52 protein-coding genes and 1 pseudogene (2 of these 53 running past the window's edge) are annotated in these 55699 nt (G+C 68.1%); 25 read left to right on the top strand and 28 right to left on the bottom strand.

Features of this window, described 5'->3' with window-relative positions:
- The 4 genes in view from ACYVN4_RS30095 to ACYVN4_RS30080 are tightly spaced (at most 40 nt apart) and all read right to left on the bottom strand, a layout consistent with a single transcriptional unit that may run on beyond the window.
- A protein-coding gene (locus ACYVN4_RS30095) for a vWA domain-containing protein (RefSeq protein ID WP_460726742.1) crosses the window boundary here: on the bottom strand, positions 1-976 show its 5' portion. The gene continues 488 nt to the left of window position 1, outside the view; 976 of the gene's 1464 nt are visible here — the first part of the coding sequence; the start codon lies at positions 974-976; its stop codon lies off the left edge, out of view.
- 40 nt (positions 977-1016) lie between these two features.
- Positions 1017-1901, bottom strand: a complete 885-nt coding sequence (locus tag ACYVN4_RS30090; protein ID WP_460725380.1) for an AAA family ATPase — start codon at positions 1899-1901, stop codon at positions 1017-1019.
- 15 nt (positions 1902-1916) lie between these two features.
- On the bottom strand, positions 1917-3185 hold the full coding sequence (locus ACYVN4_RS30085; protein ID WP_460725379.1) for a glutamate-5-semialdehyde dehydrogenase: 1269 nt from the start codon (positions 3183-3185) through the stop codon (positions 1917-1919).
- 16 nt (positions 3186-3201) lie between these two features.
- Positions 3202-3477, bottom strand: a complete 276-nt coding sequence (locus ACYVN4_RS30080) for a hypothetical protein (protein WP_460725378.1) — start codon at positions 3475-3477, stop codon at positions 3202-3204.
- Positions 3478-3632: 155 nt separating this feature from the next.
- On the opposite strand from ACYVN4_RS30080, the gene ACYVN4_RS30075 reads away from it, so the two are divergent.
- A complete protein-coding gene (locus ACYVN4_RS30075) occupies positions 3633-5141 on the top strand; it encodes an MFS transporter (RefSeq protein ID WP_460725377.1) in 1509 nt (502 codons plus the stop codon).
- Here ACYVN4_RS30075 and ACYVN4_RS30070 read toward each other — a convergent pair.
- Positions 5138-5864: pseudogene (locus ACYVN4_RS30070) on the bottom strand (AraC family transcriptional regulator). The gene ACYVN4_RS30075 and the pseudogene ACYVN4_RS30070 overlap by 4 nt on opposite strands.
- 75 nt (positions 5865-5939) lie before the next feature.
- Here ACYVN4_RS30070 and ACYVN4_RS30065 point away from each other — a divergent pair.
- From ACYVN4_RS30065 to ACYVN4_RS30055, 3 genes are all read left to right on the top strand, one after another.
- A complete protein-coding gene (locus ACYVN4_RS30065) occupies positions 5940-7100 on the top strand; it encodes an MFS transporter (RefSeq protein ID WP_460725376.1) in 1161 nt (386 codons plus the stop codon).
- A gap of 10 nt (positions 7101-7110) precedes the next feature.
- On the top strand, positions 7111-7980 hold the full coding sequence (locus ACYVN4_RS30060; RefSeq protein WP_460725375.1) for a ribokinase: 870 nt from the start codon (positions 7111-7113) through the stop codon (positions 7978-7980).
- A 133-nt stretch (positions 7981-8113) separates the two neighbouring features.
- Entirely contained in the window at positions 8114-8860 is a 747-nt protein-coding gene (locus tag ACYVN4_RS30055) for a short-chain dehydrogenase/reductase (RefSeq protein WP_460725374.1), read from the top strand.
- Between the two features lie 3 nt (positions 8861-8863).
- Here ACYVN4_RS30055 and ACYVN4_RS30050 read toward each other — a convergent pair whose 3' ends face one another.
- A complete protein-coding gene (locus ACYVN4_RS30050) occupies positions 8864-9442 on the bottom strand; it encodes a TetR/AcrR family transcriptional regulator (protein ID WP_460725373.1) in 579 nt (192 codons plus the stop codon).
- Between the two features lie 117 nt (positions 9443-9559).
- Between ACYVN4_RS30050 and ACYVN4_RS30045 the strand changes: the two genes are divergently transcribed.
- Positions 9560-11302, top strand: a complete 1743-nt coding sequence (locus ACYVN4_RS30045) for a nitroreductase family deazaflavin-dependent oxidoreductase (RefSeq protein WP_460725372.1) — start codon at positions 9560-9562, stop codon at positions 11300-11302.
- Between the two features lie 73 nt (positions 11303-11375).
- Here ACYVN4_RS30045 and ACYVN4_RS30040 read toward each other — a convergent pair whose 3' ends face one another.
- Entirely contained in the window at positions 11376-11750 is a 375-nt protein-coding gene (locus ACYVN4_RS30040; RefSeq protein WP_460725371.1) for a cupin domain-containing protein, read from the bottom strand.
- A 5-nt stretch (positions 11751-11755) separates the two neighbouring features.
- Entirely contained in the window at positions 11756-12124 is a 369-nt protein-coding gene (locus tag ACYVN4_RS30035) for a nuclear transport factor 2 family protein (protein WP_379357011.1), read from the bottom strand.
- 123 nt (positions 12125-12247) lie between these two features.
- Here ACYVN4_RS30035 and ACYVN4_RS30030 point away from each other — a divergent pair, with 123 nt between their 5' ends.
- The 3 genes from ACYVN4_RS30030 to ACYVN4_RS30020 all read left to right on the top strand — a co-directional run bounded on the left by ACYVN4_RS30030 (position 12248) and on the right by ACYVN4_RS30020 (position 17201).
- The gene (locus ACYVN4_RS30030) at positions 12248-15844 is read left to right on the top strand and encodes an AAA family ATPase (protein ID WP_460725370.1); all 3597 of its coding nucleotides are present in this window, start codon (positions 12248-12250) and stop codon (positions 15842-15844) included.
- Positions 15828-16244: an SRPBCC family protein gene (locus ACYVN4_RS30025; RefSeq protein WP_460725369.1), complete on the top strand. Its 417-nt coding sequence runs from the start codon at positions 15828-15830 to the stop codon at positions 16242-16244. Before ACYVN4_RS30030 ends, ACYVN4_RS30025 begins: the two co-directional genes overlap by 17 nt.
- Positions 16245-16361: 117 nt before the next feature.
- Positions 16362-17201, top strand: coding sequence for a class I SAM-dependent methyltransferase (locus tag ACYVN4_RS30020; protein ID WP_460725368.1), 840 nt, complete (start codon positions 16362-16364; stop codon positions 17199-17201).
- A 1-nt stretch (position 17202) separates the two neighbouring features.
- Here ACYVN4_RS30020 and ACYVN4_RS30015 read toward each other — a convergent pair whose 3' ends face one another.
- From ACYVN4_RS30015 to ACYVN4_RS29995, 5 genes are all read right to left on the bottom strand, one after another.
- The gene (locus ACYVN4_RS30015) at positions 17203-18081 is read right to left on the bottom strand and encodes a VOC family protein (protein WP_379357021.1); all 879 of its coding nucleotides are present in this window, start codon (positions 18079-18081) and stop codon (positions 17203-17205) included.
- Positions 18082-18113: 32 nt separating this feature from the next.
- A complete protein-coding gene (locus ACYVN4_RS30010) occupies positions 18114-19196 on the bottom strand; it encodes a 2Fe-2S iron-sulfur cluster-binding protein (protein ID WP_460725367.1) in 1083 nt (360 codons plus the stop codon).
- A 190-nt stretch (positions 19197-19386) separates the two neighbouring features.
- Positions 19387-19644 carry a hypothetical protein gene (locus tag ACYVN4_RS30005; RefSeq protein WP_460725366.1) on the bottom strand — a complete coding sequence of 86 codons (258 nt, stop codon included), beginning with the start codon at positions 19642-19644 and terminating at the stop codon, positions 19387-19389.
- Positions 19645-19655: 11 nt separating this feature from the next.
- Positions 19656-20801, bottom strand: a complete 1146-nt coding sequence (locus tag ACYVN4_RS30000; RefSeq protein WP_460725365.1) for a Rieske 2Fe-2S domain-containing protein — start codon at positions 20799-20801, stop codon at positions 19656-19658.
- Between the two features lie 85 nt (positions 20802-20886).
- Positions 20887-21390: a flavin reductase family protein gene (locus ACYVN4_RS29995; protein ID WP_460725364.1), complete on the bottom strand. Its 504-nt coding sequence runs from the start codon at positions 21388-21390 to the stop codon at positions 20887-20889.
- A 233-nt stretch (positions 21391-21623) separates the two neighbouring features.
- On the opposite strand from ACYVN4_RS29995, the gene ACYVN4_RS29990 reads away from it, so the two are divergent.
- The 5 genes from ACYVN4_RS29990 to ACYVN4_RS29970 all read left to right on the top strand — a co-directional run bounded on the left by ACYVN4_RS29990 (position 21624) and on the right by ACYVN4_RS29970 (position 27173).
- Positions 21624-22457: an IclR family transcriptional regulator gene (locus ACYVN4_RS29990; protein ID WP_460725363.1), complete on the top strand. Its 834-nt coding sequence runs from the start codon at positions 21624-21626 to the stop codon at positions 22455-22457.
- 37 nt (positions 22458-22494) lie between these two features.
- Positions 22495-23130 (top strand): PadR family transcriptional regulator, encoded by a 636-nt coding sequence (locus ACYVN4_RS29985; RefSeq protein ID WP_460725362.1) that lies wholly within the window; start codon positions 22495-22497, stop codon positions 23128-23130.
- A gap of 81 nt (positions 23131-23211) precedes the next feature.
- Complete coding sequence (locus tag ACYVN4_RS29980) at positions 23212-25020, top strand: MFS transporter (protein ID WP_460725361.1); 1809 nt, start codon at positions 23212-23214, stop codon at positions 25018-25020.
- A 175-nt stretch (positions 25021-25195) separates the two neighbouring features.
- A complete protein-coding gene (locus tag ACYVN4_RS29975; protein WP_460725360.1) occupies positions 25196-26422 on the top strand; it encodes a bifunctional 3,4-dihydroxy-2-butanone-4-phosphate synthase/GTP cyclohydrolase II in 1227 nt (408 codons plus the stop codon).
- A 46-nt stretch (positions 26423-26468) separates the two neighbouring features.
- Positions 26469-27173, top strand: coding sequence for a carbon-nitrogen hydrolase family protein (locus tag ACYVN4_RS29970; RefSeq protein WP_460725359.1), 705 nt, complete (start codon positions 26469-26471; stop codon positions 27171-27173).
- 20 nt (positions 27174-27193) lie between these two features.
- Here ACYVN4_RS29970 and ACYVN4_RS29965 read toward each other — a convergent pair whose 3' ends face one another.
- From ACYVN4_RS29965 to ACYVN4_RS29955, 3 genes are all read right to left on the bottom strand, one after another.
- Entirely contained in the window at positions 27194-28204 is a 1011-nt protein-coding gene (locus tag ACYVN4_RS29965; protein ID WP_460725358.1) for an erythromycin esterase family protein, read from the bottom strand.
- Between the two features lie 214 nt (positions 28205-28418).
- Positions 28419-28943, bottom strand: coding sequence for an Ltp family lipoprotein (locus ACYVN4_RS29960; RefSeq protein WP_460725357.1), 525 nt, complete (start codon positions 28941-28943; stop codon positions 28419-28421).
- A gap of 255 nt (positions 28944-29198) precedes the next feature.
- Entirely contained in the window at positions 29199-29813 is a 615-nt protein-coding gene (locus ACYVN4_RS29955) for a TetR/AcrR family transcriptional regulator (RefSeq protein WP_460725356.1), read from the bottom strand.
- 151 nt (positions 29814-29964) lie between these two features.
- Between ACYVN4_RS29955 and ACYVN4_RS29950 the strand changes: the two genes are divergently transcribed.
- The gene (locus ACYVN4_RS29950) at positions 29965-30699 is read left to right on the top strand and encodes an SDR family NAD(P)-dependent oxidoreductase (protein WP_460725355.1); all 735 of its coding nucleotides are present in this window, start codon (positions 29965-29967) and stop codon (positions 30697-30699) included.
- 215 nt (positions 30700-30914) lie between these two features.
- Here ACYVN4_RS29950 and ACYVN4_RS29945 read toward each other — a convergent pair whose 3' ends face one another.
- Complete coding sequence (locus ACYVN4_RS29945) at positions 30915-31508, bottom strand: TetR/AcrR family transcriptional regulator (RefSeq protein ID WP_460725354.1); 594 nt, start codon at positions 31506-31508, stop codon at positions 30915-30917.
- Positions 31509-31563: 55 nt separating this feature from the next.
- Here ACYVN4_RS29945 and ACYVN4_RS29940 point away from each other — a divergent pair, with 55 nt between their 5' ends.
- Complete coding sequence (locus ACYVN4_RS29940; RefSeq protein WP_460725353.1) at positions 31564-32412, top strand: alpha/beta fold hydrolase; 849 nt, start codon at positions 31564-31566, stop codon at positions 32410-32412.
- A 59-nt stretch (positions 32413-32471) separates the two neighbouring features.
- Entirely contained in the window at positions 32472-33389 is a 918-nt protein-coding gene (locus ACYVN4_RS29935) for an alpha/beta hydrolase fold domain-containing protein (protein ID WP_460725352.1), read from the top strand.
- A 7-nt stretch (positions 33390-33396) separates the two neighbouring features.
- Here the strand turns inward: ACYVN4_RS29935 and ACYVN4_RS29930 are convergent, their stop codons facing one another.
- Positions 33397-33765, bottom strand: a complete 369-nt coding sequence (locus tag ACYVN4_RS29930; protein ID WP_460726740.1) for an MmcQ/YjbR family DNA-binding protein — start codon at positions 33763-33765, stop codon at positions 33397-33399.
- A gap of 177 nt (positions 33766-33942) precedes the next feature.
- Between ACYVN4_RS29930 and ACYVN4_RS29925 the strand changes: the two genes are divergently transcribed.
- A complete protein-coding gene (locus ACYVN4_RS29925) occupies positions 33943-36237 on the top strand; it encodes an ATP-binding protein (RefSeq protein ID WP_460725351.1) in 2295 nt (764 codons plus the stop codon).
- Between the two features lie 96 nt (positions 36238-36333).
- On the top strand, positions 36334-37074 hold the full coding sequence (locus ACYVN4_RS29920; protein WP_460725350.1) for a response regulator transcription factor: 741 nt from the start codon (positions 36334-36336) through the stop codon (positions 37072-37074).
- 3 nt (positions 37075-37077) lie between these two features.
- Here ACYVN4_RS29920 and ACYVN4_RS29915 read toward each other — a convergent pair whose 3' ends face one another.
- From ACYVN4_RS29915 to ACYVN4_RS29905, 3 genes are all read right to left on the bottom strand, one after another.
- Positions 37078-37305, bottom strand: a complete 228-nt coding sequence (locus ACYVN4_RS29915; RefSeq protein ID WP_460725349.1) for an anti-sigma factor family protein — start codon at positions 37303-37305, stop codon at positions 37078-37080.
- The gene (locus ACYVN4_RS29910) at positions 37302-37949 is read right to left on the bottom strand and encodes an RNA polymerase sigma factor (protein ID WP_460725348.1); all 648 of its coding nucleotides are present in this window, start codon (positions 37947-37949) and stop codon (positions 37302-37304) included. Before ACYVN4_RS29910 ends, ACYVN4_RS29915 begins: the two co-directional genes overlap by 4 nt.
- Before the next feature lie 73 nt (positions 37950-38022).
- Entirely contained in the window at positions 38023-39975 is a 1953-nt protein-coding gene (locus ACYVN4_RS29905) for a thiamine pyrophosphate-binding protein (protein ID WP_460725347.1), read from the bottom strand.
- Between the two features lie 94 nt (positions 39976-40069).
- Between ACYVN4_RS29905 and ACYVN4_RS29900 the strand changes: the two genes are divergently transcribed.
- Positions 40070-40708: a hypothetical protein gene (locus ACYVN4_RS29900; protein WP_460725346.1), complete on the top strand. Its 639-nt coding sequence runs from the start codon at positions 40070-40072 to the stop codon at positions 40706-40708.
- A 90-nt stretch (positions 40709-40798) separates the two neighbouring features.
- On the opposite strand, the gene ACYVN4_RS29895 is transcribed toward ACYVN4_RS29900, so the two are convergent.
- From ACYVN4_RS29895 to ACYVN4_RS29875, 5 genes are all read right to left on the bottom strand, one after another.
- Positions 40799-41323, bottom strand: a complete 525-nt coding sequence (locus tag ACYVN4_RS29895) for a DinB family protein (protein ID WP_460725345.1) — start codon at positions 41321-41323, stop codon at positions 40799-40801.
- Between the two features lie 96 nt (positions 41324-41419).
- Positions 41420-42274: an alpha/beta fold hydrolase gene (locus tag ACYVN4_RS29890; RefSeq protein ID WP_460725344.1), complete on the bottom strand. Its 855-nt coding sequence runs from the start codon at positions 42272-42274 to the stop codon at positions 41420-41422.
- Positions 42274-43434 (bottom strand): 3-hydroxy-9,10-secoandrosta-1,3,5(10)-triene-9,17-dione monooxygenase oxygenase subunit, encoded by a 1161-nt coding sequence (hsaA, locus tag ACYVN4_RS29885; RefSeq protein WP_460725343.1) that lies wholly within the window; start codon positions 43432-43434, stop codon positions 42274-42276. Before hsaA ends, ACYVN4_RS29890 begins: the two co-directional genes overlap by 1 nt.
- Positions 43435-43529: 95 nt before the next feature.
- Positions 43530-45404, bottom strand: coding sequence for an alpha/beta hydrolase (locus ACYVN4_RS29880; protein WP_460725342.1), 1875 nt, complete (start codon positions 45402-45404; stop codon positions 43530-43532).
- Between the two features lie 188 nt (positions 45405-45592).
- The gene (locus ACYVN4_RS29875; protein WP_460725341.1) at positions 45593-47104 is read right to left on the bottom strand and encodes an FAD-dependent oxidoreductase; all 1512 of its coding nucleotides are present in this window, start codon (positions 47102-47104) and stop codon (positions 45593-45595) included.
- Positions 47105-47270: 166 nt separating this feature from the next.
- On the opposite strand from ACYVN4_RS29875, the gene ACYVN4_RS29870 reads away from it, so the two are divergent.
- The 5 genes from ACYVN4_RS29870 (at position 47271) to xylB (ending at position 54521) form a co-directional block, all read left to right on the top strand.
- Positions 47271-49658: a PEP-utilizing enzyme gene (locus ACYVN4_RS29870; RefSeq protein ID WP_460725340.1), complete on the top strand. Its 2388-nt coding sequence runs from the start codon at positions 47271-47273 to the stop codon at positions 49656-49658.
- A 263-nt stretch (positions 49659-49921) separates the two neighbouring features.
- Positions 49922-50875, top strand: coding sequence for a tyrosine-protein phosphatase (locus tag ACYVN4_RS29865; RefSeq protein ID WP_460725339.1), 954 nt, complete (start codon positions 49922-49924; stop codon positions 50873-50875).
- A 105-nt stretch (positions 50876-50980) separates the two neighbouring features.
- Positions 50981-51985 (top strand): glycoside hydrolase family 172 protein, encoded by a 1005-nt coding sequence (locus ACYVN4_RS29860; protein ID WP_460725338.1) that lies wholly within the window; start codon positions 50981-50983, stop codon positions 51983-51985.
- 102 nt (positions 51986-52087) lie between these two features.
- Positions 52088-53098, top strand: a complete 1011-nt coding sequence (locus ACYVN4_RS29855; RefSeq protein ID WP_460725337.1) for a zinc-dependent alcohol dehydrogenase family protein — start codon at positions 52088-52090, stop codon at positions 53096-53098.
- A 13-nt stretch (positions 53099-53111) separates the two neighbouring features.
- Complete coding sequence (xylB, locus tag ACYVN4_RS29850; protein WP_460725336.1) at positions 53112-54521, top strand: xylulokinase; 1410 nt, start codon at positions 53112-53114, stop codon at positions 54519-54521.
- Here xylB and ACYVN4_RS29845 read toward each other — a convergent pair.
- Both ACYVN4_RS29845 and ACYVN4_RS29840 read right to left on the bottom strand, forming a co-directional pair.
- The gene (locus tag ACYVN4_RS29845) at positions 54518-54697 is read right to left on the bottom strand and encodes a ribbon-helix-helix protein, CopG family (protein ID WP_379357074.1); all 180 of its coding nucleotides are present in this window, start codon (positions 54695-54697) and stop codon (positions 54518-54520) included. The two genes, xylB and ACYVN4_RS29845, sit on opposite strands and share 4 nt — an antisense overlap.
- 59 nt (positions 54698-54756) lie before the next feature.
- Positions 54757-55500, bottom strand: coding sequence for a class I SAM-dependent methyltransferase (locus ACYVN4_RS29840; RefSeq protein ID WP_460725335.1), 744 nt, complete (start codon positions 55498-55500; stop codon positions 54757-54759).
- Positions 55501-55687: 187 nt separating this feature from the next.
- Here ACYVN4_RS29840 and ACYVN4_RS29835 point away from each other — a divergent pair, with 187 nt between their 5' ends.
- Positions 55688-55699 carry the start of a DUF397 domain-containing protein gene (locus ACYVN4_RS29835; RefSeq protein ID WP_460725333.1) on the top strand. It continues 174 nt past the right edge of the window, so only the first 12 of its 186 coding nucleotides appear in the window; the start codon lies at positions 55688-55690; its stop codon lies off the right edge, out of view.

Below are 55699 nucleotides of genomic sequence, written 5' to 3'. Positions count from 1 at the left end.
AACCCGAGATATCGCACAGCAGCACGAGATCCGGGCGGCCGGGCCGCGGCTTGCGGGTGACCAGGTTGACCGGGACGCCGCCGGTGGACATGGATTTGCGCATGGTCTTGCGCAGGTCGATCTCACCGCGCCGTGAACGGCGACGCCGAGCGGCCAGCCGCGACGCCAGCACCCGCGCCAAACGCTGACTGCTGCGGCGCAATTCGTCGAGTTCGGTCTGGGAGATGCGCAGGAAGTCGGCGTCCTCGGCCTGGCGGGCGACACCGTAGGTGGCGACGCGATCGCGGCCGATGCGTTCGGCGACGCGGCGGCGCGTCTCGGCCTCGACGGTGCTGCGGAAGTCCTTGATGCGCTGCCGTGCCGTGCGGCGCATCACCTCGGCGTCGAAACCGTCGCGATCGAAGTCGGAGTTGTCCATGCCCTGGGCCAGCCCCGCGAGGATCTTGCTGACCAACAGTTCGGGCTGTACATCCTTGAGCGTCTGATACGCGGAGAACGACGGCCCGCCCGCGGCCTGATACTGGCCCATCTGCTCGACCATCTGGGCGGCGAGGGCCTGTAGCTGCTGCGCCTGCTCCCCGGACGGATCCTGAGTCAGCAACTCCGCCAGCATCTTCCGCAGTTCGAGAATGTCGATCGAGCCGTCCGGCTTGACCGGCAGCTCGATCTCCTCGGCCCCGATCCGCTCGCCGAGCGCGGCCGGGAACCACAGGTCGAACATGCCGTCGAAGGTGTTGCGCTGGGTGGTGCGGCGCAGCAGCGCGCAGGCCAGGCCCTCGCGCAGGGCTTCGCGGTCCATCAGGTCCAGCACGGTGAGAACCTGTCCGGCGTCCACGGTTTCGGACGGCCCGACCGGAATTCCCCGGCCGCGCAACGCTTCCACGAAGCCGACGAGGTGCCCTTCGATGCCGTGCTCGGCCGTCGGCCCCGGCACCTGCACCGGCTTGGCCGGAGTGCCGCCCGAGATCGCCCGCATGGCAGCGGAAACCAGTCCGCGCTGCCGGTTCTCGGTCATGTCAGGCCAGCTTCAGCTCGGACTGTGCGCGCACGTGGTCGGCCTGGTGCTTGAGCACCACCCCGAGCGTGGCCCGCACGGTCTTGTCGTCGAGATCCTTCGCACCCAGTGCGATCAGGGTGCGCGCCCAGTCGATGGATTCGGCGACCGACGGCAGCTTCTTGAGCTGCATGCCGCGTAGCACGTGCACGATTCGCACCAGCTGCGCCGCGACCGCGGGCTTGAGCTCGGGCACCCGGCTGGCCAGGATGCGGCGCTCGAGATCCTCGTCCGGGAAGTCGATGTGCAGGTAGAGGCAGCGCCGCTTCAACGCCTCGGACAGTTCGCGGGTGGCGTTGGAGGTCAGCACCACGAACGGCTTGCGGGTCGCGGTGATGGTCCCGAGTTCCGGCACGGTGACCGAGAAGTCGCTGAGCACCTCGAGCAGCAGGCCCTCGATCTCGACGTCGGCCTTGTCGGTCTCGTCGATGAGCAGCACGGTCGGCTCACTGCGCCGGATGGCGGTCAGCAGCGGGCGTTCCAGCAGGAATTCCTCGGTGAAGACGTCGGCCTTGGTTTCGGCCCAGTCGTTCTCCGAGGACGCCTGGATGCGCAGGATCTGCTTGGCGTGGTTCCACTCGTAGAGCGCGCGGGCCTCGTCGACGCCCTCGTAGCACTGCAGCCGCACCAGTTCCGCGCCCGCGACCTCGGCGACCGCCTTGGACAACTCGGTCTTGCCGACACCGGCTGGACCCTCGATGAGCAGCGGCTTGCCCAGCCGGTCGGCGAGGAAAACCGAGGTGGCGGTGGCCTTGTCGGCCAGGTAGCCGGTGCGGGCCAGCCGCTCGATCACATCGTCGACCGACGAGAAGATCGGCTCCTGGATGGGTGCGGTGGTGGGAGCCACGGGCTGTCCTCTCAACTAGACGGGCCGAATCTGCCCGTCACCCCACACTATCCACTTGGTCGAGGTCAGTTCCGGCAGGCCCATGGGTCCGCGGGCGTGCAGCTTCTGGGTGGAGATGCCGATCTCCGCGCCGAAGCCGAACTGCTCCCCGTCGGTGAAGGCGGTGGAGGCGTTGACCATGACGGCGGCGGCGTCCACCCGGGAGGTGAACTCGCGGGCCGCCTTCAGGTCGGCGGTCACGATGGCCTCGGTGTGGCCGGTGCCCCACTCGTTGATGTGCTCGACGGCCGCGTCCAGGTCGTCGACGACCTTGAGCGCGATGTCGAGGGAGAGGTATTCGTCGGCCCAGTCGGTGTCGGTGGCGGGCACCAGACCGGGCAGATCACCGTGAATGGTGACGCCGGAATCCTCGAGCGCCTTGATCATGCGCGGCACCGCGACATCGGCGATGGCCCGGTCGATGAGCACCGTCTCGGCGGTGTTGCACACCGACGGCCGCCGGGTCTTGGCATTGATCAGGATGGACTCGGCCATATCCAGATCGGCGTTCTTGTGCACGAAGACGTGGCAGTTGCCGGTGCCGGTCTCGATGGTCGGCACCAGCGCGTCCCGCACCACGGCATTGATCAGGCCCGCGCCGCCGCGCGGAATCACCACGTCCACCAGCCCGCGCGCCTGGATCAGGTGGGTGACGCTGGAGCGGTCCTCGGACGGCAGCAGTTGCACCGCGTCCGCGGGAATCTCCTGCGTCTCCAACGCTTCTCGCAGCACCTTGACCAAGGCGGCGTTGGAGTGCGCCGCCGAAGAAGAACCGCGCAGCAGCGCCGCGTTGCCCGACTTGAGCGCGAGCCCGAAGGCGTCCACGGTGACGTTCGGCCGTGCCTCGTACACCATTCCCACGACCCCGAGCGGGACGCGCACCTGGCGGATCTCCAGACCGTTGGGCAGCGTCGACCCGCGCACCACGTCACCGACCGGATCCGGGAGCCCGGCGACCTGCCGCAGCCCGGAGGCGATCCCGTCGATGCGGGCCTCCGTCAGCCGCAGCCGATCCAGCTGCGATTCCGCGGTGCCCGCGGCCTTCGCGATCTCGATGTCCTCGGCATTGGCGGCGAGGACATCGGCCTTGGCCGCGAGCAGGGCGTCGGCCGCAGCGTGCAGGGCGGCGTCCTTGCGGGCGGTGGTGAGCTGGGCCAGCGTCCGCGACGCCACCCGAGCCCGGCGCGCCGAGTCGTGCACTACATCGCGGACGGCGTCCCGGTCGGTGGTCGTGGGAGCAGTCATGGGAACAGATTACTGACTAGCTTCCGCTGCCGGTCGGGGGCAGGTTGTCGTCGCGGTCGTGGTGGTCCTCCCACCAGTCGCGGCAGCCCTCGCGCCAGTATTCGTGCTGCACATGGCAGTGCCACCAGTGCCAGTCGTCGGCGTCGACGAACCGGGCCTGCGGGACGCTGAGCGACGGGTCGGGGGTGACGGGGTCGGCGGCGGCCAGACCCGCGCCGGCCAGCGGTGCGGACAGCACCGCGAGGACCAGCAGACCGCGCGTGGCGGTGCGTCGAATAACGGCTGTACTCATGGCGAAATCACCTTCATCAGGGGGAATGCTCCGAAAGTGGTGGAGCGCGAACATGATTCAAGTCCACCGGCGGCCGGATCCCCAGCGTTGCGCGTTCTTCTTCAGGACAGCTTCAGATCCCCTGTCCGCGCGCCGAAACTTGCTACCGTGAGCGAATGACCGCGAGCATCCGGTTGTCCTCGGGCACCGGCAGATGGGTTCTCCTCGCGACCGTCCTCGGTTCGGGGATGGCCATGCTGGACGCCACCGTCGTGAATGTGGCGCTGCCGCGGATCGGCGACGAATTCGGTGCGTCCATGGCCGATCTGCAGTGGACGGTCAACGCCTACACGCTGACGCTGGCCGGGTTGATCCTGCTCGGCGGGTCGCTGGGCGACCGATACGGGCGGCGGCGGGTATTCCTGATCGGCGTGGTGTGGTTCGCCATCGCCTCCGCGTTGTGCGGTGCGGCGCAGGACGTTTCGATGCTGATCGCGGCGCGGGCGCTGCAGGGTGTGGGCGGTGCGCTGCTGACGCCTGGATCGCTGGCAATCATCCAGGCGTCGTTCCGGCCCGACGAGCGCGCCAAGGCGGTCGGGGCCTGGTCCGGACTGGGCGGCGTCGCCGGTGCCATCGGACCGTTCCTGGGCGGCTGGCTGGTGGAGGCGGCCGGGTGGCGCTGGGTGTTCCTGCTCAATATTCCGCTGGCCGCGGTGGTCGTGGCGGTGACGGCCCGGCATGTGCCCGAGACCCGCGACGAATCGTCGCACGGCAAGTTCGATGTGCTGGGCGCGGTGCTGGCGGCCGCCTGCCTGGCCGGGATCACCTACGCGCTCACCATGGCACCCGCGCACGACACGAACCGGATTCTGGTGTGGGGCAGCGCGATCGCGGGTATCGCGGCCGCGGTCGGATTCGTGGTGGTGGAGCGGCGGCGCTCCCGTGGCGACACCGATCCGTCGGCCATGCTCCCCGTGGACGTGTTCGCCTCCAAGCAGTTCAGCGCCATCAACGTGGTCACCTTCGTCATGTACGGCGCGATGAGTGTGGTCTTCTTCCTGCTGGTACTGACCCTGCAGGTGGTCTCGGGTTTCAGCCCGATCGCCGCGGGCACCGCCATGCTCCCCGTCACGGTCCTGATGCTGTTGTTCTCCGCCCGCTCCGGCGCGCTGGCCCAGCGCATCGGCCCGCGCTGGCCGATCACCATCGGCGTCCTGCTGGCCGCCGCGGGCATGCTGCTCATGACCCGCATCGGCCTGTACACCTCCTACCTTCTCGACGTCCTCCCCGCCGCACTGGTTTTCGGCCTCGGCCTGGTCCTCGCGGTCGCACCCCTGACCGCCACCGTGCTGGCCACCGCCGACGAGCGCCACGCCGGTGTAGCCAGCGGCGTCAACAATGCGGTGGCCCGAGCGGCCGGCCTGCTGTCGGTCGCCGCCATCCCACCCCTCGCGGGTCTCACCGGCTCCGCCTACACCGACCCGTCCGCCTTCGCCCACGGCTTCCGCCTGGCCATCATCACCGCGGTCGTCCTCATGGTCGCCGCAGCCGCCCTCGCCTTCTTCACCGTCAGCGACAACGCCCTCCGCCAGGCCCCACCCGACAGCGAACCCGAATGCAAAACCTTCTCCGCCGTGGCCAGCCCACCCCTGGAACCCCACCACGCGCCGAAGGCCGAAACCTAGCCGAGCGCGGCGCCCGGCGTATGCCCCAGGGTGCGTCGGTAGACGTCGATGAACGCGCTCGATGACGCCCATCCGCAGCGGTGGGCGACCGTGGTGACGGCTTCGCCGTCCGCCAGCATCCGGATCGCGTGCTGCAAGCGGAGCTGGGTGCGCCACTGCGGGTAGGTCATGTCGGAACAAACGGGTCAGGGTGCGTTCGCCGGCTCCCACCTCGCCGCCGAGCTCGGCGAGCGGGCGGCTCACCGCGAGATCACGCTCGACCAGTTCGCAGGCGCGCCGGAGTCGGTCGTCCCGGGCCGCGGGCAATCGCAGTGGCTGTTCGGGACTGCGGGCGATGCGGTCGAGCAGCACCCCGCGCAGCCGGTCGAGTTCGCCGGCGGGGAGCTCGCCGGGATCGGAGCAGGTGATGAGCAGCTCACGCAAGAGCGGGTGGACGGTGATCACGACCGGCGTGCGGTGTTGCGGCAGTGAACCGGAAGGGAATCCGACGCAATGGAATCGGGTCGGGCCGAAGAAGGTGTGTTCGTGCCAGCAACCCGCCGGAATCCAGATCGCGCGATCGGCGGGCGCGATCCAGGACCCCGAGTCGGTACGGACCTCGGCCGCACCGGAACTGGGATAGATGATCTGGTCGTCGGAGTGCCGATGCCGTTCGATGCGTGACCCACCGGACAGCCGTTGCGAGGCGGTCGGGGACAGCGAATCATGGCGGGTTTCCGACACGAACTGGCAGTTTATCGGAAGTCGGCCATCGACTCGATTCCTACGCTCGGTACGACGGGTGAGAGGAGGCGTGCGATGGTCGGCACGATGGAGACCGCCACGGCGACGCGGTCGGCGTGGAATCGGATGCGGCACTGGGTGATCGCGCACGCGGTCGACGATTTCTATCAGGGGCTGGTGCCCGCGAGCATTCCGTTCTTCGTGTTGGAGCGGCATTACAGCTATGTCGGGGCATCGGGGCTGGCGTTGGCGGCGACGCTGGGAAGTTCGCTGCCGCAACCGATTCTGGGGATGCTGGCGGATCGGCGGCGGCTGCCGTGGCTGGCTCCGGCCGGACTCGCGGTGGCGGGTATCGGCGCGGGAGCGGCCGGGCTCGCGCCGAGTTATGCGCTGGTGTGGATGTTGTTGTTGCTGTCCGGGCTCGGGGTCGCGGCCTTTCATCCCGCCGCCGGGCGGGACGCACGGCGCGATGCCGGGGGCAGCACAACGGCCATGAGTCTGTTCGCGGCGGGCGGCAGCGTGGGCTTCTTTCTGGCTCCCGCGCTGGCCACACCCGCGTTGGACGCCTTCGGGGTCGGCGCGACCGCGCTCTTCCTACCACCCGCCGTGCTGATGGGATTCGTGCTGTGGCGTTTTCAGCGTCGGCGCAGTGCGGACGGCGCGGCCGCGGTCGAGCACACCGGGCGGGATCGCTGGGTGCCGTTCGCGGTGCTGACCGCGGTGGAGATCGTGCGATCGACGGTGTTCTTCGGTATGAACACCTTCATCGCGCTGTACTGGATCAACCATCTGGGCGCTTCCCGCGCGCTGGGCGGTGCGGCATTGACGGCGTTCCTGGTCGGCGGCGTGCTGGGCACCCTGACGGGCGGCCGACTGGCCGACCGGATCGGCCTGACCCGGACCATCCAGATCGGCAGCGCCGCAGTCATTCCCGCCCTGATCGCGGTGCGGATGGCCCCCGATCCCAAGCTCGGCCTGCCGCTGGTGGTGCTCGCCGGATTCGCCGCCAACATCCCGTTCGCGGTGCTGGTGAAGCTCGGCCAGGACTACCTGCCGAGCCGCCCGGGCACCGCCGCGGGCGTGACCCTCGGCCTGGCGGTGAGCGCGGGCGGCCTCTTCGTGCCGCTGCTGGGCTGGATCGCTGACGGGCACGGACCGCAGGCGGCATTGACCGTGCTGTGCTTCGTCCCGGTTCTGGCGGTGGCGCTCGGGGTGATGCTGCCCGAACCTGACTAGGGTTCGGGGCATGGCGCGAATCGCGGTGGTGGGCAGCATCAATATGGATCTGGTGACGACCGTGGGGCGGCGGCCGCAACCCGGGGAGACGGTGTCCGGGGAGGGGTTCGCGCTGGTGCCGGGCGGGAAGGGGTCGAATCAGGCGATCGCCGCACGGCGGGCCGGAGCCGAGGTCGACTTCGTCGGGGCGGTCGGTGACGACGTGTTCGCGACAGCGCTGCGAGATGTGCTGAGCGAGGCCGGAGTTGGCGTCTCCCGGTTGCGGGTGGTGGACGGTCCGAGCGGGATCGCGGCGATCGTGGTCGACGGGGGCGGCGAGAACACGATCATCGTGGTGGCGGGCGCCAATGGGCGGATGACGGAATTGACTGCCGCCGAACGGCAGACGATCGCCGCGGCGGATGTGCTCATGTGCCAGTTGGAGATTCCGGTGGAGACGGTCTTGGCGGCGGCGCGGCACGCGCGGGCCCAGGGGACCGTGGTGATGCTGAATCCGTCGCCGGTGCGAGACCTTCCGGCGGAGGTGTGGGCCGAAGTGGATGTGGCCGTGGTGAACGAGGGCGAGGGCGAGCGTTTGGCCGAGTCGCTCTCCGCTGTGCCCCACGTGATTACGACGCTCGGCGCGGCAGGCGCGGCGTACCGCGGGCCGGATGGCGAGCAACTGTCACATCCCGGCGTTCCGGTAACCGTTGTGGACACCACCGGTGCGGGCGACACCTTCACCGGCGCGCTGGCCGCCCACTGGCACGAGGGTCCGCGGACCGCGCTGGCCTGGGGATGCACCGCCGGAGCGCTGGCCACCACGAAACTGGGCGCCAGCGCCTCGATTCCGGAGCTGGCGGAGATCCGGCGGGTACTCGCCGAGACCGTGGGCCGATAGCCGGATGCGAGGGGGGCGGGAACAGATCGCCGCGTAGCGCCATTTCCACCGAGGTGGACATTCGACCAAGATTTGAACCGGTCGAATGTCCATCACGTTTGGCTTCGGGTTCGAACAGTCAGGAGATGGGCCAATGGAATTGGGACTCGGCGGCAGGACCGCGGTCGTGACGGGGGCGTCGGCGGGGATCGGCGCGCAGATTGCGCGGACGCTCGCGGCGGAGGGGTGCCATCTGCATCTGGCTGCTCGCAGCAGGGAGCGGTTGGACGAGCTCGGTGCGGAGTTGCGCGGTGAGCACGGGGTTCGGGTCGTCACCCATCCGGTCGATCTGCGCTCGGCCGCCGAGCTCGAGCAGCTGGCGACGGCGGCGAGCGAGGCGGACATCCTGGTCAACAATGCCGGTGACATTCCGGCCGGGACGCTGGCCGCCGTCGACGCCGAGACCTGGCGGCACGCCTGGGATCTCAAGGTCTTCGGCTACATCGACCTGAGCCGCCGGGTCTACGCGGCCATGAAGGAGCGCGGGCGCGGGGTCATCGTGAATGTGATCGGTTCGGCGGGCGAGCGGCCCGACGCCGAGTACATCGCGGGCAGCACCGGCAATGCCGCGCTCATGGCGTTCACCCGTGCACTGGGCAGCCGCAGCCCGCGCGACGGGATCCGAGTGGTCGGCATCAATCCGGGGCCGGTGGCCACCGCGCGCATCACCAAACTGATCGAGACCAATACCCGATTCGCGGGAATGGCCGCCGATTTCCCCTTCGGCCGTCCCGCTCATCCGAGTGAAATCGCCGATATGGCAGCGTTTCTCGCCTCCGATCGGTCCGGCTACACCACCGGCACCATTGTCACGATCGACGGCGGGTTGAGTCTGATCTGAAGGTCAGGCGGCCGTGGTCTTCTTGCCCGTGTACAGGGCGACCAGATCGGCGAGCTGCTTCCCGGCCCGTTCCAGCGGCGCGGTGGAGCGCGACGCCAGCGACATGACGACCGCGCCCTCGACGGCGGCCACGATGGTGGTGGCCAGCGAGTGCGCGGTCTCCGCGTCCACATTCTCGGCCTCGAGCCGCTGGGCGAGGATGGCTTCCCACTCGGTGAAGGTCTCCCCCGCCACGTCCGCGGCGGCCGGTGACTCCGAGCGCCCGAGGGCGGCGGCGGCGATCGGGCAGCCCGCGGCGAAATCGGTGGAGGTGAGCGTCTCGCGCCACATCCCGGGGAAGGCGGCGATGGCGCTGGCCAGATCGGTGCTCGCGAGGATGGTCCGAATGAGTGCGCTGGACGCCTGCCCGGCAGTCCGGGTGGCCTCGGCGACCAGTTCGGATTTACCGCCGGGGAAGTTCAGGTAGATGGACCGGCGCGAGATGCCGCTGTGGTCGAGCAGCTGCGCGATGCCGGTTCCGGCGATGCCGTTGCAGCGCATCAGGGCGATGGCGCTGTCGATGAGGCGGTCGCGGGCACCCATGGACGGTTCCTCCTTGCTGTATACCGATCGGTGTACTACCGTTTTTTCATATACCGATTGGTCTACCTCAGTGTAGTCCGCCGCTCACCCCTTCGACGAGGAATCGGGGCCCACCCCATGGCAGCAGCATCCGCAGCCCAGCCGACCCTGCACGATCCCCTGCCGCTGGCCAGCGGTCAGGTGCTCCCCAACCGGCTCATGAAATCGGCCCTCAGTGAAGGGCTCGCGAACGCCGACAATGCCCCCGACGCCCGCCTCGAGCGACTCTACGGGCGCTGGAGCGACGGTGGCTACGGATTGATCGTCACCGGCAATGTCATGGTCGACCGCCGTCACTGCGGCGAACCCGGCAATGTGGCGATGGAGGATGAACGGCACCTGGACGCCATGACCCGCTGGGCCAAGGTCGCCAAGGACGGCGGTGCGAAGGTCTGGGTGCAGCTGAATCATCCCGGGCGGCAGGCCAATCCGATCGTCACCCGCACCCGCACGGTTGCGCCGTCGGCCATCGCCATGGGCATTCCGGGCGTACCCGCGCCGCGCGCGCTGACCGAGGACGAGATCGGTGACATCATCGCCCGTTTCGGCCGGGCCGCCCGGGTGGCGGAGGCCGCCGGGTTCGACGGCGTGCAGATCCACGGCGCGCACGGATATCTGGTGTCGCAGTTCCTTTCCCCGCTGTCGAATCAGCGCACCGACGCCTGGGGCGGTGACCCGGAGAAGCGGCGGCGCTTCGTCGTCGAGGTGGCGCGCAGCATCCGCGCCGCGGTGAGCCCGAGTTTCGGACTGGGTATCAAGCTCAACTCGGCCGACTTCCAGCGCGGCGGATTCACCGAGGACGAGTCGCGCGCGGTCATCGAGGAGCTGTCCGGCGAGGGCCTGGACCTGTTCGAGATCAGCGGCGGCAGTTACGAATCCCCCGCCATGATGGGCCGGCCCCGCACCGCGTCCGAGAGCACCCGCGCCCGCGAGGCCTACTTCCTCGACTACGCCGAGACCGCCCGGAAGGCCGCGGGCAGCGTTCCGATCGCGGTGACCGGCGGCTTCCGTTCGCACGCCGCCATGTCCGAGGCGACGGGCAGCGGCGCCTGCGATGTAGTCGGCCTGGGCCGGCCGACCGCCGTGATCCCCACCGCCGCAGCCGATCTGCTGACCGAACGCACCGACACCCTGCGGCCCCCGCACATTTCCCTCGGCCTGCCCCCGCGGCTCGCGGCGAACGGCAGCCTGAAATCCTTCGACGGCGCGCTCGACCTGCAGTGGCACACCGATCAACTGCATCTCATCGGCGCGGGCAAGGAGCCCAACCCGGAGCGCTCGCCGTGGCTGACGGCGGCGGCCATGCTGCGCCGCAATGGTTTCGACGCCTTCCGCAGCAAGCGTTCCGCCACGCAGAACAAGAGCGGTGCGAGTAAGGGCGATGCGGCGAGCAAGGCCGCCCGCAAGTTCCGCACCGAGCGCGCGGTGGGTCGCTACGTCATGAACCCGACCGTCCGCGCCCTGGACAAGGTCGGCATCCGCACCGCCTTCGCCACCGAGCTCGAGACCGTCGGCCGCAAATCCGGGGAGCCGCGCCGCGTCCCGATCTCCGTGCTCTTCGACGACGAGGGCGCGTGGGCCATCTGCCAGCACGGGCTGCGCTCGGGCTGGGGCCTGAATCTCTCGGCCAACCCGAATATCCGTCTCCGCCAGGGCGATCGCTGGCGCACCGGCACCGCCGTCCTGCTCCCCGACGACGACGTGGTGGCCCGCAGTCGCGGCTTCGCCCCGCATCCACTGCTGGCTCCGCTCGCGCGCGGCATGTTCGCCGTGCTGGAGAGCGATCCGGTCACCGTCCGAATCACCTTCACCGACAACTGATTCCGGCGGCCGATCTCCGGATCGGCCGCCGCATGTCATCTCGCCCTGGCACGCTCACCCCTCGTCAACGCGCTCACTTGGCGTAATTGCTTGCGCCCCACCAGTCCACGACCACGACGTCCTCGTCGCCGACCACCCAGGCGTCGTGGCCCGACGGCAGCGCGGTGACCATGCCGGGAACGGCGTCGAATTCGGTGCCGTCGGCCATCTGGATGTGCAGGGTGCCCGACACGTGGTACTGGAAGTGTGGCGCTTCGCAGTATTCGGTGCCCGCCATCGGTTTGACGTCCAGCGACCAGCGCCAGCCGGGCTTCAGCACCAGGCGGCCGATGTCGGCACCATGTACGTGAAGCACTTCCATCTGTCCGTGCTCGAAGGCACGCACCTCGTCCGGTGCCGCGAAATCGCGGTGTTCGGCGCGCGCGCCCTGAATCGTGTTGTCGGTCATCGTGCTCACTCGTCCCAAACCTGGACGCCGACCTCACGGACGATGTGCCCGTCGGCGATATCGAGGGTGGCGGCGCACAGCACGCGGCTGCCGCCCGGGTATTCGCAGTCCTCGGTGAAGGCGACCCGGTCCCCCTCGGAGGTCAGGTGCTGGACCCGATGGGTCATATCGCGGCTGCAGATGTCGGTGAGGTACTCGCCGATCTGGCCGCGTCCGCGCAGGATCTGCGGATTGCTCGGCGGGTGCAGCCGGTCGACCAGCCGCATTTCCGCGTCCTCGGCGTACAGGTCGATCAGTTGGGCGGCGTCGCGTTCCTCGATGCCCCGCCGCAGCGCCGCGAGGTCGAACCGCGCGGTGGATTCCATGGTGCTCATAGTGTGTCTCTCCGGATCGGGGCCGTCCGTCGCGGCCACTGATCCCAGCATCGGCGCGCTCCGTCATTTGATCGTCAACGCCGGGACAGACCCGCCCCCGAGGACTACCGTTTCCCTCATCGGATGGTGGTTATGCTGCGGATTCACGTCTTCGGTGCACTCGAGGTCGAACTGGACAACGATCCCGTGCCACTCCCCCGTGGCCGCCTCCCCCGTTCCCTCCTGGCCTGGCTGGCCCTCCACCCCGGCCCCCACCCCCGCACGCGAGTCTGCGCCCACTTCTGGCCCGACGCCCCCGACCCCAAGGCCCGAGCCAGCCTCCGCAACGCGGTCTGGACCTTGCGAACCGCTTTCGGCCCCAACGCCTCCGCACTGCGGACCGACCGCGACACCGTCGAACTCCGCCGCGACGCGGTCTGGGTCGACGCCGTCGAGTTCGATCGTCTCCGCGCCGTCGGCCACGCCGAGCAGGCGATCACCCTCTGCCGCGGCGACCTGCTCACCGACCACGACGAGGAATGGGCCCGCCGCTCCCGCGACGACTACGCGCAGCGACTGGCCGCCCTGCTCGCCGTCACCGCGCAGGCCGCCGAATCCGGCGGCGACCTCACCCGCGCCCGAGTCCGAGCCCACCGCCGCGCAACTTTGCGCCCGTTGGACGAAGAGGCGACTCGCGAGCTGATCCGCCTGTCCGCAGCCGACGGTGATCTTCCGGCCGCGCTGACCGCATTCACCCGCCTCCGTGACGCACTGCGCTCCGAATTGGATGTCGAGCCCGCCGCCGCCACCCTGGCCGTGATCAACACGCTGCGTCCGCCACCCAGGTCCCAGCACCCGACCCTGCCCAGGATCGGCAGTGCCGCACCGACTCCGGCCACTGACACGACGGATCCGGCAACACCAGGCAAGGCAGTCGGCGAGCCCGCGACAACATCGGCCACGCCGGGATCCGCGGGCGTCACCCAGGTTCGGGGCATCGAAGTGGTCGGAACAGCCACTGCGGCAACGCTTTACGGCCGGAGCACAGAGTTGCACGCACTGACCTCCTGCTGGCACCGGGTGCGCGACGGAGCGGGGACGGTGGTGGCCCTGAGCGGCGACGGCGGAATCGGCAAGACCCGGCTCGCGGAGGAAATGCTCATCATCGCCCGCCGAGACGGAGCCCGCACGGCGATCGGCGCCCCCGGCGCCCGTGGCGGCGCACCCTACGAACTGTGGTCGGAACTGCTGGCCGAGGTGCTCGAGCCGGGCGATCAGCTGCCCGAGGGCACACTGTGGGCAGCGGACCTGGCGCGGCTGTTACCCGGAGTGGCAGCGCATTTGGGCCTGCCCTCCGCACCGGGGTCGGACGCCGGGTCTACGCCTTCGGCAACCACACCGGCTCAACCGCGCGGCGCGCGTCGGACACCGCCTCCGGCGGAAACACCCGGGGCGGCAACGCAAGTGGACCTGGCCGCCGCGCGGGAGTCGGTGACCACACCTGCCCGGCCCGACGACCACGGTGCGCCAACACCTTTGGCGCGCGCCACCGCGCGCGGGAGGCAGACGAGCACCGCGCTCGGGGTGGAGCATGATCGGATTCGGCTGTTCGAGTCGGTTGTCGAGCTGCTCGGGTTCCTGGCTGCGCGCCGGCCGCTCGCGGTTGCGCTGGAGGATTTGCAGGCGGCTGATCTGTCCAGTCTCGAGCTGCTTCGGTATGTGGGGCGGCGGCTTTCGCGGGTGCCGGTGCTGGTCATCCTTACGCGGCGTCCGATGCCGCCCCGCCCGCAGGTGGACGGTGTGCTGGGCGCGCTGCGGGCCAAGGGTGCGCTGCGGCTGGAGTTGGCGCTGAAACCTTTGGCTCCGCAGGCAATTCGGTCGATCGTGAGGGAGGCGGCGCGGCTGCCCGCACCGGTGGAGAACCGGATTCTCGCGGTGGTCGACGGCAATCCGCTGCTGGCGACCGAGACGGCCCGGCATGTCGCGCGCGGCGCGGGAGACCCGGCCGACGGTCTGCGCGTTGCGACGGGATCGGCGATGGCGCGGCTCAGCGAGTCCGCCAGGCTCTTCCTGGATCTGGCGGCCGCGGCGGGGCGGGATTTGACGCGGAGCGAGGTGCTGGCGTTGCCGCTGCTGCCCGACCCGTCCGCAGCGGCTACGGAATCCCTTGGTGCGGGACTGCTTCGGGTGCGCGAGGACGTGATCGGGTATCGGCACGAATCGCTGCGGCAGGCGGTCTACGACGAGATTCCACAGCTGCGACGGGTCCGGTTGCACGATGCGCTGGCCGCGAGCCTGCACGAGCGCGGCAGAGTGAGCGGCCAGCGCCGCGCCGTCGAATTGGCCCGGCACCTGCGACTGGCCGGGCACCGGGGCCGCGCGGCCACCGAGTTGCGGCACGCCGCAACGGCGGCTCGGGCGGTAGCGGCGATGACAGAGGCGGCCGAATATCTGCGGCAGGCCGTCGAATTGGATCCCGAGAACAGTGGTCCGCTGCTCGAGCTCGCCGAGATCGAGGCGTGGCGCGGGTTGCCGGACGCTTCCGATACTGCTTTCGACCGGGCTTTGGGGCTGATCCCGACGGCCGATGCCGAGGCGCTGGTGGATGCCTGGTTGCGGCGGGGGCGGTGGCTGCGGGGCGGGGTGTGTCATCCGCGCGAGGCGCGACGGTCGTATCGGGCCGCGCTCGATGTGCTGGAGCGGGTATCCGACCCGGATCCCTTGATCCGGGTCGAGGCGCTGGCCGGAATGGCCTGGGCGGAAGCGGTTGCCGGAGATCCGGAGGTGGCCGCGGAATTACTGTGCGAGGTGGACGTTCTCGTGCACGGCCACCCCCTGGCCGAACTGCTCACCCACGACATCAGCTTCGCGCGGGCCCATGTGCTGCTGCGGGTCGGCAGATTCACCGACAGTTACGGCCCGCTGATCGCGGCCGCGCATGCGGCCGGGCGGGCGGGGCGGCCCGATATGGCGTACGCGTGTCTGGCCAATGCCGCCGGTGCGGCCGCCTGTGCCGGAGATTTCGAGCGGGCGCTGGACTTCGTGGAGCGCTGTTTGCCCCTGGTCGTGCCCACCGGACTGACCCGGCTGGCGGTCTACTCCTACACCGGGCAGGCCGCCGTCCTGCGCCGCCTGGGCCGGACGCGCGAGGCCGCCACTGCCTTGTCTGCGGCCGAGGACGCCGCCAATCGGCTCGGTATCGCGGCGCTGGAAGGGCTGGTGCACGCCGAGCGCGCGCAGCTGGCCCTGGGCCATGGTGAATTCGACACGGCCGTCAGGGAATTCCGGTCCGCGCTGGACGCCGAGGCACCGATCAGCCGCCCGCTGGCCCGGCTGTTCCTGGCCGAGGCGCTGGCCCGCGCCGGGCATAGCGCCGAGGCCGAGGCCGAAATCGAGGCCGTCGCGCTGGAGCCCATGTCGGACAGCGATTTTCCCGACACCCTGGTGGCCCGGATGAATCGGGTGCAGGGTCTGCTCGCGGCCCGCGGCGGCGATACCGACCTCGCGTTAAGCCGCCTGCGCGCGGCGGCCGCGGGTTGGCGGCGGCGGGCCGATGCAGCCGTGGTGGGGCGACGGTATGCCGCCAACATCATCGATCTGGGTCGGCCGCCGCTGGCGGGGCTGGTGGAGCCGGAGCGCGAATACCTGGTTGTGAAAGCAGAATTGGCCGCGCTGACCGAGCCTACGTCTGCTGGGCAGCGTGGCGTGCCCGAGAGGAGTCCCGATGCCGACCTTCGATGACCGGGTTCACACCGTCGCGTCCCCTGCGGCGGTTTGGAAGCTGCTTTACGACCCGTCGCGGTTCACCGAATGGTGGGTCGGCATCGGCAGCGTCGAACCCGAGGCCGCGGCACCGGACGCGAACGAATCCGCGTACACCATGTACCCGGACGGCTATCCCGACTTCCCGATGCCGCAGACCCTGCGCACGGATCGCCACAACCAGCAGGTCACCATTTCCTGCCTGGTGTCGGATCTGCTGTTCGTCTGGCGGTTGACCCGTACGGCGGACGGAGGCGGCACCGATATCGATGTGCACGTGGATATTCCGGAGGCCGAGGCCGCGCGGCTCACCACCCAGCGCGAGATCATCCACGGGTCACTGCTGCGGCTGGCCGAGCTCGCCTGCGCCCCGCATTGATTTCCAATTGCTCGAATTCCGTTATAAGTAATTTACTTTCATGTGATACGATGTAAGTGAAGTTCAATTTCGGTGTCTACCATCGGTTTTCCCACCAGTTTATCGAGGGAGAATTCGATGGAGAACGGCCCGAGCCGGACTGCGATGATGGCGGCGGCCGGTCGCGCGGCACACCTGATCGTGGATCGCGAACCGCATCTGTTCCAGGACACCGTGGCCGAGGCGCTCCTCGGTGAACGAGCAGCCGAACTCATTGCCTACCATCGCGAATTCGGCGATCATCCGGTGCTCAGCGGCACCCGCGCCCAGGTCAGCGCCCGCAGCCACTACACCGAGTCGCGGCTGGCAGCGGGCTTCGAGCAGTACGTGATTCTCGGCGCGGGGTTGGACACCTTCGCCTATCGCTCACCGCTGGCCGATCGGGTCGCGGTTTACGAGGTGGACCATCCCGCAACCCAGCAGTGGAAGCGGGAATTGCTGACCGCCGCCGGAATGGATACCACCGCGGCCGAATTCGTCGGAGTGGATTTCGAACGTGACGACCTGGCGACCGAATTGACCGCGCACGGTTTCGATCCGGCGCGTCCCACGCTGGTGAGCTGGCTCGGCGTCACCATGTATCTGACGGACACCGCGATCAGTACGACACTCGACGCCCTCGCGCAATTCGCACCCGACAGCGAACTGATCCTGGAGTACGCACTGCTGCCGGAACTGCGCGACGAATCCGGCCGCGTCTACGCCGAATTCGCGCTCACCGCCACGGCCGACCAGGGCGAGCCGTTCCTGAGCTTCTTCTCACCGGAAACCGTGGCCGCCCTCCTGGACGCCCACGGTTTCACTGTGGCAGAGCATGTTTCGCAACGTGATGCCGTCGATGCCGCCCTCTGGCAGCGCGACGACGCCCTGCACCCCGCAGATTTCTGTCGGCTGGTGCGCGCCTACAACCGGAACTGAATCAGCCCCGTGCCCATTCGTGACCCCAGTAGCTGTCGGCGGTCATCTCCTCGGCCACGTAGTCGTCGCCGACCAGCATGCCCTCGCAACCGAATTCGAGGTCCCAGTTGCCCGGTGTGCGCACGTAGAAGGAGATCATCTTGTCGTTGGTGTGCCGCCCCAGGGTCGAGGACAGGTGGTAGCCCGCCTTGTTCACCCGGTCCAGGGCGCGGCCCACATCGTCGAGCGAGTCGACCTCGACCATGACGTGCACGATGCCCGGCCCGTCCGGCCGCGAGCCCGGAATGAGCGCCAGGCTGTGGTGGCGCGGGTTCACACCCATGAAGCGGATCCAGATCGGATGCTCCGGCGGGCCGACCCGGAAGGAGCCGCGCGACGCGAATCCCAGGACCTCGGTGTAGAACTGGCGCGCTTCCTCGATATCGCGGACCGGCAGCACGACGTGCCCAAGTCCGAGATCGCCGGTGACGAAGCGGTTGCCGAACTTGCCTACGACGGGGCTGTGGTCCAGCAGCGGACCGTGGAAGACCTCGATGGTGAAGCCGGACGGGTCGACGAAGGCGATGGCCTCCTCGACGTGCCGGTTCACGGCCTCGGTCACCGACAGCGTGGTGACCGCGATCCCGGCCTTCTCCAGGGTCTCGCGCACCAGCTGCAGCGAGCGGCGGTCGGCGACCTGCCAGCCGACGGCGATGACGGCGTCGCGGTCACCGGGCACCAGTTCGAACCGGTAGGTGTGCTCGTCGACGCGCAGGTAGATGGACTCGGCATTGGGGCCCGACCCCTCGGCGAAACCGATGGTGTCGAAGGCGAACTTGCGCCAGGCGTCCACATCGGCGATGTGGGCGCGGACGTAGCCGAGGGAGGCGAACGCGGCCATGGGTTTACTCCTCGCGATATCTGTCGGCGTGATCAGTCGTAGGTGACGGTGACGTCGTCGGTGACCGGAACGGCTTGGCAGGCAAGCACATAGCCGTCGGCGATGTCGGCGGCTTCCAGGATTTCATTGCGGCGCATGCTCACCTCGCCGGTGACGACCCGGCACACGCAGGCGCTGCACGCGCCTTCCTTGCACGAGTACGGGGCGTCGAGGCCCTTGGCGAGCATGGTGTCGAGCAGGGTCTGCTGCCGCGGCCAGCGCAGTTCGTGGTTCTCCCCGTCGAGTTCGACGTGCGCGACGGCGGCATCACCGTCGTCGACGACATCGGTTGCGGCGGTGTCGCTCTCGAACGGATTGCCCGTCAGCGACACGAACCTCTCGATGTGCACGCGCTTGCGGTCGGCACCGAGCTCGGTCATGGCCGCCGCGACCGCGTCCATGAACGGGCCGGGACCACAGACGAAAACCTCCCGGCCCGCCCACGGACGGGCCAGCGCCGCCAGTGCGGCCACATTCGGCAGCCCTTGTACGGACTGCAGCCAGTGCAGCACCAGCAGCCGATCGGGGTGCGCGGCCACCAGTTCGGCGAGCTCGGCGGCGAAGATGACCGAGTTCTCGTGCTGATTGGCGTAGATCAGCGTGCAGTGGCCGCTGCCTTGCGCGAGCACGGATTTCAGGATGGACAGCACCGGGGTGATGCCGCTGCCGCCGGCGAACAGCAGCAGGTCGGTGTCGAGCGAGTCGGGGGTGAAGATCCCGGCGGGCGGCAGCACATCCAGGGTCAAACCCTCGGCGGCGTTGTCGCACAGCCAGTTCGAGCCGTACCCGTCGACGGTGCGTTTGACGGTGACCTTCAGCGGCCCGCCCTCGTGCGGCGCGCTCGACAGCGAGTAGCAGCGGCTCACCGAACCGGTCAGGTCACTGGGGATGCGCAGGGTCAGGAACTGGCCGGGACGGTAGCCGAACCGCTCGGCGTGCGCGTCCTCGGGAGTGAGTTCGAGCGACACCGCGTCGGCGGTTTCGCGCACCACACGCACGATCCGCGCGCTCGCGATACCGCCCGCCGGTGCGGTCGCGGTGGCCTCCGCCTCCAGTGCGGCCGTGTCGGGCTCCATGTCCGTCACCGTCATTGCTCCACCAGTTCCATTCCTGTGCTTCGTTTTCTGCCCTCGGAGCCGCGCCGCTCGGCTGTGACGTGTGACACATTCGTTTCGGCAGGGTTTCCGTTTCGTTCACAAGCGGGCCGGGTAATCCCCCCTCAGGGCCGACCGCCGACGACGCCGGGCGGCCTCCCCTCGGGGGTTTTCAGTCCCCGCTCGGAGCCAAGGTTCGACCGCGGGTGCGCACGTCCACATCTCGGGTGCTGACGTGCACCGTGCCCTTGGCCACGGCCTCGTCGATGCTGGCGCGCAACGCCCCGCAGGTGTGCGAGCGCGGGCCGTTTCCCACCAGCTCGGCGCAATCCGCCTTCGCGGTCTTGTTCCACTGCACGCTGGTGTGCTGGTCGCTGTACTTCTCCACCAGCACGCACGTCCCGCAGGACCTGCACGAAACCTTGTCCATGGCAGTGCCTCTCAGGCGTTCGCGGTAGCTTCGCGCTTGGCGATATTGTCGGCGACCTCGGCCTCCCAGGCGGTGACCGCGCGGGTGGTGTCGACCTCGTACTCGAAGCGGTCGGTCATCTCGTCCTTGACCTCGGCGACATCCACGTAGAACTGCTCGTACCAGCGACGCAGCTGGTAGACCGGCCCGTCCTCCTCGCACAGCAGCGGATTGTTGATGCGCGACTTGCGCTTCCAGATGGCCGCGTCCTGCTCGAAGCCCTTGCCCAGGCCGCCGACGAACTTCTCGGCGATCTCGCGCGCCTGCTCGGCGGGCACGCCCGCGGGCTTCTTGGCGATCGCGCCGTACATGAGCACGAAGCGGTTCTCGTCGATCGGGTAGTGGCAGTTGATCAGGTAACCCTCGACGACCAGCCCGTTCGGGCTCTCGCTCTTGAGGTAATCGATCATGTAGGAGGGCCCGTAGTACGCGGCCTCGGACTGCAGCACGTTCTTGCCGCCCAGCGCCTTGGCGGTCTCGCCCATCATGTCCTCGCGCGACACCGAGGTCATGTACTGCGCGGCGGTGTGGCCCTCGAAGACGTTCTTGAAGAAGGTCGGGAAGCCGTAGTGCACGTAGAAGAAGTGCGCCATGTCCACCACGTTGTCGACGACCTCGCGGCAGTTGGCGTCGACGATCATGGAGTTCCAGGTCCAGTCGGTCCACTCGTCGTCGAAGGCGGCGTCGACGCGCGGGATGGCGAGCTCGGCCGGGGGCTGCTTGTTCTCCGGGTCGTGCCAGACGAACAGCTGCTTGTTCTCGACCATGGTCGGCCACGCCTTGGTGCGGGCCAGCGGCGGGACGCGGCGCGCATACGGGATGCCGGTGCACTTGCCCTTGCCGTTCCAGCGCCAGTCGTGGAACGGGCAGGCGATGGAGTCGCCCTTGACGGTGCCGTCGGCGAGGTTGCCACCCATATGCGGGCAGTAGGCGTTGAGCACGTTGAGGGTGCCGTCCTCGGCCGCGAACACCACGATCTCGGTGCCGAAAGCCTTGACGGTGTGCGGCTTTCCGTCGCGGAAGGTCTCGGCCAGACCCAGGCAGTGCCAGCCGCGCGCAAACCGGGTCGGGGGCTTCCCCGAGTCGATGACGCGCACTTCTGTTTCTGCGGTGGTCATGTGAATTCCTCTCCCTTGCCTTGCTTCAAATGGTCGCGGCCCCTGTGACGGCGATGACAGCGCAGTCTCACTGGCCGGGAGGTAGCTACTGGTGTGCGAGACGTTGGAAGCCCGCGCGGTAGAACAGCAGCGGGTTCGCCTCGGAATGCTCGTTCAGGCTGGTCACGCGCCCGATCACAATCGTGTGATCGCCGCCGTCGACCTCGTCGTGCAGGTCGCAGTCGATGCTCGCCATGGACCCGGTGAGCAACGGCGAGCCGTTCGCGGACGCGGTCCACTCGACCCCGGCGAACTTGTCCGGCCCCGGCCGCCCGAGCTGACGGCAGATCACGTCCTGATGGTCGGCCAGGATATTCACGCAGAACCGGCCCGCCGCACGGATTTTCGGCCAGGTGCTCGAGGTCCGCGCCGGGAAGAAACTCACCAGCGGCGGGTCGATGGACAACGATGCGAACGACTGGCATGCGAAGCCGATGGGCCCGCCCTCGTCAAGGGCGGTAATCACGGTGACACCCGAGGCGAAGCGCCCCAGAACGGTCTTGAAAGCTGTCGCGTCGATGGCCGGGGTCTGGTCCAGGACCGGATCCACAGCGCCTCCTTATTTCGATCCGAAATATAGCTAGAAGTCATGACAGCAGGTGGCGGCCGGAGGGCGTCAACTCCGTGGTTCGGTGATCGGGACACGTATGCGTAGGTTTTACGTAGTTCTCCCGATTCCGCAGGTTGTGGCGCAGGGCACTGTGATGGGTAGCACAAGATCCGATCTAGGTATGTGCCTAATCGGAATAGTCCTAGACTGGATATGAACCAACGGAGGTACATATGTCCGTCACCCTGCTGCCCCCGGCGGAGACTCGACCCACCCATAACCCCATGCGCGCCAAAGATTCCCACGCCAGCGCCGAGGTTCCCGTCTCGATGATCGAGCGGATGACCCTGATCCTGGACGCTTTCGACGCTTCCACCCCCACCCTCACGCTGCTCGGTTTGGTCGAGCGCACCGGGCTGCCGCGGTCCACCGTGCACCGGATCCTCGACCAGATGATCAAGTTGCGCTGGCTGGCCCACACCTCGGGCGGCTACCGCCTGGGCATGCGCGCCCTCGAACTCGGCGGACTCACCGCCGACCACAACGAGATTCGCGATGCCGTGTCCCCGCTGCTGCACGAGCTGAGCCAGCGCACCGGCATGGTCGGCCACCTGGCCGTCCTCGACGGCCGCGACGTGGTCTACCTGGACAAGGCCGGTGGCCGGTTCGCCGCCAGCCTGCCCACCCGCCTGGGTGGCCGGATGCCCGCGCACGCAACGGCTCTCGGCAAGGCCATGCTCGCGTGTCTGGAGCCGAATATCGCCGAGGCCGCACTGCGCACCCGGATGCCCAAGCTGACCCCGCGCACCATCTGCGAGCCCGAGGCGCTCAGCCGCGAGCTGCAGCAGATCCGCCTGCGGCAGGGCGTGGCCATCGACCGCGAGGAGGCCGTCGCCGGAATCGCCTGTGTCGCAGCGCCGTTGCGGGGCCGCGGCACCGCGCCGGCCGCGCTGTCGCTGTCGGGTCGCGCCGACGGCATGAGCTACGACCGACTGGCCCGCGTCGTGCTCGAGGTCGCGCACGAGGCCGGCCGCACCCTGTTCCCGCGTCGCGCGCACTGGCGTTGAGCGGAGCGGGCGGATGCGGGGGCGATACAGTTCGACGATGGCCGATGGCGTGCACGAAGAGCCGCAGTCGATTCCGGAACTGCCCACGACGGCGTGGGCGGTCCTCGGAATGCTCTCGCACGCAGAGGAACTCTCCGGTTACGACCTGAAGAAATGGGCGGACTGGAGTCTGCAGTTCTTCTATTGGAGTCCGTCGTTCAGTCAGATCTACGCCGAACTCAAACGGCTGGAGAAACACGGCTACGCGACCTCGCGCACGGTCACCTCCGAGGACGGCATGCGCGGCAAGCGCATGTACGCCATTACCGACAGCGGGCGGGAGGCCGCCTCGCACTGGGTGAACCACTCCCCCGTCGAGGCCCCCGTGCTCAAACACAGTGTGATGCTGCGGGCCTGGCTGGGGCATCTGGCCGAACCCGAGCGCATGCGCGAAATCCTCACCCAGCACATCGAATACACCGAGACCATGCGTCGTCGCGCCGAGGCCGATGCCGAGGGCGCGGACGTGAATCCGGATTGGGCCTATCCGAGCGCGGTATTGCGCTGGTGCGTCAAGCATTACGAGGCCGAAAAGGAATTCGCCGAGGACCTGCTGGCCGATATGGACAAATTGGCGAGACAGCGTAGCCGCCGCAGACCTGCGAAGAAGCAGAATTCCAGCGATTCCCACTGAACGGACTTGCTCATAGTCGGCGACCAGTGGTCGTGACACGGTTCACACCATCGTTTCACTACCCACTCTGGAGGACGCAGTATGTCCACCTCCGTCGACACCGCGGTGCCTCCCGGCTCCGCGCCTGACGAATCCGGCCGCCTCGACGGCGCGTCGAATCTGAGGATCTGGTCGGTCCTCGCGGTCATCGTGCTGTTCACCGAGGTCTCCCCGATGCAGTACGTGATGGTCGCGTCGGCCATCCGCCAAATCGCGCCCTCATTCCCCGCTCAGGGCGCGAACATCAACTGGGCCATCATCGTTTTCGGCATCTTCGGTGCCGCCGTGTCCCCGTTGATCGGCAAGCTCAGCGACATCTACGGCAAGAAGCGGATGTTCCTGGTCTGCGGCGTGCTGTTCCTGATCGGCACCGTCATCTGTGCCATCACCAGCAACTGGGCGCTGTTCCTCGTGGGCCGCGCGCTGGAAGCCACGGCCATCGCGACCACCGTGGTGTCCTACGGCCTGATCCGAGATCTGATGCCGCGCCGCATGGTTCCCATCGGCCTGGGCATCGCCTCCACGGGACTGGGTGTCTCCGCCCTGGCCGGCCCGCTGATCGGCGGCTACATCACCGATCACTACAGCTGGCGCGGACTGTTCTGGTTCCTGTTCGTCTTCACCGTGATCATGATTCCGCTGCTGATCATCGTGGTGCCGGAGTCGAAGCTGCGCACCCCGCAGCGGCTGGACATCATCGGCGCGGCGCTGCTCGGCGCGGGCGCCACACTCACCCTGCTGTACCTGGACAAGGGGCAGGACTGGGGCTGGACCAAGCCGTCGACGCTGGCCTGGCTGATCGGCGGCCTGGTGCTGCTGGCGCTGTTCCCGATCGTGGAAATGCGTGCGAAGCAACCGATCATGGATATGAAGCTGCTGTTCAATCCACGCGTCAGCGTCGTGTTGTTCATCGGTCTGCTGGCCTCGTTCATGATCGGCTACCAGTCGTACGCGACCGGCTACATGACTCAGTCGCCGCCGTCGGATCAGGTTGTGTCACAGGTCAAGGACGCCACCTGGGAGCAGGTGAAGGCCGGGGCGCTGCAGCAGGCGCAGGGCATGGCGCTGACCCAGGCCCGCGCGCAGGGACTCGCGCAGGCCGAGGCGCAGGCCAAGGCCGCGATGCCGCCGGGTGTCGATCTGCCGCCCGCACTGGTGCAGCAGTTGACCGATCAGGTGAACGCGCAGGTGACGCCGCAGGTGGTGAACGCCCAGGTGCCGCCGGAGATGGTGTATTCGAAGCTGCCGCCGGACATGGTGAAGGTGGATCTGAGCCCCGGCTACACCTACGGTGACAACTTCTCGCTGCTGAAGTACGCCACGCACGTCACGCTCGCACAGTCGTTGATCGCCATGCTCTTCGGCTTCCTCGGCGGTCTGTGGATCCGGCGCTCCGGTGCGCGGTGGCCGCTGATCACGGCGCTGGTCATCTTCGTCGGCAGCAGCCTCGCCTACGCGGCACTCTCGCACGGCTGGCAGACGCAGGCGCTGATCAGTGCGGTGTACGGCATCGCGTTCGCGCTGTACTACGCCTCGACACCGAACCTGATCGTGGATGGTGTTCCGGCGAAACAGCAGGGCATCAGCGCGGGCATGCTGGGCGTCATGCAGGCCATGGGCGCGGGTATCGGGCTCGCGGTGGCGACGGCCTTCCTGACCGCCAACCCGGTCAAGGCAGCCGTGTCGGTGGCGGGTGCGCCGCCGGTCACCAAGGACATTCCACTGCTGTACGCCGACAAGGGGTACGAGATCAGCTTCTACTTCGTGGCGATCTCCGCGGCGGTGGCGCTGGTCGGCGCGCTCTTCATGAAGCACGGGCGCAAAGCGGCCACCGGTGGTGCGGAGCACTGACAGTGCTCTGAACAACTGATATCGCTCTGAACAACGGCCCGGAAGCGCTTCGCTTCCGGGCCGTTGTGCGCTCATCGCTGACCAGTGAGCGGGACCTGACCTCGCTGTTCTCCGCTCGGCATATTTCGATTGGAAATAGGCCGACAGCCCGTACGGCCGGAGGAGGTGGTCGACGATGACCGGTGGCTTCGACACCATTGCGGCGGCCGTGGCCGCCATTGCCCGCGGCGCCCTGGTGCTGGTCGTGGACGATGAGGACCGCGAGAACGAAGGCGATCTGATCCTGGCCGCCGAACACGCGACCGCCGCGAACATCGCATTCCTGGTGCGGCACACCAGCGGCGTCCTCTGCGTCCCCATGACCGGCGAGGACTGCGACCGGCTGCAACTGCCGCCGATGACCGCGGTCAATCAGGATCCCAAGGGGACCGCCTACACCGTCTCCGTGGACGCGATCGCCGGTGTCAGCACCGGGATCTCGGCGGCCGATCGGGCGCAGACCATGCGGCTGCTCGCCGATCCGCGCACCACGCCCGGCGAGCTCTCGCGGCCCGGGCACGTGTTCCCGCTGCGCGCGAATCCTCGTGGCGTGCTGGGGCGCCCGGGGCATACCGAGGCGGCGGTCGATTTGATGCGGCTGGCAGGGCTGCGGCCCGCCGGCGTCATCGCCGAGGTCGTCAATGACAACGGGAGCATGGCCCGCCTGCCCGAACTGCTGGTCATGGCAGCCGAATGGGAGATCCCGATCATCTCGATCGCCGATCTGATCGCGCATCGAAAGCAGTTGGAGCACGGGATTTCTCGCATCGTCGAGACCCGGCTGCCCACCCGTTTCGGCGACTTCCGGGTCTACGGCTACGCCGACGAGCACACCGGCGCGGAACACCTCGCGCTCGTGTATGGCGACGTGACCGGCGAAAACACCCTCGCCCGAGTGCATTCCGAATGCCTGACCGGCGATGCCTTCGGCTCGCTGCGCTGCGATTGCGGTGAGCAACTCGACGCCGCGCTCGCGGCCGTCGCTGCCGCCGGTCGGGGCGTGATCGTGTACCTGCGCGGCCAGGAGGGCCGGGGTATCGGGCTGCTCAACAAGCTGCGCGCCTACGAACTACAGGACGCGGGGGCCGACACCGTCGACGCCAATGTCCGCCTGGGACTGCCCATCGACGCCCGGGACTACGGCGCTGCGGCCCGCATCCTCGCCGATCTGGGCGTGAATTCCGTTCGGCTGCTGAGCAACAACCCTGCCAAGCAATCGGGCCTGGAAGCCAACGGGATCACCGTGCGCGACCGGATTCCCTTGCAGACTCAGCCGACCGAGCACAACGTCCACTACCTCAGCACGAAGCGGGACCGCATGAGCCACCAGCTGCCGCACTTCGAGGCCGTCGGCTACCACTGAGCACCGGCTGAATGGCGCTGAGCGGTCGGCTGAAATGCTGGGCGGTATGAAGATCGCCGCCGCCCAGCTCACCTGTGTCCCTGGGGGCGTCGCCGCGAACGTGAAGCAGGCGGTCGAACTCGCCGCGCAGGCGCGGGACGTGGGCGCGGAACTCGTTGTCTTCCCTGAGCTGACACTCACCGGCTACGAGTTGAAACTGATCGCCGACGATCCCGGCCTGCTCGCCGACGCCGATGACGCCCGGCTGGACACCCTGCGAAACACCGGCCTCACCACCGTGATCAACTGCGCCGCACCCACCGATCGCGGACCCGCCATCGCGACCTTCGTCTACAGCGCCACAGGCGAACTCGTCACCCGCTACCTGAAGCAACACCTCTTCGAGCACGAACGCGAGGTGTTCGTCTCCGGCGAGCGGGACGGGCGCTTCGAGCTCGGCGGTCTCCGATTCTCCTTGGCCACCTGCTTCGACAACCACTTCCCCGAACTCATCGCCCGCAGCGCCGCCGATGGGTGCGACGTCCACCTGGCCAGTTCGCTGTACGGGTCCACCGGCGGAGTCCAGGAGCGGGCGACCATCTATCCCGCCATCGCACGCGACTCGAAGATGTCTGTGGTGCTGGCCAATCACGTCGGCCCGACGGGTCCGTGGATCGGCTGTGGCGGTGCGGCGGTGTGGCGGCCCGGCGGTGACCTGCTGGTCGAGGCGGATATGGCCTCGACCACCGTGGTCACCGCGCAGGTCGGCTAGCGCACCGGCAGGCTCGCCGCTCAGGCCAGCCAGGTCACCGGCGTCACCTCGCGGATGTGCGCGACGATGTCGAACGCCTCCGCGAGATTGTGAATCGCCAAGTGCTCGTCGGCATCCCGAACCGGGTCATAGACACCGCTGATCACCCGCATCTTGACCGGAGCCGCAATCGGATCGGTCCGCATATCCAGCCACAGCGGCGACTCACCCCGCTCCCCCAGCTCGGCATCCAGGAAATCCGCTGCGGGAGACGGGATCTCGGCGACCCCGACATTGCCGTGGTGGAATCCGATTGCCACCGAGGCATAGTCGCGGCCGAAATGCTCCCGCAGCACACTGCCGACACTGGCATTCTCGCCCTTTCCGGCGGCCAATCCCAGCGCCGCGGCCCCGGCCGAGACATGCGCGATTCCGTCCCAATACACGATCCGCGATCCCGTACGCCGATGGTGGTCGATAATCGTCGACGCCCAAAGTTCACCCTCCCCCGCGTAACTCCCCCGCCCCGCGACGCTGTGCCGATGGAACTCTTCGATCAAAGCCATTCGCGCACCGACGCTTTCGTCGAGCTCGGGAATCTCCGCGACCAACGCCGACGCATCGTGGGCATGATCACGGAACAGGCGGCCGGGGTGAACGCCCTTGGCGCGCTGGACATGCTCATCCATCGTGTGCGCAGTCCGAATCGGATCCAGATGCGCGGCAAGTTCGGCCAGCCGCTCAGGAGCAACGGTCCGCACCGCATCGAGAACGGCGTCGTAATCCTCCGGCCTCGCCTGCGTCGGTTTGATGCCGATGATCTGCACCTGGTCGGTGGGGTGAGACAGGTTGAACTCGCGAATCCAATTCAGCGTGTCGACCATTTCCTGTGTGCGCCAAGGCCGCCAAGCATCAGCCAGGGCCCCGATCGCAGACCCTTTTCCATCCCGGACATAACCATCGAGACTCGCACCGACATTCGCACTGTCCTGAACAGCCAGCGTCCGAAAGCCGTAGTCCTCGACCAGATCCCGGAACAACGTGTCCCGCATAGCGAAGGTCTCATGAGCGAACCGAGTCGACTCGCCGATCCCGACAACGCTTGCATTAGAGAGTGCCTGTGCTTCCATGATCACCACCCTCCAACCTCAACAAAGGTTCATGTCAAGCCGACGCGTCGTTATCGGTTACCCACCCGATTGCCGAGACCGCCGTCGTCCTGGATGTGCCTACCCCGGCCACAGGGTCTACCGCCGAAAGAGATTGTCAGTAGGAGGCATTGACTCCGTACTCGGCCTGGGCGCGCGTAAAGCCGTCGTACACCAGCTGATCGATCAGTCCGGACCGAGAGAACGAGGTGAGCTCGAGATACTGCTTGGCGCTCTTTGCCGCCTGCTCGTTCCAGTCCACATTCAGGCTGTCCACTGCGAACGTAGCGTCCGCGGTGGAGAAGTCGTCGTACTCGAGCTGGTGGATCAGACCGCTGCGGGAGAAGGCAGTGAGGTCTAGGTACTGCCGGGCAGACTGGATGGCGTTGCGCTGACTGGCGGTGATGTCCTGCTTGGCCGGGGAGAATTCGACCGCGTGTGCCGCTACGGGCGCCGCGATATCCGGCCGAGCAACGTCGGCCGCCGCCGGACCGCTATTCCATGCAGGTGCCGCCAGAGCTAGAGCCAGTACCAGGGCGCCAACCAGCCACACCCATTCCTCCTGCTTCTTCGGCGCATCCGCGGCCGACGGGCAGCTGGGCTGTGGGGTGGGGATCGACTCGACGCGGGTGAGTGTGTTCACAAGTGTCCATTCGTCAGGTGATGGGTGGAGCATCATGCAGTCGTCCCATCCGCTGACGTCAGAGCGTTGTTAGCCGGTTAGGTGCGGCGAGTGCCGGTTAGGCACGGGATGTCGGTGCGATGGCAGCCCACGTCCCCCGAACAGCCGGCTGATCTTTCGCCGTGTGGCGCTCACCGAACTGCGCCGCGCACTATGCGGCATGAGCGTGCGTTCGATTGGGCTCGTGCAGGCGGGCTCGGTGGGTAGGACATGCCCTCAGTGCTCGGCCGCGCCCGGTTGTGCTGTGGGGAGGGCATTTTCGATGAGGATCGCGGCTATGGCGGCGGCGGTCGGGAGGGTTTCGATGCCGAGTGCTCGGGTGCGGGCCGAGGCGCCGTCGAGGAGTAGTGCCAGTTGTTCGCCGAGTTGTTCGGGGTGGGTGGCGCCTGCTTGGCGGGCGGTTTGGGCGAAGCGGGCGGCGACGGATGCCTTGTAGTCGTGTGCGCGGCGGCGTGCGGGATGGTGGGGGTCGGTGATCTCGACGGCGGCCGCGATGAACGGGCACAGCGGTGTCACCTCCTGCGGTGGTAGCTGCTGTGGCTTGTCGAAGGCGGCGAGCAGACGTTCGCGGGGGGTGAGATCGGGGCGGTCGAACGCGTCGGGCATGGTGTCGGGATCGAGCTGGCGCAGGTACTCGGTGACGAGCTCGTCTTTGCCGGTGAAGTGCTGGTATGCGGTGCGTTTCGACACTTGGGCGACCGCGCAGAGCTGGTCCATACCGGTGTTGTTGATGCCTTGTTCGCGAAATAGCCGCCGTGACGCGTCGAGGATCCGTTCGCGAGCCCCCCTTCCGCGACGTTGGCCGCGGGGGCCCTTCTCCAACTCGGTCATCGTTCGATACTACCTCGCGGGTAACGGTCGGTGTACTTAGCTTGCACACCTGTCGGCGAGCCGCTAGCTTAAGTACACCACACCGTTTACATAGCTTGGTTTATGCAGGTAGAAGCGATGCTTCCGGCCGCTGCGAGATGAAGGAGTGATCATGGGCAAGCTCGATGGCAAGGTCGCGGTAATCACGGGAGGGTCGAGCGGTATGGCGTTGGCGAGCGCCGAACTGTTCGTCGAGGAGGGCGCGTACGTCTACATCACCGGTAGGCGGAAAGACGCGCTGGACGAGGCCGTCGAGCTGATCGGGCGCAATGTGACCGGCGTGCAGGGTGATGCTTCCGACCTGGCCGACTTGGATCGCCTGTTCGAGACGGTCGCACGGGAGCAGGGCAGTATCGATGTGCTGTTCGCGAGTGCCGGGACGGCAGCAGCAGCCAAGCTCGGCGAGATCACCGAAGCGCATTTCGATACCACTTTCGGGCTGAACACGCGCGGCACCTTGTTCACTGTGCAGAAGGCGTTGCCGCTGTTCAACGACGGCGGATCGATCTTCATGACCGGGTCGATCGCCTCGGTCAAGGGCTGGCCCGACTACAGCGTCTACGCGGCGAGCAAGGCCGCGCTGCACGCACTCGCCCGCGTGTGGCTGTACGAGTTGAAGGACAGGCGGATCCGGGTCAATGTGCTGAGTCCGGGCCAGATCGCCACCCCGATCCAGGAACAGCTGTTCGACGCGGAGACCAAAGCCCAATTCGAAGCCTTGATTCCACGGGGCAAGATGGGCCGACCCGAGGAGATCGCTTCGGTCGCACTATTTCTCGCCTCGGACGACTCGTCGTTTGTCAACGGCATGGAGCTGGCCGTCGACGGCGGCACCTCCGCGATCTAAGCCCACCTCTCACCCGAAGCCGAACCCACACCCTCGACGACTAGTCGCCGAGTGGCACATCGTGGAGGTCTTTTGTCCGACTCTGCCTCCACCATGTGCCACTCGGCTCTTAGCCAGCAGATCGAGCAGGTGATCGCGATCCCGCGGACTTTTGTAGGAATCGGCGATTTGGCGCGCTCGGCCGATGGCCAACGTCGCTTCCGAGGCTTGATTCCTTAGATTTTTGATCCCACAAGGTCTGAAGCTCGAGCCGCCATCGCGCGACCGGCGGCCAAGAGTGGTTCCTTGGAACGCAATGTGCGGCTGAGGATGAAGGCGCCTTCCAATGCGGAGAGGATCGCGATCATCAGTTCTCGTGCGTCCGTTTCGTTGAGGCCACGCCGGGTGAAGTACTCCGCGCCCTCCGCGATCCAGGATTGGATGACTTCTGCTGCGACGTTTCGGATTTCGGGTTCGCTGTCGGCGACTTCGCCCGCGACGGTGCCGACGGGGCACATGTTGATCCAGCCGTTTTGTTCGATGGTTTCGGCCGCTGCGGCGAAGGCGGCGGGGATGGCTTCGCGGAGGTCGGCGTGGGCGTCCAGCAGCAGCGGGAGCAGTTGGATGTAGGCGGCGCCCGAGGTGCGGAGGGCTTCGGCGGCGATGGCGGATTTGCCGGCGGGGAAGTGGTGGTAGAGCGAGCCCATGGGGGCGGCGGAGGCGGTGGTGATCTGTTTGACGGTGATGGCGCTGTAGCCCTGGGTGCGCATGAGCTCGGCGACGGCGATGACCAGGCGGTCGCGGGTGGTGGTTGACAGGTTCTCGCTCACGGATCCAGACTAGAGCAAACGCACTAGAGCGTGTGCTCTAGGGGAGGAGTTGGTCATGCCGATTGCCGAAGTGAGTGCGGGACGGATCCATTACGTCGAGCGGGGTGCGGGGCCCGCGGTGGTGCTGTTGCACGGGCTGTTGATGAATCACACGCAGTGGGACGCGGTCATCGACAAGCTGCCGGACGGGTTCCGGTACGTGCTGCCCGATCTGCCGCTCGGGTCGCATCCGGAACCGATGCGTGAGGGCGCGGACCTGAGCATGCGGGGACTGAACCAGCTGATCGCGGAATTCCTCGAGGCGCTGGATTTGCGCGATGTCACGCTGGTGCACACCGATTGGGGTGGCAGCCTGTTCCTCACCGCCTACGGACTCGACGAGCGCGTCGGCCGGATGATCGTGCTGCCGTGTGAAGCCTGGACCAACTTCCCACCCGGACTGCCGGGCAAGACGGTGACCGTCGCCACGTATGTTCCCGGCGCACTCACGTTGGGGCTCAAGCAGTTCCGCGTGCCGTGGATTCGCTCCTCACCGCTGATGTTCGGCTGGATGGCCCGCTACGGCCTGAGCGACGAGCTGGTCCACGGCTGGACCGAACCGGGACTGCGGGACAAGCGAATTCAGCGCGACATGCTCGCCTACGGCAGGTCCAAGCGGCCCAAGGCCGAGCTGATCGCGAATACCGAAGCGCTGCGCAACTTCTCGGGTGAGGCGTTGATTCTCTGGTCGTCGGCGGGCAAGGTGATGCCGCGCGAGCACGGGCGGCGGCTGGCCGAGCTCATTCCGAAGGCCCGGCTGGTGGAGATCGACGACGCGTACGTGCTGTCGATGATCGATCAGCCCGACGCGGTCGCCGCCGCCATGTCGGAATTCCTCACCAGCGCGGTGATCGATCACGGGTAGCCGACGTTACTCTTCGGTATCGTCGGTGCGGCGATCACTGGAACCACGGGAGGCGCGCCATGCCCAGTTTGCTCAGTCAGGCGGTGCCCGTATTCCTGCGGATCACCCAGGCCAACAAGCCTTTCATCACCGCCGAGGGCGCGCGGAAACACATCCGCGAGCGCAGCATTCGCCCGCAGTCCTACGGCCCGCCGCGACTGCTGCGCCCGGATGTCGCGATCGAGGTGCGGGTGGAGAACGGCTGGCCGATCTACACGCTGACGCCCCGCAATGGCTCGGCCCGCGGCAATGTCGTCTACTGCCACGGTGGCGGCTGGGTCAATCAGGTGGTCCGGCAGCACTGGGAGCTGGCCGCCGACATCGCGGCCCGCGCCGGGACGACGGTCACGCTGCCCATCTATCCGCTGATCCCCTACGGCACCGCCGACCAGGTGATCCCGGTCATCGCCGATCTCGTGCGCACCAATCGGGCCCGCTACGGGGAGGTCTGCCTGGCGGGTGACTCCGCGGGCGGGCAGATCGCACTGTCCACCGCCGTCGCGCTGCGTGACGCGGAGGAGGCGAGTGTGCCTCGGACAGTACTGATTTCGCCCGCGCTCGACCTGTCGCTCAGCAATCCGGAGATCCTCACCGTCCAGCCCAGCGATCCGTGGCTCGGCCGCGACGGCGGGCTGATCCTGGGCGAGCACTGGCGCGGCCCGCTGCCGATCACCGACCCCATGGTCAGCCCGCTGTTCGCCGACTTCACCGGACTCGGCCCGCTGACCGTCTTCTCCGGCACCCGCGACATCCTGATGCCCGATATCCGCTTCATGGTCGAGAAGGCAAGGGCGGCAGGCGTCGATGTCGACTATCACGAGGTCGCGGATCTGGTGCACGTCTATCCGCTGACACCGACCCCGGAAGGATGGCGGGCACGCAAGATCATCGTCGATACCCTGCGCACCGCGCTGGCCTCGGCTCCGGTCGGCGCCTGACGAATCCCTATGCCTGCGGGCCGTTTTCGGCCAGCCACTTGCGGGCCCGGGTCGGGGAGGCCCGCGACAGCCAGGCATCCTGGATCACCTCGGTGAGTTCCGGGAGTGAGAGTTCGGGAATTCGGCTGCCGCGCACCAGGACCGAGAGATGGCCGTTGAAGTGCGGGGTGGTGAAGAACGGTGAGTCGGGGTCTTGGGTGAGGGCCAGTTTGTCGTCCTCCGAGGGCACCCAGAAGACGATGACGTCGTCGTATCGCTCCCCGGTGTCCGGGTCGAAGGCATCGGGGCGCGGGTTGCGGAAGAAGACGAAGGATTTGCCGCCCACCTGATAGACCGGATTATCGGACGGGCCACCGTAGATGGTCACGTGCGGCATGGCGTTGGCCAGGTCGTGGACGTCTTCGAGGCGCGCTCGGCGCGATCTGCTCGATGCTTTGCGGGGTCTGCTCGGCACCTCGTCGAGTGTATCGGCGCACACAGCCGCCGGGGTCGCGAGCTGGGTTTATGCGTGCCTGCTGGCACAGAATGCGGCAAATCACATAGGTTGGACGCCATGGCGCGGCGTGTCGATGGAAACCTCCCCGAAGAGGTGACTAGCTTCGTCGGCCGCCGCCAGGAGCTGGCAACCGCGAAGCGACTGCTGCCGACCACCCGGGTACTCACCCTGCTGGGTCCCGGCGGCATGGGCAAGACGCGACTCTCGCGGCAGATCGGCCATTTGGTGGCGCGGGCCTTCCCGGACGGGGTGTGGCTGGTCGAGCTGGCCGACGTGCAGGATCCCGCGCTCGTCACGCTGATGGTGACCGAGGCGCTGAACCTGCGCGACGAGTCCACCGCGCCGCTGCCCCGGCTCACCGAATTCCTCGCCGACAAGCGCCTGCTGCTGATTCTGGACAACTGCGAGCATCTGATCGAGGCGTGCGCGACGCTCGTCGAGCGGATCATCGCGACCACCCCGGATGTGCGGGTGCTGGCCACGAGTCGCGAAGTGCTCGGCATCCCGGGCGAACAGGTGATGCCCGTGCCGCCGCTGACCGTGCCCGCCGCCGGTGAGGACGGGGACGCGCTGCAGCTGTTCATCGAACGCGCCACCGCCGCCAATCCCGGTTTCCAGGCCACACCCGCCAATCGGGTGGTGCTGGCCGAGATCTGCCGTCGCCTCGAGGGCATGCCGCTGGCACTGGAATTGGCGGCGCTGCGGCTGCGCATGTTCACGCCGGAGCAGATCCTCGACCGCCTCGACGACACCATCGGGTTGCTCAGCGCCGGACCGCGCACCGCGACCCCGCGGCAGCAGACCATCGAGGGCGCGATCCGCTGGAGCTACGACCTGTGCACCGACGCGGAACAGGCGCTGTGGGACCAGCTTTCGGTCTTCGCGGGCGGTTTCGACATCGATGCCGCGGAGGCGGTGTGCGAGCTCGGATCGGCCTCGCTGATCGAGGCGTTGACCGGGCTGGTGGACAAGTCAGTGGTGCTGTTGCGCTTCGATGGTGATGTCGCCCGCTATTCAATGCTGGAACCCATCCGGCAGTTCGCCGCCGATCGGCTCACCGAACGCGGTACGGCACAACAGGTTCGGGCGCGACACCGCGAACACTATCGGCAGCTGGCCATGCGCGGGCAGACCGCCTACTGGACCGCCGAGGATGTGGCCTGGTTCGGCGAATTGTCCAGGGAGCACGCGAATCTGCGTGCGGCGCTGAAGTCGGGCCTGGAGGACGAGCCGCTGCGCACCATGGCCACGGTGACCGTACTGCGGCCCTTCTGGGAGCACAACCGCTTCCTCTCCGAGGGCTACCGGTGGCTCACCGATTCCCTGGCCCGCAATCCGGATCCGACGGCCGAACGCGCCAAGGCCTTGTCATCGGCAGCCTCGCTGGCGGCGCTGCTGGGCGATCAGGTGTCCGCGGCGCGGCTGGTCACCGAATGCGTCGAATTGGCTTCCCGCCTCGACGATTCCGACATCCTGGCGGAGGTGGCGCTGGATCAGTCGCTGCTGGCCTTCGCCTCCAGTGATCGGCCACGTTCGCTGGAGCTGGGGCGGCGGGCCATCGAACTGGCGGCCACGCACGGCCAGCATGCCATCGAAATGGATTCGCACGCCTTCTCTTTCATGGCGGCCATGGTGCTGGAGGCCCCCGGCCGCACCGAACTGGCAGAGCGGTTCCTGCAGCTCACCACCGACAGCGGTTCGCATCTGCTCGGCGGGCTGGCGCTGTGGACCGTGGGCATCGACCACTGGCGGCGCGGCGAACTGGAGTCCGCCGCCGAATTCCACAGTCGCGCCATCGAACAGCTGGCCTTGTTCGAACGCTGCGTGTGGCTGTCCTCGGCCTTCGAGGGGCTGGCGTGGACGGTGTCCGCGGACAATGACTTCGAACGCGCCGCGACGCTGATGGGTGCGGCGGAATCCTTGCAGCGCAGCACGATTCGCCTGGCCGACACCATCACGGTCGAGGTCGGCGAGAAGGAGCGGTTGAAGGTCCGCGCGGCGCTGGGCGAGGACGCCTTTCTCGCCGCCTTCGGCGCGGGCGCGAACCTGCCGCTCGATCAGGCCATCGACTACGCCCTGGGCCGCACCGAGCCGAAACCCGTTGCCGCGCCGCCCGCCCCGAAACGCATCGCCCGCTCGGCGACCGCGACCCTGACCGAAACCAATCTGCTGACCCGCCGCCAGAAGGATGTCGCCCGCCTGGTCGCCGCCGGTCACAGCAACAAGCGCATCGCCGCCGACCTGGTGATCTCGGTGCGCACCGCGGAAACCCACGTCGAGCACATCCTCACCAAGCTCGGCCTGACCTCCCGCACCCAGCTCGCCGCCTGGGCCCACGAACACGACCTGTAAATCCCTGTAACGGATTTCGGCAAATCCCTGTAACAGATTTCAGCGAAGCCGCCTCTGTGCACCGTTGATCGGTTCGGCAGTGAGGCAGGGTGCACGATGATGCGGGGGTTCGCGCTAGATGAGGGATTCACACCGGCGCAGGCCACGGTGCTGGTCGCGGACGCCGACCGGCGGTCCCGGAAACTGCTGCGGCATCGGCTCGAAGCCGGTGGGCTGCGGGTGATCGAGGCCAGCACCGGAGACGAAGCGCTGCCGATCGCCCTGTCCGCTGATATCGATCTGGCGGTCCTGGACACCGACCTGCCGGGACCGGACGGAATGGAGATCTGCCGCCGGATCCGCGCGACGGGTCCGCGGCCGCCCGCGGCGGTCATGCTGACCTCGGTATTCGACACCGAGGACGATCGGGTCCGCGGCTTCGAGGCCGGGGCCGACGACTATCTCGCCAAGCCGATCGGCCCGCGCGAGTTCGGGTTACGGGCCGCGGCGCTGTTGCGGCGCTCGCGGCGGACCGTGGCGCCCGGGCAGGTGGTACTGCGGGACGGCGGCGTCGAGGTGTGGCCGGAGTCGCGGCTGGTCGCGGTGGCGGGATCGCCGGTGCGGTTGACCGAGCGGGAATTCCAGCTGCTCGCGTTCCTGCTGGCACATCCCCGGCAGGTGTTCAGCCGCGAGCAACTGCTGTCGCGGGTCTGGGGCTGGGACTACGGCGATATGTCGACGGTGGCCGTCTATATCAAGCGGTTGCGCGCCAAGCTCGGTGCACACCATCGGGTGGAGACCGTGTGGGGGCGCGGATATGTGTGGGGCAGAGCGGATCTCGTCCGGGCCGTCGGCTGAAGCTCAGTGCTGGAAGCCGCGGAAGGCGTCGAGCAGCTTGCCGCGCGCCTCGCCCGACAGGGTTTCCGGGGGCAACTCCCCCACCGCCTGGATGGTGCGGCGGAACTGTTCGAGGTACACATCGCAGCCGTCGCACTGTGAAAGGTGTTCCAGGAAGCGCTCTTCGGCGGACGCATCGAGCGTGCCGTCCAGGAAGGCAGTGACGAGTTCGACGAATTCATCGCAATTCATGACAGCACCGCCTCCGCATCGAAATACCCTTCCAGTTTCGTGCGTATCGCCGCCCGCGCCCGGTGCAGGATGACCCGCTGGTTTCCGGCCGAGATGTCGAGCAGCCCGCACACCTCCTCGGAGGAATAGCCTTCCATATCGCGCAGCACCAGCACGATGCGGTGACGGTCCGGCAGTTCGGCCAGGGCGGCGGCCACCACCTCCGCGAATTCCGCCCGCTCGGTGGCGGTCTCCGGCTCCGACCAGTGCTGCGGCTTCTGCCCGGCCTTCCAGTGTCCGGGGTAGGGGTCCCCGGCCGCGCGAAAGCGATCGGGGTCCACGCTGGGGCCCTCGTCCTCGGACAGCAGGCTGGCGAACGGGACGGTCCGGCTCTCGGCGATGCCGCGTTTCTTGGCGGTGTTCACCAGGATCCGATACACCCAGGTCTTGAACGCGGAGCGCCCCTCGAACCCGTCGATGCCGCGGATCACCGCCAGCCACGCCTCCTGGACCACTTCCTCGGCGGAGGCGTTGGTGGAGACGAACGAGCGCGCGAGCCGCAGCATGCCGGGCGACCAGGCGTCGAGCACGAGTTGAAAGGCCGTCTCGTCCCGTTTGCGAAGATTTCCCACCAGGACGTCATCCGGTGGCAGGACCTGGCCCACCCGTACTCCTCGCTCGACACAACAGGCTGTCATCGGCGACTCTAGCGCTCGTTCGGGTGGGGCATCGGCCTGATCACACCAATTCGGGATCCTGAACGACGCACAACAGGGCGGGACCGGCGGTCGCGAACAGCTCTGCCATGGCTGCTTCGAGCTGATCCCGATGGGTGACCCGAATGCCCTTGGCTCCGCAGAGCTCCGCGTAGTCGGCCCAGTCCGGGTTGTGCAGGGAGGTGTGCCAGACCGGATAGTCGGCGGCCCGCTGCTCCTTGCTGATCTTCCCGAGCGACCCGTTGTCGAGCAGGACGTGCTTGATCGGAATCGAATACTGGACGGCCGTGGTGATCTCGGCCGCGTACTGCGCGAAGCCACCGTCGCCGGTGACAGCGACGATGGGCCGATCCGGCGCGGCCGCCCACGCCCCGAGCGCGGCCGGATAGCCGAAGCCGATCGAGCCCAGATAGCCGGACATGAGCACCGGCTGACCGGAGGACTCCAGATATCGGCCCAGCGAATAGGCGTGATTGCCGACATCCACGGCGACCACGGCATCGGCGGGCAGCGCCGCGGTCAAGGCCGCGAAGACGGCGGCCGCCGGAACCCCGTGGCCCCGAACGTCATTCGCCCGACGCTCCTTCTCCGTACGCCAGATCGCCCGCCGGGCAGCGATATCCGGGCGTTGATCGACGGCGGCGAGGCGTTCGGGGGCGGCGCGCAACAGTTTCGAGAGCCGCTCCAGGGTGAGCGCGGCATCGCCGAGGATGCCGACGGTCGCCGCATCCCAGCGTTCCACGCCCGCCCGGGTGTCGTCGATGGAGACGATCGGCTTGTAGGCGGCGATACCGGTGTGATCGGAGAACGAGGCGCCCACGACGATGAGCAGATCGGATTCGTTCATCAGCCAGCTGGCCACCGGGGTGCCGCTGCGGCCCAGCACCCCCGCGCCCGGCGAAACACCCTCGGGCACCAGTCCTTTGGCCTTGAACGTGGTGACTATCGGGCACGTCAGCAGTTCGGCCAGGGCACGCAGTTCCACGGTCGCGCCGCGAGCGCCGTGACCGGCGATCAGCACCGGGCGGCGGGCCCGGAAGATCAGTCGCGCGGCGCTCGCCAGGGTGGCCGCGTCGGGGGCGGTGCGACGCGGACGCAGGCGGTCGCCGGGAACCGCCGCCGCGCGTTCACTGGGGAGCGGTTGTACCTCGTCGGGCAGCACCAGATGGGTGACGCCGCGCAGATCGATCGCGCGCTTGACCGCCAGTGCGGCCAGTTCGGCGGGATCGCTGTCGGCGGCCACGGTGGCGCCCCAGGCGGCCACATCCCGGAACACCGTGGTGAGATCCAGATCCTGGAAAGCGCCGCGGCCGCGCACCTTCGAGCGCACCTGGCCGGAGATCGCGACCACCGGCGCGCCATCGAGTTTGGCGTCGTAGAGGCCGGTCAACAGGTTGGTCGAGCCCGGCCCGGCAATCGCGAAACAGGCGGCGGGGCGGCCGGTCAGCTTTCCGTAGGCCGAGGCGGCGAAGGCGGCGGCGCCCTCGTGGCGGATGCCGATGTAGGTGAGCTCGCCGCGCTCCTCGGCGCGGCGCATGGCGTCGGCGAAGCCGAGATTGGAGTGCCCGACCATGCCGAACACGTGGGTGACACCGTAGTTGACGAGGGTCTCGACGATCACGTCGGCCATCGAGCGCGGCGCTGCGACCGGTTCGGGCACCCGCACGTACAGGCCCGAATCATCCTGGCGCACTTCGTAGGTCGCGACGCCATCATCGAATCCGCCCGGTGGTTTGCCGCTGATCGGGTCGAAGTCGTAGCCGTGCCAGGGGCAGCGCAGCCAGCCGTTCTCGATGGATCCCTCCCCCAGCGGTCCGCCCTGATGGGGACATTGGTTCGCCAGCGCCCCGAACCGGTCACCGCACCGGCTCAGCGCCACGCTGTGCCCGCCCACCGTGACGGTCCGGACCCGCCCCTCGCCGGGCTGATCCACCGCCTCCACCCGATGCCATCGCGCGTCGTGTTCACTGTCCATCTGTAACGCCTCCCTACCCTCGGGGATCTGTGCTGAGCCGCATGCGCAGTTCCCCACGCGCCGCGCAGCGTTACAGCGAGGAGAGGACGAGAAGATGACGACAGCCGAGGACTACCGCCGCACCCGCGAGAGCCTGCACGCGGTGGCCGAACAGCTGCTCGCCGGACCGCAGTACCGGCGCAGCGGCACGATTCGGCTCGCTGTCGCGCCGGGGGGATTCGCCACCGTTCGGGAGCCGAAACTCGCGGTGCGCGAGGATCTGCTGCTGCTCGACGACGCGCCGATCGGCAAGTTGCACGGTGCGACCATCGCTGATCTGGCCGCCGCGGCCGGATTGGAACCCGGACTGCCGGACGGCGTCTACAGCGATGTCACCGGGTTCGATCCGCACGCCGAACTCTGGATCGACCCCGATCAGGCGCGAATCCTCACGCGCGCACACGAACTCGGCGATGCTGCGCTGCGCGCGCTCGCACCCGACCACACGCCGACGCTGTGGCCGGAGCACTTCGACCTCGGCATCGATGTGGACGAGGTGAATTACGGTGTCTCACCCGGTGATTCGCTGATCGCCGAGCCGTACGCCTACATCGGCCCGTGGACGCCGCGCACCGGCGAGTTCTGGAATCAATCCTTCGGCGCGGCACGGACGATCGCCGAATTCGGCAGCGCCGAAGCCCTACTCGCATTCTTCACCGAGGGCAGGCAGCTCGCCGCCCAGCCTGCGGAGTAGTCCCGGCCCCGTCATTCCGGCGTGCTTTTGGCCGGAATCCAAGGCGCGGAGTGTGGATCCCGGCCAAAAGCACGCCGGGATGACGAGCGGCTACTGGTAGCCGGTGAAGCCGTCGATGCGCTCGCGCAGCAGGTCGGCGTGGCCCGCGTGGCGGCCGTATTCCTCGATCATGTGCAGGTAGATCCAGCGCAGGGTGAGGTCCTTGCCGCTGCTGGGATGCTTGACGATGTGGTCGAGGGGCAGGTCGGCGAGGGCCTTGTCGCAGTCGGCGATCTCGGCGATGAAGCGGGCGTAGTCCGCCTCGGCCTGTTCGGGGACGGTGTCGTCGAAATCGCCGTCCCGGTTGGTCTCGCTGGAGTACAGGTAGTCGAGCTGCTCACCCGCCGCGCGCGTGCGGAACCAGCCGCGCTCGCATTCGGTCAGGTGGCGGATCAGGCCCAGCAGGGACATGGAGGACGGTTCCACGCTGCGGGTCGCGAGCTGAATACCGGTGAGGCCCTGGCATTTCCAGAGGAAAATCTCACGGCCGCGGTTGAGCAGGGAATCGAGCTGGGCGCGCTCGTCGCCGGCGAGCACCTGGGGTGTGCGGGGCACTTCGGGAGCAGTCCACGTCATTCTCGGACTGTAGCGCCGTGATACCGGCCCCGAAACCGAATTCGCGCCCGCCCGGAGTCCGGGCGGGCGCGAATCGGGTGATGCGAAAAGCCGTTGCTACAGGCCGTTGTTCAGGAAGTCGATGACGGACCGCTCGAAGGCGTCCTTGCGTTCCACCATGACCCAGTGCCCGCAGCGGGCGAAGGTGCGCAGATCGGCATTGGGCAGCTGACGCGCCGCGAACAGCGCGCCCTCCACCGGCGTGACCCGATCGTCGCGGCCCCACAGGATCAGGACCTCTTTGGTGAGCCCCTTGAGCCGCGCCCACAGCGGGAGTGGTTCGGCCAGCTTCGGGTTGTAGAAGGTGGCGTAGGCGTCGCGCAGTGCGGCCTGGGCCTTGGGGTCGGCGGCGGCCTTCAGGCGGGTCGCCACCAGCTCCTCGGTGAGGGTCGCCGGGTTGGAGACCATGGCCCGCAGGAAGCCCATCGCCTTCTCGTCGGTGGGGTTCGCGTTGAACTCCATCAGCCGCGAAATGCCTTCGGACGGTTCGGGTCCCAGGATGTTGACGCCGACGCCGCCGGGGGCCATGAGGACCAGCCGGTCCACGCGGCCGGGATGGTCGAGCGCGAGCAGGGTCGCGACCGTGCCGCCCATGGAATTGCCCAGCAGGTGCGCCTTCTCGATACCGAGCTCATCGAGCAGTCCGAGCACCGCGTCGGCGGCGATGCGCAGGTAGTTGCGCTCGTACACCTCCGGTCGGCCGCTCTCGCCGAAGCCCGGCAGATCCAGTACCAGGCAACGGAACTGCCGCGACAGCACCTCGAGGTTGTTGCCGAAATTGGCCCAGCCGGACACGCCCGCGCCGGAACCGTGCAGCAGCACGAGCGGTTCGCCGGAACCGGCCTCGTGGTACCGCAGCTTGTGGCCGTCGACGGTGACCCAGCGGGTGGTGTTCTCGACGGTGAGAGTCATCAGAGCATCCGATCCGAGACCTCGACGCCCATGGCGCCCTTGCCGTACATGGCCAGCGCCCGCTCCACGTCGTTGATCACGTGCACGCTGCCGGCGTGCGCGTCGCGCCAATTGCGTTCGATGACGTTCGGCTTGCGGATGGCGTGGCCGCCGGAGTTCTTGAACAGCAGGTCGATCGCCTCGAGCGCGCGTTCGGTGCCACGCACCTGATCGCGGCGGGTGGCCAGGCGCAGCTCGAACGGGATCTCCTCGCCTGCCTGGGCGTAGCGCAGCTGCTCACCCATATTGCGTTCCATCTGCAGCACGGCGGCGTCGATTTCCGAAGCGGCACGGGCGATCCGGACGTGGGCGAAGGGGTCGTCGGACACCTTCTGGCCACCGTAGGACAGCCGCACCCGCTCGCGCTGCCGCTCGATGTGCGCCTCGTACGCGCCCTGGGCCGCGCCGATGATCGGGGCGGTGATGGTGTTGGAGAACAGCGCGCCGAACGAGATCTTGTACAGCGGAGAGGTATTCACCGCCTGGCCCGGGCCGACCAGGTTGGCCTGATCGGTGGCCGAGTAGGCGCGGTGCGTCGGCACGAACGCCTTCTCGATGACGATGTCGTTGGAACCGGTGCCCGACAGGCCCGACACGTTCCAGGTGTCCTCGATGCGGTAGTCGGTGCGCGGCACCAGAACCGTGTAGTAGTCCATGCCGGTCTCGGTCGGGACCAGCGCGCCCAGGAACACCCACTGGGCGTGGTCGCAGCCGGAGGAGAACTGCCAGCGGCCCGACAGCTCGTAGCCGCCGTCGACCACCTTCAGCTTGCCGGTCGGCGCGTAGGAGGAGGACACCAGGGTGTCGGGGTTCTCCGACCACACGTCCTGCTGCGCCTGATCCTCGAACAGGGCCAGCTGCCACGGGTGCGCGCCCAGCACCGAGGACACCCACGCGGTGGACGGGCACACGGTGCCGATGGTGCGGATCACCTCGTAGAAGGCGACCGGGGACTCCTCGAGACCGCCGAAACGGGCGGGCTGCAGCATGCGGAAGACACCGGCCTCGGTGAGCTCGGCAATGCTGGCGTCGGGCACCCGCCGCTGCTCCTCGGCCTGGACCGCGCGTTCCGCGATCGCGGGCAGTAGATCGCGAACCCGATCGAGCACCTTGTTGGTCATGCGGGTGTTCCCTCCTCGTGCAAGAGTGTCTGCACTCGAAGCTATGGCCCGCGGAGTGTTTCGAACCGAAATAGTCCCGATCATCGGAACGGGGGTTATTTGTGGGCGTACTCCCAGAGAATGTCCTCGTCGAGGGCCTTGCGGATGTGCTCCTGCAGTTCCGGGTTCCAATCCTGCGGCTGGGCTACTGCCACCCAACCGTCGAGGACTGTGGTGCCGTACTTGTGGCCATGCCCGGCGGGCACGGACTGGGCATGCGCCATGTCGGCGCTGATCTGCCAGAAGGTGACGATGGGCCACCAGCGGATGGACTTGGAGACATCCGAGCCGCGTGGTTCCTTCAGCCAATCCGGTTGGGTGAACAGCAGATCCGGTGACCACCAGACGATCGGGTCGGAGGCGTGCTGGAGATAGACCACCCTTGGATCGGTCCAGGGGCGGGCCGGTTTGGCGAGATCCTCGGCGGTAGCGCCGAATCGGACCAGCAGGCCGTCGGCGTAGATGGGCAGGATCTCCGGGGTGCCCGGGTCGCGGCGCTGTTCGAGCTGGGTCCAGATGCGGTTGGAGTTGGGCGGGCCCACCCACAGCACACCATCGACCAGGGTGCGGATGTCATCGAGTCCCGTGAACGCGCCTTCCGAACCCTGCGAGCCCAGACTCTCTCCGTATACCAGCAGTTTCGGGCGGCGATCCGGCGGCAGCGTCGCCCACTTCTCGTGCACCGCGTGGATGAGCAGCTTTCCGGCCTCGGTCGCCTTGTTACGGTCGGACAGGAACGACAGGACGCTGGGCAGGTACGAGTACTGGGTCGCGGCGATCGCCTCGTCGCCGCCGTACATGTACTCGATCGACTCCGCGGTCTGGGTGTCCACCCAGCCGGTGCCGGTGGTGGTCACCACCACCAGCGCCTTGCGCTCCCAGGCATTGGTCCGATCCAGTTCCTGCACAACCAGATTCGCGACATCCTCCGGCGTCTTGGCCGACTCCAGCCCCGCATAGATCCGAATGGGTTCGCGCGCAGGCCTACCGGTCACCTCGGTGATCCGCTGGGCGGTCGGCGCTGTCGCGACGAACCAACGTCCCTCCGAGCCGAGCGTCTTCCACGGCGCTAAAGATGCTGGGCTACCAGACCTTTCGGGCAGCTGCGGTTGAATCGCGGCCGGTGACGTCTTGCCGTTGCGCGCTCCGAACGCCGAATTGGCCACATTGAAGAAGCCCCGCGCCAGCACACCCTGGAACAGCAGCACCGCCAGCACGGCGACGATGACCACCACCGCCGGGTAGGCGACGTTCCGCGGTATCCGCAAATCCAGATTCGCCAGCCGCACCAACGCCCGAATCATCCACCGCACCAGACGAAACGCCCCGATGACCAAGGCCACGGTGAGCCCGGCCACCACCTCGGCCCGCAGATACCCCGAGGTGGTCGTCGGTGTCATCCCCATCAACACTTCGAGGTCGCGCTGCCACCGCGCCGACCGCGCCAACACCAGCCCCGCCCCCACCACACACACCAGCACCACAACGATCTTGGTGATCCCCCGCGCCAGATCCGACGGATGCCACAGCTTCTCCCAAGTCCCCGCCTCCGGCACCCGAGGCCACACCCACTTCAAGAACGCCCACTGCAGCACACACCCCACCCCGTACCCGATGACCGCACTGATCCCACTCACCAACCCCTGAAACAACCAGGTACGCGGCATCAACGACGGCGAACACGACCACGCGAAGAAGATCGCCGCCACGATCAACCCCGGATAACTGGGCCGGACAACATCCTCGAGCCGATCCGCAACCGCCCACACCCGCCCCAACAACGACTGCTCCCACCCGGCCGGGCCCGTCTCTCCACCCCCGCCGGAGGTCACCTCGTCGCCGTCCGCCTTGTCACCGGGTCCGGGCTCGATGCCGCCCTCGACCTCATTGCCACTCACCGGCTCGTTGCCCGACCGATCCTCCGCCGTCATGCCCCCGAGTCTGGTCGTCCGACTCGCAGAGCAACCGGACGACACGCGCATGGCGGCCCGTCATTCCGGCGTGTTCTTGGCCGGAATCCGCGCGAAAGGTGACATGGCCTCGTGGCGTGGATCCCGGCCAAAAGCACGCCGGGATGACTGAAGTGGAGGCACACCGGATGACTGTGTAGGTGCCGGGGTCAGGGGCGGTGGCGGGCGGCGGCGGTGCCTGCGCGGCGGCCGAAGAAGGTGCCGTCGCCGAGGGAGGTGCCGGAGATGTAGCCGAAGCCGTGGAGGCCGTTGGCTGCTCGGCCTGCGGCGTAGAGGCCGGGGATGGGTTTGCCATCGAGGTTCAGGACGTGGCCGTCGAGATCCGTGTGGAGGCCGCCGAGGGTGAAGACGGAAGCGCCGGTGCCTCGGCGGTCGCCTGCTTCGGCGGGTGGGCGGATGCCTGCCTTCACGTCGATGGCGGCGAAGGGGGCGGTGAGGGGGCGGAGCCAGCGGGTGGATTTGTGGTGGTCGAGATCCTGTCCGTGGGTCGCGAATTCGTTGTAGCGGGCGATCGTCGCAACCAGGGAACCTGCCGGGAGACCGGTGAGGGCTTCCAGTTCTTCGGGCGTTTCGGCGACGTGGGTGGGTTGCACGCCCCAGCGCTGGGGTTCGGGGACGTCTTCGAAGCCGGCTTCGTCGACGATGACCCAGACCGCGGTGTCGTCGCCGGCCCAGCTGCCGCCCATGTTCTGGCGGTAGAGGGCGTGCTGGCCGATGCGGCCGGGGTAGGTGTCCTCGTTGATGAAGCGGCGGCCCAACGCATTCACCACCAGACCGCGCGCGGCCAGGCCGGGGATGAGGGACATACCGACCTGTCCGGCGGACATGTGGCGGACGGCCGCGCCGAGGGCCTGGGCCATGCGGATGCCGGAGCCGTCGTCGGTGCCCGCGCTGACCTTGGTGTGGCCCAGCAGCTCCGGCGCGTGGGCGGCGAGCATGTCGTCGTTGTCGACGAAACCGCCTGTGGTGAGCACGATTCCGCGGTGCGCGCGGATGGTGATCTCCTTGCCGTACTGCCGCGCGACCACACCGACGACAGCACCGGCCGCGTCGACGATCAGGGTGGTGGCGGCGGTGTCGAACAGTGCGGTGGCACCGGCGGATTCGGCCGCGGCGCTCAGGCACTCCATCAGCAGTTTGCCGCCGAAGTCATTGGCGGTGGGCCGATGCCCGCGCGGGGCGGGGGCGGCGGATTCGGTGAACGGCCAGCTGTTCTCGCCGAGCCACATCAGCCCGTCGTCGGTGGGCGGCACCCAGGTCGGGGCGTCCCACATGGTCGGCTTGAACGGCACGCCGCGATCCACCAGCCAGTGGAAGTGCTCGACGCTGCCCGCGCAGTACTCCTCGATCTTGGCCACGTCCGAACCCGCGCCCAGGGCCGCCTTCAGGAAGGCCGCCATCGCCTCGGGGGTGTCATCGAATCCGCAAGCGGTCTGTATCGGCGTACCGCCGCCGAGGTAGATCTCCCCTCCCGACATCGCCGACGCGCCGCCGGGCCCACCGGCCCGGTCGATCACCAGCACCCGCGCCCCGGCGTAAGCCGCCTCGTAGGCGGCCGACGCGCCCGCCGCTCCGTAGCCGACGACCAGCACATCGGTGTCGATGTCGTAGTGGCTCACCTGGCTGTCCGCCCGCGGCGTGACCGAATTCCGCACTGTCATGCTTCGACGGTGCCCGCTGAACCACCTCCTACTTAGCGGTACATCTTGCTGACCGAATCCCCGATCCCGTTGACCGGGACTGTGACCCGTCACCCGACCGAGCAGTGGGGATGGTGTGTGAACGGCGTCACTGTGGTTGGGGACGCCTGCACGAGGAGGAGAGTCAATGCGGATTCTGGTCACCGGAGTCACCGAGCCGAGCGGCCGGGCCGTGGCGCGCATGCTGCTGGCGGCGGGCCACGAGGTGGTCGGACTGGACCGGCAGCGGCATCGCTATGTGGACCCGCGAGTCGAGGTGATCGTCGGCGATCTGTCCGACGCCCAGGCGGCCACCCGCGCGGCGGCCGGGACGGACGCCATCGTGCACCTGTCGGGCACCGCCACCGCGACGATCGCCCGCGCCGCCCAGGAAACCGGCGCCCGCCTCGTGGTTCCCGTTGCGGCGGGCAGTGATTCGGGCATCGAGCAGGCCGTGAAGGCTTCCGGCGCGGACGCGCTGATCGTGCGCACCGCCCTGGTGGCGGGCCGCCGCATGGACGCCCGCGCCTGGCGCACCCTCGAGGGCCTCACCGGCGGCAAGGGCAGCATCCAGGTGCTGCACTACGACGATCTGGAACGCTTCCTGGTGCTGGCGGCGCTCTCGCAGCGCGGCGGAGTGGTCGAGCTGGCCGCCCCGGGCGAAGTGTCCGGCGACGAGGTCAAGCGCATCTTCGCCGATGCGGGCGTGAAATACAGTGCGTGGCTACCGAAGTCGTCGACGGCACCGGCCCGCCTCGAGGCATCGACCGCTCGCGAGGAGTGGGGTTTTCGCTACGGCTGGACCGCCGCCGAGACGGTCGCCGATGTGGCGCGCGGCCTGCACGGCCGCAAGGCCGGTGGCTCCGGGATCAGCGCCCGTCGCGGCGCGATCCCGCTGCCCACCCACGTGGTGCCGCAGAACGCCCCGACCTCCGACGGCTACGCGCTGAAATCCGCTGCGCCCGAAGGCCTGGACGGCGAGTTCGACGACCTGGTCGACGACCGCATCCCGGTCTACACCGCCACCAATACTTCCGAGGCGCTGCCCGGCCCGCTCACCCCGCTGACCATCGATCTGCAGGCGGGCGCGATCCGCCTGGGCAACGAGGCCATGGGCCACATGATCGCCATCGAGGGAATCGCGTTGGAGCACTGGGTCTCCCGTGTCACCAGCGTGCTCGGCCACAATATGTACATCAACGCCTCCATCGGCGTCTTCTCCGCGCAGAACATGCCGGGCTGGGACGAGGAGAGCGTGCGCCGCGACGTCTACGGCACCATCGGCGACGTCGAACTGCATCCCAAGGGCCGCCCGGCCATGCCGACCGGAATGGCCGCCCGCGCGGGCACTTTCAAGGCCATGGGCCGGGTCGCGGCCACCGCCATGAAGTACGCCAAGACCGCCGAGCACATCAATGCCGCTTCGCACGCGGAAGCGCTGACCCGCGACCAGATCTCGGAGCTCACCGACGAGCAACTGCATGCCCGCGCCCTGCTGTGGCGCGACCGCCTCAATCAGGCGTGGCAGGCGGCGTCGATCGGCGTCATGATGACCGGCGCCGCGACCGCCGCGCACAAGGGCGAGGTCAAGATCGACCTGAATCGCCTGGAGTCGGCCAAGACCATGCTGGCCGTGGAGCGGCTGGCGGCGTTGTGCCGCAAGGACGCCGGGCTGCAGGAGGTCGCCAAGAGCGGCGATGTGGCCGCGGCCCGGGAGAAGTCGCCCGAATTCGCCAAGGCCCTGGATCAGGAGCTGGCCCGCATCGGCCACCGCGGTCCCGGCGAGTGCGAGCTCATCAATGCCACCTTCGGCGACCGCCCCGAACTGCTGGTGACCGCCGCCGGTCGGGCCGCGGAAATGCCTGCGCCGCACCGGGAACCGGTGCCGGAGCCGAGCAGCCGCACCGCCAAGATGGCGGTCGGCGCGACCGTCTACCGCGAGCGCGCCCGCGACGCCGTCGTGCGGGTCACCAACTGCTTGCGCCTGGCCACTCAGGAGCGCGCGGCGCGCCTGGTGCAGGCGGGCAAGCTCACCGAGATCGAGGATTCGGCGTTCCTCAATCTGGACGAGATCCTGTGGGCTCCAGCTGATCTGAAGGATCGGGTGGCTCGCCGGCGGGCGGAGCGGACCAAGTTCCAGGCCGTGCGGATGCCCGATGTCGTCAACGGCCCGTGGGAGCCGGAGGAGATCTCCGGGGCGATCGCGGTGGGCGAGACCATCTCCGGGCTGGGTGTGAGCCCCGGCGTGGTGGAGGGCACGGTCAAGCGCATCCTGACCCTCGACGACGATATCGAGCCCGGTGACATCCTGGTGGCCGCGGTGACCGATACCGGCCACACCGCGATGTTCGCCTATGCCGGTGCCGTGGTGACCGATATCGGCGGTGCCGCCTCGCATGCCGCGATCGTGGCTCGCGAGTTCGGCGTGCCGTGCGTGGTGGACACCAAGACCGCCGTCGATGCGCTGAAGGACGGGCAGCGCGTCCGCGTGGACGGCGCGGCGGGCACCGTCACCCTGCTGGCCGACGTCGAATAGCTCGACCGGGTCGAATGACCCTGTGCACCAGTAAATCTCACTGATCGGCCGCTCCGTCCCACTGAGCGGGACCTGCACCGGACCGTCGCCACCCCGACACCGGGCGGTCCCACTACGGATACCAACCAGTCCCCATGTTGGGGCGGAATGAACGGCAACCAAACCTCCGCAGCGGAGCCGAAAACGGGTGTGGGCCCGGCCTCGGCGAAACGGACCGGGACAAACCTGTCCCGGTCCGCGTTGTACCGAAAGGAAAATCGCAAGTGACGATTTCACGTGCTGTGCGTGGCACGCTGACCGGTGTCGCCGCCGCTCTCATCGCCGCCGTGCCGATCACCCTGACCCCCGCCGTCCAGGCGGCCCCGACCAGTTCGATTCTGCGCCAGGCCCCGATCGGCGCGGACTTCAAACTGCAGGCCGCCCCCAATGCCCGCGATATCGGCGGGGTCGCCGCCAACAACGGTGTCGCGAAGATCAAGTCCGGACTGGTGTTCCGCACCGACGCCCTCAATCGCCTCACCGCCGCCGATCAGCAGACGCTGGTCGCGGCCGGGGTCACCAAGGTGATCGACTTCCGCAGCCCGACCGAGCGCGCCGCGAGCCCGGACGTACTGCCCGGCTCGATCCCGGAGGAGTCGCTGCCGGTCTACGACCCCAACAACGACTTCTACCTGTTCTTCGCCAAGCTCGTGCAGGGTGGCCCGACCGTGCAGCAGCAGCAACTCGGCGACGGTAAGGGCGCGGAGTACATGCGCAACTACTACAAGTGGATGGTCACCGACTCGACCGCCCGCACCCAGTTCGCCACGGCGCTCAAGGAAATCGCCAACGCGCCGGGCGCGATCCTGTACCACTGCACCGCGGGCAAGGATCGCACCGGCTGGATGACCGCGATCCTGATGAGCATCCTGGGCACCCCGGATGCCGCGATCTACGACAACTACATGCAGTCCAACGATCGTCTGGCGGCCTCGAACAAGGCCACCCTGGACGGTCTGGTTGCCAAGGGTCTGGTCACCGATCCGTCGCTGTTCACCCCGGTGCTCGGCGTGCAGAGTGACTACCTGGCCGCGGCGTTCAGCCAGGCCACGCAGTCCTACGGCACCATGAACGCCTTCATCTCGCAGGGCCTGGGCCTCGACGGCGCGACCGTCGGCAAGCTGCAGGCCAAGCTGGTCGAGCAGGGCGGCATCGGCGCCGGTCCGTTCGGCAGCTAGTCGTTTTACCACGGATGCCGACGTCGTGAACCTGACGACGTCGGCATTCGTGTGTCCGCGTCATGTCCGCTTCCGGTCGGGTACGTACATGCGAAAATTCGCATGGTGCACGAGATCTGGGAACTGGACGGTCGGCGCACCCGCTCGGTGAGTGCGGAGAACCCCACCGGAGCACCCGGCGGGGGCGGCCGGGCCATCTCGGGGACAGGGGCATTCGCGGCGGCGGGGCTGGGACGCGGCTGGAAGGTGTCGCCGTCGATCGATGTGGGTCCGGGGGAAACCGCCACGCTCGCCGACGTTTCCGGGCCGGGCGTGATCCGGCACCTGTGGCTCACCACCGATCGCGGGCTGCTGCGCGACTTCACACTCCAGATGTATTGGGACGGTGCGGCCGAACCCGCGATCGCGGTGCCGCTGGGGGATTTCTTCTGCAACGGCTGGGGCGAACTGGCGCTCGTCGACTCCGCCATGATCGTGGTCGCACCGGCGGGCGGGCTGAACAGCTACTGGCCCATGCCGTTCCACACGAGCGCACTGATCACGCTGCACAACGGGTCGGAGCGGGCCGCGCCGGTCTACTACCAGATCACCTATCTGGAGGAGGAGTTACCCGGCGCCGCCGGGTATCTGCATGCCCGGTGGCGTTGCAGCGATCCGCTGGGCAACCCCGCGGAGCATCCGATCGTCGAAATCGACGGTGGCCCCGGCCGGTACGTGGGCACCTATCTGGCGGTGCAGCCGCGCGCGTCGGGCTGGTGGGGCGAGGGCGAACTGAAGTTCTATCTGGACGATGACACCGAATTCCCTACGGTGTGCGGCACCGGTACCGAGGACTATTTCGGCGGCGCCTGGAATTTCGATCTCGAGGGCGCTTATCGCCCCTACTCCACCCCCTATCTGGGCATGCCGCAGGTGCTGCCGCCGCATCGAATCTACGAACCGCACCAACGATTCGGCATGTACCGCTGGCACATTCCCGACCCCATCTGTTTCGCCGACGGGCTGCGCGCCACCGTGCAGGCGCTGGGCTGGCGCGAGGACGGGCACTACCTCCCGCTCGAGCAGGCCCAGCTGGCCTCCACCGCGTTCTGGTATCACGCACTCCCCTGATCCCCCAGCGGTTCCCGTAACGATTGCGGGAAAACAGGAAGAATGCGATTGCTATTGCGTAAAACGCGTCGAATGCGCGCCGCGCGGGTGCATGGTATTGCTATGCGCGCCTTGGTCGTCGAGAAGCCTGGACAGTTCTCGGTGGAGACCGTTCCGGATCCGCTACCCGGCGTTGGGGATGTGGTCATCCGAGTGGACGCGGTCGGCATATGCGGCACCGATATCCATATCGTCGAGGGTGAATTCCCGCCCACGCCCTATCCGATCGTGCCGGGGCACGAATTCGCCGGGGAAGTCATCGCGCTGGGGCGCGACGCGGCCGGGGTGCGGGTGGGCGACCGGGTGGCGGTGGATCCCTCACTGTTCTGCGGGCGCTGCCACTTCTGCGCGATCGGGCGCGGCAATCTGTGCGAGAACTGGGGCGCCATCGGCGACACCGTGGACGGTGCGATGGCCGAGTACGTGAAAGTGCCAGCCGCCAACTGCTATCGGCTGCCGGGGCACGTGCCGTCCGCGCACGGCGCTCTGGTGGAACCGCTCTCGTGCGCGGTGCACGGATTCGATGTGCTGCCACGGCGTCTCGGCGCCCACTACCTGATCTACGGGGCGGGCACCATGGGGCTGCTCATGCTGCAGTTGGGCATCGCGGCGGGCGCGGCGTCGGTGTCGATGGTCGACACCAATGCCGATCGCCTTGCCATCGCCCGCACCCTGGGCGCGGACGCCGCCACCATCTCCGCCGACGATATGGACCGGCCCGAGGGCTGGGAGATCGTGATCGATTGCAGCGGAACGGTCGCCGCCATCGAGGACGGGTTGTCGCGGGTCCGCCGCGGCGGCACCTATCAGCAGTTCGGTGTCGCCCCCGCGGCGGCGCGCGCGAGCATCTCACCGTTCCGCATCTACAACGACGAGATCACGATCGTGGGCTCCATGGCCGTCCTGCACAGCTTCGGGCGGGCCGTGGATCTGATGGGCGAGGGCGTGATCGACGCCGACACGGTGATCACGCACGACTTCGCCCTCGACGAGTTCGCCGATGCCCTGCGGACCTTCCGCGCCGGCACCGGACGCAAGATCCAGCTGCATCCCGGACGACGGGCGGCACGATAAGACAGGCGGGCCAATGACGGTCGTTGCCGGAGTCGACTCCTCCACACAGTCCTGCAAGATCGTGGTGTGCGACGCGGATACCGGAACGGTATTGCGCCAGCGCCAGATTCCGCACCACGACGGGACGGAAGTGCCGCCGGACATGTGGTGGGAGGCGCTGCGCGCGGCGTGTGACCGCATGATGCGGGATGTGGAGGCCATCGCGGTGGCCGGGCAGCAGCACGGGCTGGTGGTGCTGGACGCCGCCGGGCATCCGGTGCGGGACGCACTGCTGTGGAACGACACCCGCTCGGCGGAGGCGGCCACGCAGCTCGTGGGCGAACTGGGCGGACCGCAGGCGTGGGCGGACGCGGTGGGCAGCGTGCCGTTGGCGGCGCACACCGTGGCCAAGCTGCGCTGGTTCGCCGACCATGAACCGGAGTTGGCCGACCGGACGGTTCGAGTGCTGCTGCCGCACGACTATCTGACCTGGCAACTGCGCGGCGGGGATCCGGCGAGCGAGCCGACCACCGATCGCGGGGACGCCTCCGGGACCGGGTACTGGTCACCCGCGGACGGCAGCTATCGGCCCGATCTGATGTCGATGGCTTTCCGTGGGCGCAGTCCGATGCTGCCGCGGGTGCTGGCGCCCGCCGAGATCGCGGGGCATACGCCGGGCGGTCGGTTGGTGGCCGCGGGCACCGGCGACAATGCCGCCGCCGCATTGGGTTTGGGGATCGAGGACGGCGATGTGGTGGTGTCGCTGGGCACCAGCGGGACGGTCTTCACCCGCGCCACCAGTCCGAGTGCGGATCCCTCCGGGGCCGTCAACGGGTTCGCCGACGCCACCGGGGCGTTCCTGCCCTTGGTCTGCACCTTGAATGCGGCGCGCGTCCTGGATGCGACCGCCGTACTGCTCGGCACCGACGTGTCCGGCCTGGAAGTGCTTGCGGCCCAATCCCCCGCCGGGGCAGACGGTCTCACCCTGCTCCCCTATATCGCGGGTGAACGCACCCCGAATCTCCCCTACGCCACCGGCAGCCTGCACGGCCTACGCCCGCACACCATGCGCCCGCATCACCTGGCCCGCGCCGCCATCGAGGGCATGCTCTGCAATATCGCCGACGCCCTCGACCGCCTCCCCACGGTCCCGCATCGAATCCTGTTGATCGGCGGCGCATCCCGCTCCCGCCTCATCGCCCACGCCGCCGCCACCATCTTCGGCCGCACCGTGACGGTCCCCAACCCCAGCGAATACGTCGCCTTGGGCGCGGCCCGCCAAGCCGCCTGGGCGCTGCGCGGCGGCCCTCGCCCACCCCGCTGGCCCACCCCCGGCGGCACCGACTTCCACACTCTCACAGCCGGAATCGGCGCGGCGGTGCGCCAACGCTACGGAGAAATCAGGGACACCTACTACCCCGAAGCAGTGATGAAGCCCGCCTAACCGGCGTTCCGATACACCACCGAATCATCGGACAGATAGTCGTCCCACGTCTTGTGCCGAGTGATGTAGGTGCGAATGGCGTCCCGAACGATCTCCTGCTTGGACCGCCCCTCCATCGCCGCCTGCGCACTCAGCGCAGCTTCTTCGTCCTCGCTGAGCCGCAAAGTCCATGCCACGGGGAAGTCATACCACCTCGAAGTGACCGCCAGCGACACAACTGTGAAAAAGGGCTACTTCACTTGGGCTTGCGCAAGCAGGCGACGCGATACACCGGGTCGGGGCGGGGCCGATCCTGATCAGGGAGAGCAGCCACGCGAGCCCGGAGGGCGTCGGCCGCGGTAGCGTCCAGCCGCTCGTACCAATCGAAGCGCGGTAGCAACTGGAGAGCGCGCCGTGGCGACCAGCCTTGTCCGTGACCGATATAGGTCGCTTCGCCATCCGGCTCCAGCCCGAATCGCATACCCGAGCCGGTGAATACCGTTGGATCGTCCGTCTTCTCGGTGACATGCTCTCGCTGAACGGGCTCGAGCACCCCCGACAGATCACTCGGCACCGTGTACATCGCGAAGTTCTTGCCGACCGTGGCCACCACCACCCCGCCCGGCCGCAGGACCCGAGCGGCTTCGGCCATCGCCCGCTCCCCAACCTCCTCATCCACCAGGTGCAACAGCCACATGAACACCACCGCGTCCACCGACGCATCGGCAATCGGCAGTCGTCTCGCATCCGCCCGCACCACCGCACCTTCGAGACGCGGCCGCGCGTAAGCGAGCATGCCCGCAGAGAGATCTACCCCGACCACAACCCGCCCCGCTCCCCGCAACCGCGCACTGACAATCCCCGTCCCGCAAGCCACGTCCACCACCGTCCGCGCATCCCCCGGCAACAGTCCGAGCACCGCCGCGGCCGCCGCCCCCGCCCGCTCCTCCCCACCCCGAGTCCGGTCATACTCCGCAGCCTCAGCGTCATAATCCAGCACCCCCGCCACCGTACTGTCGCCCAACAAGATCAGGGAGCACTCACGGAGGGGAACCGGACAAAATTCCGCAGTGAGTACTCCCTGATCTTGGAGTTGCCGGGTATGCCGACGGCGCTCTTTGTCAGGCAGCCTTGGGTGAGACGGCGTCTCGAAATCTGTTGAGACGGATAGCGAAGGAGTACGCACCGTGGACACGCGT

Source organism: Nocardia heshunensis, from assembly GCF_054782115.1.
The sequence above is the reverse complement of the archived record's forward strand: the minus strand, read 5'-3'. Positions and strand labels throughout refer to the sequence as shown.

What these genes read in the sequence shown, in the direction of transcription:
- ACYVN4_RS29915 (WP_460725349.1), bottom strand. Translation starts at nt 37,305, where the DNA reads ATGAATTGCGATGAATTCGTCGAACTCGTCACTGCCTTCCTGGACGGC.
- ACYVN4_RS29875 (WP_460725341.1), bottom strand. Translation starts at nt 47,104, where the DNA reads ATGACAGTGCGGAATTCGGTCACGCCGCGGGCGGACAGCCAGGTGAGC.
- ACYVN4_RS29935 (WP_460725352.1), top strand. Translation starts at nt 32,472, where the DNA reads ATGCCCAGTTTGCTCAGTCAGGCGGTGCCCGTATTCCTGCGGATCACC.
- ACYVN4_RS30050 (WP_460725373.1), bottom strand. Translation starts at nt 9,442, where the DNA reads ATGGGTGCCCGCGACCGCCTCATCGACAGCGCCATCGCCCTGATGCGC.
- ACYVN4_RS30060 (WP_460725375.1), top strand. Translation starts at nt 7,111, where the DNA reads ATGGCGCGAATCGCGGTGGTGGGCAGCATCAATATGGATCTGGTGACG.
- ACYVN4_RS29980 (WP_460725361.1), top strand. Translation starts at nt 23,212, where the DNA reads ATGTCCACCTCCGTCGACACCGCGGTGCCTCCCGGCTCCGCGCCTGAC.
- ACYVN4_RS30010 (WP_460725367.1), bottom strand. Translation starts at nt 19,196, where the DNA reads ATGGAGCCCGACACGGCCGCACTGGAGGCGGAGGCCACCGCGACCGCA.
- hsaA (WP_460725343.1), bottom strand. Translation starts at nt 43,434, where the DNA reads ATGACCAACAAGGTGCTCGATCGGGTTCGCGATCTACTGCCCGCGATC.
- ACYVN4_RS29870 (WP_460725340.1), top strand. Translation starts at nt 47,271, where the DNA reads ATGCGGATTCTGGTCACCGGAGTCACCGAGCCGAGCGGCCGGGCCGTG.
- ACYVN4_RS30025 (WP_460725369.1), top strand. Translation starts at nt 15,828, where the DNA reads ATGCCGACCTTCGATGACCGGGTTCACACCGTCGCGTCCCCTGCGGCG.
- ACYVN4_RS29965 (WP_460725358.1), bottom strand. Translation starts at nt 28,204, where the DNA reads ATGCGGGACACGTTGTTCCGGGATCTGGTCGAGGACTACGGCTTTCGG.
- ACYVN4_RS30020 (WP_460725368.1), top strand. Translation starts at nt 16,362, where the DNA reads ATGGAGAACGGCCCGAGCCGGACTGCGATGATGGCGGCGGCCGGTCGC.
- ACYVN4_RS29940 (WP_460725353.1), top strand. Translation starts at nt 31,564, where the DNA reads ATGCCGATTGCCGAAGTGAGTGCGGGACGGATCCATTACGTCGAGCGG.
- ACYVN4_RS29855 (WP_460725337.1), top strand. Translation starts at nt 52,088, where the DNA reads ATGCGCGCCTTGGTCGTCGAGAAGCCTGGACAGTTCTCGGTGGAGACC.
- ACYVN4_RS30030 (WP_460725370.1), top strand. Translation starts at nt 12,248, where the DNA reads ATGGTGGTTATGCTGCGGATTCACGTCTTCGGTGCACTCGAGGTCGAA.
- ACYVN4_RS29985 (WP_460725362.1), top strand. Translation starts at nt 22,495, where the DNA reads ATGGCCGATGGCGTGCACGAAGAGCCGCAGTCGATTCCGGAACTGCCC.
- ACYVN4_RS29990 (WP_460725363.1), top strand. Translation starts at nt 21,624, where the DNA reads ATGTCCGTCACCCTGCTGCCCCCGGCGGAGACTCGACCCACCCATAAC.
- ACYVN4_RS30045 (WP_460725372.1), top strand. Translation starts at nt 9,560, where the DNA reads ATGGCAGCAGCATCCGCAGCCCAGCCGACCCTGCACGATCCCCTGCCG.
- ACYVN4_RS30085 (WP_460725379.1), bottom strand. Translation starts at nt 3,185, where the DNA reads ATGACTGCTCCCACGACCACCGACCGGGACGCCGTCCGCGATGTAGTG.
- ACYVN4_RS30065 (WP_460725376.1), top strand. Translation starts at nt 5,940, where the DNA reads ATGGTCGGCACGATGGAGACCGCCACGGCGACGCGGTCGGCGTGGAAT.
- ACYVN4_RS30055 (WP_460725374.1), top strand. Translation starts at nt 8,114, where the DNA reads ATGGAATTGGGACTCGGCGGCAGGACCGCGGTCGTGACGGGGGCGTCG.
- ACYVN4_RS29900 (WP_460725346.1), top strand. Translation starts at nt 40,070, where the DNA reads ATGACGACAGCCGAGGACTACCGCCGCACCCGCGAGAGCCTGCACGCG.
- ACYVN4_RS30005 (WP_460725366.1), bottom strand. Translation starts at nt 19,644, where the DNA reads ATGGACAAGGTTTCGTGCAGGTCCTGCGGGACGTGCGTGCTGGTGGAG.
- ACYVN4_RS30040 (WP_460725371.1), bottom strand. Translation starts at nt 11,750, where the DNA reads ATGACCGACAACACGATTCAGGGCGCGCGCGCCGAACACCGCGATTTC.
- ACYVN4_RS29905 (WP_460725347.1), bottom strand. Translation starts at nt 39,975, where the DNA reads ATGGACAGTGAACACGACGCGCGATGGCATCGGGTGGAGGCGGTGGAT.
- ACYVN4_RS30080 (WP_460725378.1), bottom strand. Translation starts at nt 3,477, where the DNA reads ATGAGTACAGCCGTTATTCGACGCACCGCCACGCGCGGTCTGCTGGTC.
- ACYVN4_RS29970 (WP_460725359.1), top strand. Translation starts at nt 26,469, where the DNA reads ATGAAGATCGCCGCCGCCCAGCTCACCTGTGTCCCTGGGGGCGTCGCC.
- ACYVN4_RS30075 (WP_460725377.1), top strand. Translation starts at nt 3,633, where the DNA reads ATGACCGCGAGCATCCGGTTGTCCTCGGGCACCGGCAGATGGGTTCTC.
- ACYVN4_RS29895 (WP_460725345.1), bottom strand. Translation starts at nt 41,323, where the DNA reads ATGACGTGGACTGCTCCCGAAGTGCCCCGCACACCCCAGGTGCTCGCC.
- ACYVN4_RS29955 (WP_460725356.1), bottom strand. Translation starts at nt 29,813, where the DNA reads ATGACCGAGTTGGAGAAGGGCCCCCGCGGCCAACGTCGCGGAAGGGGG.
- ACYVN4_RS30015 (WP_379357021.1), bottom strand. Translation starts at nt 18,081, where the DNA reads ATGGCCGCGTTCGCCTCCCTCGGCTACGTCCGCGCCCACATCGCCGAT.
- ACYVN4_RS29930 (WP_460726740.1), bottom strand. Translation starts at nt 33,765, where the DNA reads ATGCCGCACGTGACCATCTACGGTGGCCCGTCCGATAATCCGGTCTAT.
- xylB (WP_460725336.1), top strand. Translation starts at nt 53,112, where the DNA reads ATGACGGTCGTTGCCGGAGTCGACTCCTCCACACAGTCCTGCAAGATC.
- ACYVN4_RS29950 (WP_460725355.1), top strand. Translation starts at nt 29,965, where the DNA reads ATGGGCAAGCTCGATGGCAAGGTCGCGGTAATCACGGGAGGGTCGAGC.
- ACYVN4_RS30000 (WP_460725365.1), bottom strand. Translation starts at nt 20,801, where the DNA reads ATGACCACCGCAGAAACAGAAGTGCGCGTCATCGACTCGGGGAAGCCC.
- ACYVN4_RS29890 (WP_460725344.1), bottom strand. Translation starts at nt 42,274, where the DNA reads ATGACTCTCACCGTCGAGAACACCACCCGCTGGGTCACCGTCGACGGC.
- ACYVN4_RS29920 (WP_460725350.1), top strand. Translation starts at nt 36,334, where the DNA reads ATGATGCGGGGGTTCGCGCTAGATGAGGGATTCACACCGGCGCAGGCC.
- ACYVN4_RS29880 (WP_460725342.1), bottom strand. Translation starts at nt 45,404, where the DNA reads ATGACGGCGGAGGATCGGTCGGGCAACGAGCCGGTGAGTGGCAATGAG.
- ACYVN4_RS30035 (WP_379357011.1), bottom strand. Translation starts at nt 12,124, where the DNA reads ATGAGCACCATGGAATCCACCGCGCGGTTCGACCTCGCGGCGCTGCGG.
- ACYVN4_RS29975 (WP_460725360.1), top strand. Translation starts at nt 25,196, where the DNA reads ATGACCGGTGGCTTCGACACCATTGCGGCGGCCGTGGCCGCCATTGCC.
- ACYVN4_RS29925 (WP_460725351.1), top strand. Translation starts at nt 33,943, where the DNA reads ATGGCGCGGCGTGTCGATGGAAACCTCCCCGAAGAGGTGACTAGCTTC.